This is a genomic window from Spirosoma sp. (assembly GCF_026391055.1).
Lineage (GTDB): Bacteria > Bacteroidota > Bacteroidia > Cytophagales > Spirosomataceae > Spirosoma.
In genome coordinates, this window is sequence record NZ_JAPLET010000019.1 from 461,371 (window position 1) to 517,142 (window position 55,772).

General features: G+C 49.8%; 50 protein-coding genes and 1 pseudogene (1 of these 51 running past the window's edge). 27 read left to right on the top strand and 24 right to left on the bottom strand.

Annotated elements, in window-relative coordinates; genetic code table 11:
* Window positions 1–111, bottom strand: partial view of a WYL domain-containing protein gene (locus NT073_RS12645; protein WP_297373671.1) — the 5' portion only. 936 nt of this gene lie to the left of the window's left edge; the window shows 111 of its 1,047 coding nt (coding positions 1–111); the start codon lies at window positions 109–111; its stop codon lies beyond the left edge, outside the window.
* Between the two features lie 116 nt (window positions 112–227).
* Window positions 228–422, bottom strand: a complete 195-nt coding sequence (locus NT073_RS12650; protein WP_297373674.1) for a hypothetical protein — start codon at window positions 420–422, stop codon at window positions 228–230.
* Window positions 423–817: 395 nt separating this feature from the next.
* Between NT073_RS12650 and NT073_RS12655 the strand changes: the two genes are divergently transcribed.
* From NT073_RS12655 to fucP, 3 genes are all read left to right on the top strand, one after another.
* Window positions 818–1,924: a slipin family protein gene (locus NT073_RS12655; RefSeq protein WP_297373676.1), complete on the top strand. Its 1,107-nt coding sequence runs from the start codon at window positions 818–820 to the stop codon at window positions 1,922–1,924.
* An 88-nt stretch (window positions 1,925–2,012) separates the two neighbouring features.
* Window positions 2,013–3,551, top strand: a complete 1,539-nt coding sequence (locus NT073_RS12660) for an RtcB family protein (protein WP_297373679.1) — start codon at window positions 2,013–2,015, stop codon at window positions 3,549–3,551.
* Window positions 3,552–3,868: 317 nt separating this feature from the next.
* Window positions 3,869–5,113, top strand: coding sequence for an L-fucose:H+ symporter permease (gene fucP / locus NT073_RS12665; protein ID WP_297373682.1), 1,245 nt, complete (start codon window positions 3,869–3,871; stop codon window positions 5,111–5,113).
* Between the two features lie 140 nt (window positions 5,114–5,253).
* Here the strand turns inward: fucP and NT073_RS12670 are convergent, their stop codons facing one another.
* Window positions 5,254–5,994 (bottom strand): ester cyclase, encoded by a 741-nt coding sequence (locus tag NT073_RS12670; protein ID WP_297373685.1) that lies wholly within the window; start codon window positions 5,992–5,994, stop codon window positions 5,254–5,256.
* 336 nt (window positions 5,995–6,330) lie between these two features.
* A complete protein-coding gene (locus tag NT073_RS12675; protein ID WP_297373689.1) occupies window positions 6,331–6,720 on the bottom strand; it encodes a hypothetical protein in 390 nt (129 codons plus the stop codon).
* Window positions 6,721–7,915: 1,195 nt separating this feature from the next.
* Here NT073_RS12675 and NT073_RS12680 point away from each other — a divergent pair.
* Genes NT073_RS12680 through NT073_RS12700 form a run of 5 tightly spaced genes read left to right on the top strand, consistent with a single transcriptional unit; the run spans window position 7,916 to window position 15,414 of the window.
* On the top strand, window positions 7,916–8,854 hold the full coding sequence (locus NT073_RS12680) for a hypothetical protein (RefSeq protein WP_297373692.1): 939 nt from the start codon (window positions 7,916–7,918) through the stop codon (window positions 8,852–8,854).
* A 13-nt stretch (window positions 8,855–8,867) separates the two neighbouring features.
* Entirely contained in the window at window positions 8,868–9,341 is a 474-nt protein-coding gene (locus tag NT073_RS12685; RefSeq protein WP_297373695.1) for a hypothetical protein, read from the top strand.
* 26 nt (window positions 9,342–9,367) lie between these two features.
* Entirely contained in the window at window positions 9,368–10,069 is a 702-nt protein-coding gene (locus NT073_RS12690; protein WP_297373698.1) for a hypothetical protein, read from the top strand.
* A 4-nt stretch (window positions 10,070–10,073) separates the two neighbouring features.
* Window positions 10,074–10,775, top strand: coding sequence for a hypothetical protein (locus tag NT073_RS12695; RefSeq protein WP_297373701.1), 702 nt, complete (start codon window positions 10,074–10,076; stop codon window positions 10,773–10,775).
* 4 nt (window positions 10,776–10,779) lie between these two features.
* Window positions 10,780–15,414: a S8 family serine peptidase gene (locus NT073_RS12700; protein WP_297373704.1), complete on the top strand. Its 4,635-nt coding sequence runs from the start codon at window positions 10,780–10,782 to the stop codon at window positions 15,412–15,414.
* Between the two features lie 225 nt (window positions 15,415–15,639).
* Here the strand turns inward: NT073_RS12700 and NT073_RS33370 are convergent, their stop codons facing one another.
* Window positions 15,640–15,825 (bottom strand): integrase core domain-containing protein, encoded by a 186-nt coding sequence (locus NT073_RS33370; protein WP_366107244.1) that lies wholly within the window; start codon window positions 15,823–15,825, stop codon window positions 15,640–15,642.
* A 430-nt stretch (window positions 15,826–16,255) separates the two neighbouring features.
* On the opposite strand from NT073_RS33370, the gene NT073_RS12705 reads away from it, so the two are divergent.
* A complete protein-coding gene (locus tag NT073_RS12705; RefSeq protein WP_366107247.1) occupies window positions 16,256–16,681 on the top strand; it encodes a PIN domain-containing protein in 426 nt (141 codons plus the stop codon).
* Between the two features lie 331 nt (window positions 16,682–17,012).
* Here NT073_RS12705 and NT073_RS12710 read toward each other — a convergent pair whose 3' ends face one another.
* Together NT073_RS12710 and NT073_RS12715 are read right to left on the bottom strand one after the other, a co-directional pair.
* On the bottom strand, window positions 17,013–17,744 hold the full coding sequence (locus NT073_RS12710) for a response regulator transcription factor (protein ID WP_297373710.1): 732 nt from the start codon (window positions 17,742–17,744) through the stop codon (window positions 17,013–17,015).
* Window positions 17,728–18,885 carry a histidine kinase gene (locus NT073_RS12715; protein ID WP_297373713.1) on the bottom strand — a complete coding sequence of 386 codons (1,158 nt, stop codon included), beginning with the start codon at window positions 18,883–18,885 and terminating at the stop codon, window positions 17,728–17,730. Before NT073_RS12715 ends, NT073_RS12710 begins: the two co-directional genes overlap by 17 nt.
* Before the next feature lie 221 nt (window positions 18,886–19,106).
* On the opposite strand from NT073_RS12715, the gene NT073_RS12720 reads away from it, so the two are divergent.
* From NT073_RS12720 to NT073_RS12730, 3 genes are all read left to right on the top strand, one after another.
* Complete coding sequence (locus NT073_RS12720; protein ID WP_297373716.1) at window positions 19,107–19,565, top strand: DUF4440 domain-containing protein; 459 nt, start codon at window positions 19,107–19,109, stop codon at window positions 19,563–19,565.
* Window positions 19,566–19,696: 131 nt separating this feature from the next.
* The gene (locus tag NT073_RS12725) at window positions 19,697–20,227 is read left to right on the top strand and encodes a hypothetical protein (RefSeq protein ID WP_297373719.1); all 531 of its coding nucleotides are present in this window, start codon (window positions 19,697–19,699) and stop codon (window positions 20,225–20,227) included.
* Window positions 20,228–20,524: 297 nt separating this feature from the next.
* Complete coding sequence (locus NT073_RS12730; RefSeq protein ID WP_297373722.1) at window positions 20,525–21,514, top strand: hypothetical protein; 990 nt, start codon at window positions 20,525–20,527, stop codon at window positions 21,512–21,514.
* 234 nt (window positions 21,515–21,748) lie between these two features.
* On the opposite strand, the gene NT073_RS12735 is transcribed toward NT073_RS12730, so the two are convergent.
* Both NT073_RS12735 and NT073_RS12740 read right to left on the bottom strand, forming a co-directional pair.
* Window positions 21,749–22,177: a hypothetical protein gene (locus NT073_RS12735; RefSeq protein ID WP_297373724.1), complete on the bottom strand. Its 429-nt coding sequence runs from the start codon at window positions 22,175–22,177 to the stop codon at window positions 21,749–21,751.
* Window positions 22,178–22,189: 12 nt separating this feature from the next.
* The gene (locus NT073_RS12740) at window positions 22,190–22,732 is read right to left on the bottom strand and encodes a sigma-70 family RNA polymerase sigma factor (RefSeq protein ID WP_297373727.1); all 543 of its coding nucleotides are present in this window, start codon (window positions 22,730–22,732) and stop codon (window positions 22,190–22,192) included.
* 327 nt (window positions 22,733–23,059) lie between these two features.
* Between NT073_RS12740 and NT073_RS12745 the strand changes: the two genes are divergently transcribed.
* The 6 genes and pseudogenes from NT073_RS12745 (at window position 23,060) to NT073_RS12770 (ending at window position 28,696) form a co-directional block, all read left to right on the top strand.
* On the top strand, window positions 23,060–23,404 hold the full coding sequence (locus tag NT073_RS12745) for a hypothetical protein (protein ID WP_297373731.1): 345 nt from the start codon (window positions 23,060–23,062) through the stop codon (window positions 23,402–23,404).
* A 102-nt stretch (window positions 23,405–23,506) separates the two neighbouring features.
* Window positions 23,507–25,927, top strand: coding sequence for an outer membrane beta-barrel protein (locus NT073_RS12750; RefSeq protein WP_297373734.1), 2,421 nt, complete (start codon window positions 23,507–23,509; stop codon window positions 25,925–25,927).
* Window positions 25,928–26,144: 217 nt separating this feature from the next.
* The gene (locus NT073_RS12755; protein WP_297373737.1) at window positions 26,145–26,360 is read left to right on the top strand and encodes a hypothetical protein; all 216 of its coding nucleotides are present in this window, start codon (window positions 26,145–26,147) and stop codon (window positions 26,358–26,360) included.
* A gap of 173 nt (window positions 26,361–26,533) precedes the next feature.
* Entirely contained in the window at window positions 26,534–27,421 is an 888-nt protein-coding gene (locus NT073_RS12760; RefSeq protein WP_297373740.1) for an NAD(P)H-binding protein, read from the top strand.
* Between the two features lie 75 nt (window positions 27,422–27,496).
* Window positions 27,497–28,411: pseudogene (locus NT073_RS12765) on the top strand (helix-turn-helix transcriptional regulator).
* A 24-nt stretch (window positions 28,412–28,435) separates the two neighbouring features.
* A complete protein-coding gene (locus NT073_RS12770; protein ID WP_297373743.1) occupies window positions 28,436–28,696 on the top strand; it encodes a TMEM175 family protein in 261 nt (86 codons plus the stop codon).
* An 8-nt stretch (window positions 28,697–28,704) separates the two neighbouring features.
* On the opposite strand, the gene NT073_RS12775 is transcribed toward NT073_RS12770, so the two are convergent.
* From NT073_RS12775 to NT073_RS12790, 4 genes are all read right to left on the bottom strand, one after another.
* Window positions 28,705–29,328 carry an NAD(P)H-binding protein gene (locus NT073_RS12775; RefSeq protein ID WP_297373745.1) on the bottom strand — a complete coding sequence of 208 codons (624 nt, stop codon included), beginning with the start codon at window positions 29,326–29,328 and terminating at the stop codon, window positions 28,705–28,707.
* On the bottom strand, window positions 29,325–30,134 hold the full coding sequence (locus NT073_RS12780; RefSeq protein ID WP_297373748.1) for an inositol monophosphatase family protein: 810 nt from the start codon (window positions 30,132–30,134) through the stop codon (window positions 29,325–29,327). The genes NT073_RS12775 and NT073_RS12780 overlap by 4 nt, the downstream gene beginning before the upstream one ends.
* Before the next feature lie 80 nt (window positions 30,135–30,214).
* Entirely contained in the window at window positions 30,215–31,072 is an 858-nt protein-coding gene (locus NT073_RS12785; RefSeq protein ID WP_297373752.1) for a helix-turn-helix transcriptional regulator, read from the bottom strand.
* A 116-nt stretch (window positions 31,073–31,188) separates the two neighbouring features.
* On the bottom strand, window positions 31,189–31,311 hold the full coding sequence (locus NT073_RS12790; RefSeq protein ID WP_297373755.1) for a hypothetical protein: 123 nt from the start codon (window positions 31,309–31,311) through the stop codon (window positions 31,189–31,191).
* Between the two features lie 20 nt (window positions 31,312–31,331).
* Here NT073_RS12790 and NT073_RS12795 point away from each other — a divergent pair, with 20 nt between their 5' ends.
* From NT073_RS12795 to NT073_RS12810, 4 genes are all read left to right on the top strand, one after another.
* The gene (locus tag NT073_RS12795; RefSeq protein WP_297373758.1) at window positions 31,332–32,201 is read left to right on the top strand and encodes a helix-turn-helix transcriptional regulator; all 870 of its coding nucleotides are present in this window, start codon (window positions 31,332–31,334) and stop codon (window positions 32,199–32,201) included.
* Window positions 32,202–32,307: 106 nt separating this feature from the next.
* Window positions 32,308–33,165 (top strand): SDR family oxidoreductase, encoded by an 858-nt coding sequence (locus tag NT073_RS12800; RefSeq protein WP_297373759.1) that lies wholly within the window; start codon window positions 32,308–32,310, stop codon window positions 33,163–33,165.
* A 258-nt stretch (window positions 33,166–33,423) separates the two neighbouring features.
* Window positions 33,424–34,512 carry a catalase family protein gene (locus tag NT073_RS12805; protein ID WP_297373761.1) on the top strand — a complete coding sequence of 363 codons (1,089 nt, stop codon included), beginning with the start codon at window positions 33,424–33,426 and terminating at the stop codon, window positions 34,510–34,512.
* Between the two features lie 230 nt (window positions 34,513–34,742).
* Window positions 34,743–35,306 carry a serine hydrolase gene (locus NT073_RS12810; RefSeq protein ID WP_297373824.1) on the top strand — a complete coding sequence of 188 codons (564 nt, stop codon included), beginning with the start codon at window positions 34,743–34,745 and terminating at the stop codon, window positions 35,304–35,306.
* 364 nt (window positions 35,307–35,670) lie between these two features.
* On the opposite strand, the gene NT073_RS12815 is transcribed toward NT073_RS12810, so the two are convergent.
* The 5 genes from NT073_RS12815 to NT073_RS12835 all read right to left on the bottom strand — a co-directional run bounded on the left by NT073_RS12815 (window position 35,671) and on the right by NT073_RS12835 (window position 42,031).
* Window positions 35,671–36,489 carry an alpha/beta hydrolase-fold protein gene (locus NT073_RS12815; RefSeq protein ID WP_297373763.1) on the bottom strand — a complete coding sequence of 273 codons (819 nt, stop codon included), beginning with the start codon at window positions 36,487–36,489 and terminating at the stop codon, window positions 35,671–35,673.
* On the bottom strand, window positions 36,489–37,592 hold the full coding sequence (locus tag NT073_RS12820; protein ID WP_297373764.1) for an alcohol dehydrogenase catalytic domain-containing protein: 1,104 nt from the start codon (window positions 37,590–37,592) through the stop codon (window positions 36,489–36,491). The genes NT073_RS12815 and NT073_RS12820 overlap by 1 nt, the downstream gene beginning before the upstream one ends.
* Window positions 37,593–37,757: 165 nt before the next feature.
* Window positions 37,758–39,647: a beta-L-arabinofuranosidase domain-containing protein gene (locus tag NT073_RS12825; RefSeq protein ID WP_297373766.1), complete on the bottom strand. Its 1,890-nt coding sequence runs from the start codon at window positions 39,645–39,647 to the stop codon at window positions 37,758–37,760.
* 32 nt (window positions 39,648–39,679) lie between these two features.
* On the bottom strand, window positions 39,680–41,224 hold the full coding sequence (locus NT073_RS12830) for an alpha-amylase family glycosyl hydrolase (RefSeq protein WP_297373769.1): 1,545 nt from the start codon (window positions 41,222–41,224) through the stop codon (window positions 39,680–39,682).
* A gap of 3 nt (window positions 41,225–41,227) precedes the next feature.
* Window positions 41,228–42,031 carry a phytanoyl-CoA dioxygenase family protein gene (locus NT073_RS12835; protein ID WP_297373772.1) on the bottom strand — a complete coding sequence of 268 codons (804 nt, stop codon included), beginning with the start codon at window positions 42,029–42,031 and terminating at the stop codon, window positions 41,228–41,230.
* Between the two features lie 162 nt (window positions 42,032–42,193).
* Here NT073_RS12835 and NT073_RS12840 point away from each other — a divergent pair, with 162 nt between their 5' ends.
* Window positions 42,194–43,048 (top strand): AraC family transcriptional regulator, encoded by an 855-nt coding sequence (locus NT073_RS12840; RefSeq protein WP_297373775.1) that lies wholly within the window; start codon window positions 42,194–42,196, stop codon window positions 43,046–43,048.
* A 395-nt stretch (window positions 43,049–43,443) separates the two neighbouring features.
* The gene (locus NT073_RS12845) at window positions 43,444–43,899 is read left to right on the top strand and encodes a YdeI/OmpD-associated family protein (RefSeq protein WP_297373777.1); all 456 of its coding nucleotides are present in this window, start codon (window positions 43,444–43,446) and stop codon (window positions 43,897–43,899) included.
* Window positions 43,900–44,184: 285 nt separating this feature from the next.
* Here NT073_RS12845 and NT073_RS12850 read toward each other — a convergent pair whose 3' ends face one another.
* From NT073_RS12850 to NT073_RS12870, 5 genes are all read right to left on the bottom strand, one after another.
* Window positions 44,185–45,264, bottom strand: coding sequence for an alpha/beta hydrolase (locus NT073_RS12850; RefSeq protein WP_366107245.1), 1,080 nt, complete (start codon window positions 45,262–45,264; stop codon window positions 44,185–44,187).
* 198 nt (window positions 45,265–45,462) lie between these two features.
* Window positions 45,463–46,185: a LytTR family DNA-binding domain-containing protein gene (locus tag NT073_RS12855; protein ID WP_297373780.1), complete on the bottom strand. Its 723-nt coding sequence runs from the start codon at window positions 46,183–46,185 to the stop codon at window positions 45,463–45,465.
* Window positions 46,182–47,678 (bottom strand): redoxin family protein, encoded by a 1,497-nt coding sequence (locus NT073_RS12860; RefSeq protein ID WP_297373784.1) that lies wholly within the window; start codon window positions 47,676–47,678, stop codon window positions 46,182–46,184. The genes NT073_RS12855 and NT073_RS12860 overlap by 4 nt, the downstream gene beginning before the upstream one ends.
* 12 nt (window positions 47,679–47,690) lie before the next feature.
* Window positions 47,691–48,737, bottom strand: a complete 1,047-nt coding sequence (locus tag NT073_RS12865; RefSeq protein ID WP_297373787.1) for a sensor histidine kinase — start codon at window positions 48,735–48,737, stop codon at window positions 47,691–47,693.
* 322 nt (window positions 48,738–49,059) lie between these two features.
* A complete protein-coding gene (locus NT073_RS12870) occupies window positions 49,060–51,504 on the bottom strand; it encodes an ABC transporter permease (protein WP_297373789.1) in 2,445 nt (814 codons plus the stop codon).
* 467 nt (window positions 51,505–51,971) lie between these two features.
* On the opposite strand from NT073_RS12870, the gene NT073_RS12875 reads away from it, so the two are divergent.
* The 3 genes from NT073_RS12875 to NT073_RS12885 all read left to right on the top strand — a co-directional run bounded on the left by NT073_RS12875 (window position 51,972) and on the right by NT073_RS12885 (window position 54,851).
* Window positions 51,972–52,847 carry a carboxypeptidase-like regulatory domain-containing protein gene (locus NT073_RS12875; RefSeq protein WP_297373792.1) on the top strand — a complete coding sequence of 292 codons (876 nt, stop codon included), beginning with the start codon at window positions 51,972–51,974 and terminating at the stop codon, window positions 52,845–52,847.
* A 313-nt stretch (window positions 52,848–53,160) separates the two neighbouring features.
* Window positions 53,161–53,943, top strand: a complete 783-nt coding sequence (locus NT073_RS12880) for a hypothetical protein (RefSeq protein WP_297373795.1) — start codon at window positions 53,161–53,163, stop codon at window positions 53,941–53,943.
* Between the two features lie 248 nt (window positions 53,944–54,191).
* Entirely contained in the window at window positions 54,192–54,851 is a 660-nt protein-coding gene (locus tag NT073_RS12885; protein WP_297373798.1) for an alpha/beta hydrolase, read from the top strand.
* A 93-nt stretch (window positions 54,852–54,944) separates the two neighbouring features.
* On the opposite strand, the gene NT073_RS12890 is transcribed toward NT073_RS12885, so the two are convergent.
* On the bottom strand, window positions 54,945–55,382 hold the full coding sequence (locus tag NT073_RS12890; protein ID WP_297373801.1) for a hypothetical protein: 438 nt from the start codon (window positions 55,380–55,382) through the stop codon (window positions 54,945–54,947).
* Between the last annotated feature and the right edge of the window lie 390 nt (window positions 55,383–55,772).

Here is a 55,772-nt window from a genome sequence, read left to right on the forward strand (position 1 = left end):
CGCTTCTGATACTTTCGCGATCAGGTCGTCGAGCGTCCATTTGCGTTGTCGGTTGCGCAGGCAGGCATCCAGCGTTTTGTAGCGGATAAGGGCGTTTCGGTTAGCAGGCATGGCGATTAGTGAATAATGATGAGTAGGTAGGATTTTTTGAAAAGTTAGAAAATAGTTTCATCTGCGCAAAAACACTGCGTAGTTACGCCTAATCTTTGTAACGACGGGAAAGTCCATTACCAAACCTGACGTGGGTTTCTGTATAGCCCCGTAGTATCGTCATCACTGATGTGCGCTATGCTGTTGGTACTGGATGATTTCGTCTCTAATCTGTCGGTCGGAGGTTCGAATCCTCCTCTTGTTTCGGCGGGGTAGCTCAGTGGGTAGAGCAGCAGGGAAACGCAGGTTCGAATCCTGCTATCAACTTGCATAAAGTTGATCCATTGGTTGGGAAGAAGGCCACTTCAACAAAGGCTACCATAGAGAAAAATCAGTGAGGAGTTATCCGGTTGTGTGGCTGTCATGGCTATACAACAGTCGTTTTTCGATCGGATTGAGCAACGCCAGCAGGCCGGTTTCGTAATTGATGGGTGTGCGTCGTGACAGAAGAGAACGTTGGATAAGTTATTTGGAAGCGCCCTGGGCACTCTCAAAACGTAGTCAACCAATTTTCCAGACCGTCGAACCAAAGCAATGGCTAACCGGCTTCCGCAATGCCCAAACGGGGGGCTTCTTACTGGTTTTGTTAATCGTTAATTAGGTTTCGGTATTGGATGTATGGTATTGTTAGCCCCAAACCCGTAAACGACGCCACAAACAAGTATCAATGATGAAACGTGTACGCATCAAGGCCCTGCAAATCGGGTTAGTGTTCAAGCATGGCGGTTTTAAGCGACTGCTTTCGCCGGGCCAGTATTGGCTTTGGTCGAACGAGACGGTTCATATTTATAATCAGGGCGAGATGTTACAAAATCCGCCCTGCGATTTATCCATGTTGCTTCAGTATCCAGAAGTGACAGCTGTGCTAGATGTAATTGAAGTAGCCGATAATGAAATCGTGCTGCAATATGAGCATGGGCTTTTTCAGACGATTCTGCGTAAAGGTCGCTGGGCTTTCTGGAAGGGGGTTAAGCAGTACCAGTATATGCGGGCTGATGTAAACCAGTTGGAAATACCGGCCACTATCGACCTGGATTCGCTGATGCCACAACCATTGTCGACCTATGTTCGAAGCTTCACGGTAGAGGCCCACGAGCAGGGTGTGCTGTTTATTGACTGGAAATTCGACCGGGTGTTAACCGCCGGAACGTATCACTGGTGGAAAAACACAACGCCCGTTCATATACTTAAGGTCGATATGCGCCAGCAACAAATGGAAGTTTCCGGACAGGAAATCCTGACCAAAGACAAAGCCTCGCTACGGCTCAGCTTCTATGTCCAGTACCAGGTACAGGACATAATTAAAGCATTAGTTGAGAATAAGGACTTTGATAAACAATTGTATGTTTTGGTGCAACTCGCACTGCGTGAGTATATTGGCGGATTTACGCTCGATGAGTTGCTCGATAAGAAGGGAGAAATAGCACCGTTTGTAGTTAAGGTTACGTCGTCCAAAGCCGCTCAATTAGGTGTCGAACTTCGAACGGGCGGTATTCGCGACATCATTCTGCCCGGCGACATGCGCGACATCATGAACCAGGTGTTGATGGCCGAGAAGAAAGCACAGGCCAACGTTATCATGCGTCGGGAAGAAACTGCGTCGACCCGAAGTCTGCTGAACACGGCCAAGCTGATGGAAGACAACGAAATGCTATGGAAGTTGAAAGAGATGGAGTACGTCGAGAAGATTGCGGATAAAATCAGTTCAATTTCCGTCTCGAACAGTGGCTCGATAATCGATCAGTTGAAGCAGATTTTAGGACGAAGTAGTTGATTGGTCAACTGTAAAATAAAACGGTTTTGGAGCGTAGTGCCGGCCGGTACTACGCTCCAAAACATCGACAGTGTGTTAAAAGGAAAAAATGGAAACAACAATTTCACTAGACGATATTTTAACATTAGGCTCCATTCCGGAGCCGCTGCAGCCGGGTTTTCTGCGGGTAGCAAATGGCCTGATGTTGCGGGGTAACTACCCTAAAGGGAGAGTAATGACGTTATTGGCGCAGATGCTCCAGAACCCAAAAAAATTTGCTTTCTCAAAAAACAAAGTCACGAATCTGGCGCAGGCGATTTACGACCTGAATAAGCAGGGCATTGCCGTTCCGCTTAGCGAAGAAGGTGTAGCCTATTTGCCTGCGGAACCCGCTCCCCATGTACTGGCGAGTTTGGAGAAGCATGTTGAGCAGACCATTGGTTTGCGCGAAGGCCCGTTGCCCTACGCCGTGTTCGGTCGTGATTTTATTGAAGACGGGGCACTAAAGCAGATGGAAACGGCCGTCAGTTTGCCCATTTCGGTGGCGGGGGCACTCATGCCCGATGCGCACCAAGGGTACGGTTTGCCCATTGGGGGCGTTCTGGCTACGGAGGCCAACAAGGTTATTCCCTTCGCGGTGGGCGTCGATATTGCCTGCCGGATGTGTCTGTCTGTGTTCGATCTGCCACCGTCCTTTTTAACGCGCGAACCGCACCTGTTGAAGAGGGTATTGGTTGAGCAAACCAAGTTCGGTATGGGGGGCGAAACCCGTGAGAAATTCGACGAGAGCGTAATGGACCTACCCGAATGGCAGGTGACCAAAGTGATCCGCGACCTGAAAGACAAAGCGTATCGTCAGTTAGGCACTTCGGGGACCGGGAATCACTTTGTCGAGTGGGGTATTGTGGAAGTACACGAGGATAGTGTGACGAAAGAATCGGGGCTGAATCTGCCGCCGGGAGAATACCTCGCCCTGCTGTCACATTCGGGTTCGCGCGGGTTTGGGGCCAATATCGCCAATACCTATTCCAAACTGGCGATGCAGAAAACCAAACTACCTCGAGAAGCCGCTCACCTGGCTTGGCTCGACCTGAATACGCAGGAAGGGCAGGAGTACTGGATCGGGATGAATCTGGCGGGCGAGTATGCATCGGCTAACCACCACGAGATTCATCATAAACTGGCCAAAGCCTTACGCGAGAAGCCGCTGGTTATGGTCGAGAACCACCATAATTTCGCCTGGAAAGAGCAGCTGGCCGATGGCCGGGAGGTGCTTGTCCACCGCAAAGGAGCAACCCCGGCGGGAGCGGGTGTGCTGGGTATTATTCCGGGGTCGATGACGCAGCCCGGCTTTGTGGTGCGCGGTCGCGGCAATATAGCGTCGATAAATTCAGCCTCGCACGGAGCCGGACGGCTCATGTCACGAACGAAGGCGTTCAACAGTATTACGCGTTCGCAGTGGAATAAAGCGCTGATGGAAGCCGGTGTTCAGCTCGTAGGTGGCGACCTGGACGAAGCGCCAATGGTCTACAAAAACATCGACACCGTCATCGAAGCTCAGCATGATCTGGTGGATGTACTGGCGAAGTTCACCCCTAAAATAGTTCGAATGGCCGACGCCAACCGGAAAGAAGGGCGGGAGGACTAGGGTGTACTGCACCAGACTGCATCTTGCTGTCTGACCGTTAAGCCAAATGTACAATCTGCCTACCTCTGGTCTGTATCTTCATAGATCAGGGGTAGGCAACACGGCTGTCTGAGGCCTTCATAACCGTGCAAGGCTATCTCTTCAGCGGTAAGCGAATAAGGGGCCTTATCGTCTAAAGCAGCGCAGCAAAAAACCAACTTAAGCGGGAAAGCGGTAATTTGCCCTTTCAAAAGACTTTACACCCGTGGAGGTGCGTAGTAGGTAAGGAACTAATCACTCGCGCCAGCACGTAAACCGCGTATCATAACCCCTAAACCATGCAGGCAACCCCTACCGCAGGCCAGTCAAAAGCGGCCTTTACTGAAAACAAGTATCTCATTACTCTCGTCTTTGTTACGTCTCTTTTCATGTTCTGGGGCGTAGCCATTACCATGGGCGATGTGTTGAATAAGCACTTCCAACATGTGCTGAGCCTGACTAAGACACAATCCGCTTTCGTTCAGTTTGCTATTTTTGGGGCTTACTTTGTGATGGGTATCCCGGCGGGACTGTTCATGAAACGGTTCGGCTATAAAAACGGGGTATTACTGGGTCTGGGCCTTTTCGCTACCGGTTCGTTTCTGTTTGTTCCGGCTGCAGCGGCTGCTTCGTTCACGTATTTCGGCATTGCCCTTTTCATTTTAGGCTGCGGCATTTCGACCCTCGAAACGGTAGCCCACCCGTTTGTAGCCTCCCTGGGCGACCAGCGCACCAGCGACCAACGTATCAACTTTGCTCAGGCGTTTAATGCACTGGGTGCCATTATCGGCCCTGCCATCGGCTCGTATTTTCTCCTGCGTAACAACACGCCGGGCAGCACCGACCTTACCTCGGTAAAAACTCTGTACATTGCCATTGGCAGTGTCATTGCTACGATTGCAATTCTTTTCTCGTTCGTGAAAGTACCGGCCTTAACCGATCCCCACGCTACCGTTGCCGATCCCGACGCAGCAAATGTGGATGCGGCCCCCGGCAAATCGCTCTTCGAGCACAAACATTTCCGTTGGGCGGTTGCGGCCCAGTTTTTCAACGTAGCCGCACAGGGCGGTACATGGGCATTTTTTATCAACTACGGTCATGAGAAAATGGGCTTCACCGATGCGGTGGCCGGTAATTACATGGTGCTCTTTATGGGCCTGATGCTGGCCGGACGTTTTGTGGGGACCTTCCTGATGCGCGTAATTGCACCCCATACCTTACTGGCCATTTTTGCGGGTTGTAACATCCTTATGTGCCTGATCATTACACAGAGTTTGGGGTGGCCTTCGTTCATTGCACTCATGATGCTAAATTTCTTCTTCAGCATTATGTTTCCGACCATTTTCAGCCTGGGCCTGAAAAACCTGGGTTCGCATACCCAACAGGCATCCTCGTTCATTTCGATGGGTGTCGTTGGCGGGGCCGTGTTCCCGTTCCTGATGGGTATGGCGGCTGAACACGACGTGGCAAATGCCTATTATCTGCCCATTATCTGTTACGTAGTTATCCTCCTCTTCGGCGCTAAGTTTTATAAGGTGAGGTAATTGATTGCTGAATTAGAGTAATTGTTAACCTAGCCGTGCCAACGTAAATACGTTGACACGGCTAGGTTTTTTTACTGAAAAGAGGATATACACGACTTGTTGTTTCTCAAATAGCTCACTTTTTTAGCGTGCTGTTCGGGCTACTGTGTCAACCGATAGACACCCCATTGCTCGGCTAGTTTACCTTCGCTGAGTCGGAAAATCTCATAAAACTGAGCAGGTTTCCCCTCAGATGTTCCCTCTGATTGAATAACCACGAAGTCGCCTTCTGCAATGACCAGGAGAATACGGTCAATAGAGACCGAAGTGGCCTTCTGACTCAGATAATTCGATAAGCCATTCCGACCATCAGCGATGTCTGGTTTGTGCTGAATAAGATCAGGCAGCACAAAATTGGGTAATAGATGAAGTTGATGGTCAATGAAGATCCGTTGATACGTTTCTTGTGCTGTTTCCTTATTTCTGGTCGTTAGTGCCGGATCGTCAATCGGCATCGGGCCATCCATTATCGCATTACCATTGAGCGTTTTTTCGGGTTGATCCTGAACAGCGTCCCAATGTTCGGCGACTTTCCCATTCTCGAATCGAAAAATATCAACGACCACTTTCTGAATGCCTCCCCAACCAAAACAGAGGTTCGTAACCACATAGTCGCCTTCGGCAATAAGCCGCAAGAAAGGTGTCGACGTGGCGGGTGGTTTTGGCATTTGCTTCATCAGGTGAAGAGCCTCAAGCAGACCGGCTTTGCCGGGCTTTAATGCTGGGCTATGCTGAATATAATTGTCGGCAATTACCAGTTCCGCGAAGGCAATATCGCCTTGTGCTACTGCCCGGCGATAGAAATCATGAATTACTGATTTATTGATTTGTTCCTGTTGCATGATTTGACTGGATATCTGAGTAGACATCGGTTTGCACACGATAAGTCCGGAAAAGCATAGGCGTCCCGGATGAAATCGTGTGATTACTTATATTGACTATAGATAAATGAGGGAATCAGGCTTGCGGTTAGCAAGCGATGGGCCAGAAGCTGAAGGCAGGTCATAACAGCCTACCTCTTCGTTTATGAGAGCTTCAGGTCAGTGGAGCGGTATGTGATAAAGCGATTCGTAGATGTAAATATAGTCGTTTTTCGTAATTGTACGCTAGGGCGATGCTTCAGTATAACCCTTCATTGATTGGTTAGCGAGCTTCTTACTTCCCTATTGGCCAAAAGCCTACTCCCTGTCATCATGTTTAAACCGGCTCATTCGCTCATTATACACATCTAAGAGAGCGTCATCCAGGGTGGCAGATTGTTCCAGCTCGAAGCGCAAAAAATCCGCCCGGTCTGCCCCTTCAATCATCCCCTCATATTTTAACTCCTGTTCCACCCAAGCCGATGTTCTCCTCAACTCAATAGCCTGAGCAAGTACCGCTCGAACGATTTCAGTAGTCCGCTCTGGGCTTTGGTTGGTCAGTAGCAAGATCCGAATGTCGGATAGGAAATCAACGTATGTCAACCCCGCATCCGGAAGTTCAGCGTGTATCCACTGTAAGAGTAGGGTTTGGATGAGTTCTTTATAAGGTGCGCTGTCAAGGTCGTCAAAGCGTATTCGTCGATTCATTGGCCAAAAATACCAATTAGGCTAGTTTTTCGGAAAGAGGCAAGTGAGTCTAGGCGCTAATTCGTCAATGAAACCTAGTATCATAAACTCACAGGTATCACTGAAAATTAGACGTTGATATATGAGATAACAATTTGAGACAGTATCTAAATTATACAAATATCATTGTCAGCTTAGGCTGGCTGTCGCATAAATAGGGCGTATTATGAGATAGTGGAAAAGTAATACAATAGTGAGGAGAAGTGACAGGTGAACTCGCGGCCAGCCCAAATCTGGGATGCGAATTTTAGCTGCCTGTTGCGTTTTATCTTTGACTAGACCGATGAGCGGTACAAATAATAGCCGTAACCCTGAGTAAACCGATCCGAAAGGTTAAATTGCTTTTGCCTACACGGCTTATCCACGCTAGTTGCTAATCATACCTGGAACCTATATTTAACCTCAGTTGACCAAGTTTGACTGGGTCGAGCGTCGAGAAATATAAATTGCCCACGGGAGCGGTTCGTCCACTGACGTCCGTGTACCAATAGAATTCTCTAATGCCCAGCCGAGTAAACAAACAGTCTTTGACAAAGTCAGCTGATTTTCGACCTGACACTTGGTCGATAATGACTTCTATTAGCATAAAACAACGATCGTTGTAAACGAATTTCTAGCCCGGTTTAAACCCGATCGGCAGCGGAACCATAGCACTCGATAAGTCTTTCTTAAATGTACTGAGCCACTAGTAAACCAACGCCGTACGCTTACATCCATGTCTATCAGAAAAGTAACTGACTAATGGATTAGCCCTCGATAAAACATTTTGGACAAATGTGTCCTCCAATGTAGTGAGTGAAAAAGCGTTGTCTTTTTCCAAGACGGATAAAGTTTACCAAAGCACGACGGAGCTGTTCATTTGGCACTACAGCACCGATCGCATCAACACCTTGCAAATCACGACCTGAAATCCGTTTTGACGAGTCGCAGCGATTCGACAGAAGTTGCCATTATTAGGCGTCCTATCAATCAGAGAAGTCTCGCAAACCTTTCTGGCCGATTGAATTTTAGGCAGCTTGTTTCCACGCCGATAGAAAGCTTCGACTAAGGTCTGAAATGAAGCGATTCTACGGACGAACTGCCTCTCACAACTTGTCGGCGGTTGATAGATTCGTAGGCGATTCTACTATCAGTCACCTTTATACCGCCAGTTGTTATGATTGAAGACATTAGAGTGCGCGACGCATTTTCGGAGGATGACTACTACCAAGGTATTCGTCAACTTTTCAGCGAAGATTATCAACACCTAAGCGATGCCGAATTAGAAAGTATCGTCTATGATCGATTGGCAGAAATGAGCCCGCTAGAGGCTGAAAGCTTTTTGAGTGGCTTAGGGAATGTGGTAAAGGGGGTAGCTAATGGCGCTAGCAATTTTGTGACGCGCAACGCGCCTACCATCGCTTCTGTAGCCCAAACGGCTTTACCCCTTATTGGCGGAGCGGTTGGATCAGTTGTTGCTCCTGGTGTTGGTACCGCTATTGGTTCACAGTTGGGAAGCCTGGCCGGTAATTTCGCCGGGCAGGGCCTTAGCCGGATCAATCGCTCTGGTCGGCCCATGCAGGCGGGTCCCTCTAACGCCCAATCGGCCATAAGTGGAATTGCCGGATCGTTCTTGCCGTTATTGACAGGGGGAGCAGGGGGGCCATTGGCTGGAGGGGGACAGGGTGGATTGAATAATCTGGCCGGTTCACTTATACCTCAGTTCAGTGGTCTGTTGACCGGTGGGCGTTCTCAGCCACAAATGACGCCAACGGGTACGCCCGCCACCAGTCAGTTGATGGCCCTGATCCAGAATCCACAACTGATGCAGAGTTTGCTGGGAGCTGTCATGGGCGGAGCTACACCGGGTCGTCGACTGGGTGAGTCTGAATCAAGTGAATCCGGCGATAGTCTTCCTTATTTTTTAGAAGCGTTGGAATACCTAGTTCAGGAAGCTCAGAACGAGACTGAGCAATGGGGCTATGGGACCAGTACGTTCGCTGAATCAGCGGATTGGGGTGGCCGTGATGTTCGGATACAGGGCTTTCTGACGGAAGTCTACAGTAACCAGGAAGCCATGCTCGAAGGATACGATGAACCCCGGCTTGTTTATTGATCCTCCCTACGCTATGATTTCTAACCAGCTACCTGCGAACCCAATGCAGGTATTGCTCTCGAAACTATCGGAAGAGCAGCCCGAACTGGCGCAATTGCTGACGACCATGCAGCAACAGCGTCAACAACAGACCAGCGAGGCCATCGAGCCACTTGATGCGGAAATTCATTGGCGCGAACAGAGTGAACAGGCGCTGTCCGAACTGAAACGAGCGAAGGCCGTCAATAACCGCCTGCTCAGGATCGTCGACGACCTTAAAGAAGCGCTAGAACAACAGGCCAACTTTGAGGATGCACTGGCAATGGCGCTCGGTGCCTGCCCCGACTGCTGGGGTGAGTCGGTCGACTGCCCGAATTGTGCCGGGCGAGGCCGTCCCGGTCATTTTGCGCCGAATCCGGCCCAGTTTAACCGGTGGGTATTGCCTACTCTACGACGGCATCCGCATTTGCTCAACGGCTTACTCACTACACGAAGACAGTCCAATTAATTTTTCACCTTTAACACATGTTCAACATGAATAGTATGTTTGAAGCCCTCGATGAAAACCAGTATTACGAGGAGTATCCTGAGAATTATCCCTACACCGAAGGCGATAACGGCGAAGATTATAGCGAAGCCACTCGTCGGCGAACCCGCCCACAAATTTCGCCGGGCGTCCGTCAGACCACCAACTATGGCCGAAACGTACCGACAGCCGCCACAGGTGAAAACGGTCCAGTATCGCGGGGCGAATTCAAGCGCACACTCGACCGGATCTCAGCCGATGTCAATGAGATCAAAAAAACCAGTTTAAGCCTCGGCAAATCGGTTGGTGAATTGGATCGCAAGTACGAGAGCGTTATCAAAACGATTGCCCGGAAAGACAGGCAGCAGGATGGTACGCTACGGGCCATGCAGCAACAGAACATGCTGGCCACCCTGCTTAGTCAACCCAAGTTCCATCCCGAAAATCTACAAATCGTTCCAACAACGGACGGTAAAGGACAGCAAATTGTACAGGTACAGGGCAAAAATCCAATTGAAGTAGACATGCTGATCCCGCTGTTGCTAGGGATGATGCCTATGCAAAACGGAAACGGATCGGGGGGTAACAACGATATGAATATGATGCTTCCGATCCTGTTACTTACCCAGGGCAGCAGCTCTACAGGCAGCAACAATTCGTTGCTGGCCGTGGCTATGATGATGGGAATGAATAACAACTCGTCTAAGTAAGATCATGATTACTGCTATGAATTTAATGATGGGACTGATGATAGCCGATAGCGAACAAAAACGCATTGGCTCGGCAGCCCCCGACGATTTCCGCACGAAGGGACTGTTGTATACTATGGTTCTGAATAGTCCGGTTCTAAGTTATGTTCTGATTCATAATGAAGCTGAGCGGATTATTAGCGCCACGCCACCAGCCCCTGTTGTTACATCTGTCGCTTCAACTGCACCTGTGGCTACTACGGCACCAGCGGCAACGTCAGGTACTTCAGCACCGGTCAATCCAACACCGGCTGGTTTGGCCGCAAACCTGTTCCAGCAACTGATCGATACAGACGAACTGAAAAACTATGTCGAGAGCCTGCAATCGAAAAAGATAGAGCTTGATGGTGAGGTAGAGCATCTGAAAAGTAAATACAGAGCAGCGAAGAAAAAGATGCCGGGTGAATTAACCGATTTGTTGAAGAAAAAGGAACGGATTGACCTGATTTTGACCCAATCTAACCTTGATCTGTTGCGGAAATTGGTAAATACCAGCGATTTACAGGCTCTGGATACAGGGTCTCAGAATTTACTGATAGCACTGATGGCCTTTTCTCCTGACTGGCTCCGGCAACTGGATGAGTTATTGGCAGAGGTCCAATGTTTAATGGGACTTCCATCGCCATTTTTCAGTGATTTTACTGATCAGGAGATGCAAGCCGACTAACGGAATGGACCCGCGCCTGAAACTCCTGCTTGAGCAGGGCTACTTCACCGATGAGGTAGCCCTGCTGATTCGACTGCATCACCCCGACCACTTCCCAGCCGGAACCCGGGTGCTGGCTCAGTTTGGCGATGTGATCAGTGCGCGGGTGCCACGCGGTCAGATTAAAGCCGTTTACGAAGCTCCTGAAACGTGTAGCATGAAAGCGCCCCGGATTATCCCCGCTATGCAGCTGGCCCCGATGGCCGAAGAACCCAATAATGACGATGGTAAAGGCAACTGGTTGAGTCACCCGAATAGAGCGACTCAACCAGTTGCCTTTACCGGGCAGGGTGTACTCGTCGGTATCGTTGACTGGGGTTTCGACTTCACGCATAAAAATTTTCGCCACCCGGACGGAAGCACTCGTTTCCAGGCCATCTGGATCCAGCAGATGCTGTATGATGGGCAGAATGCGTTTGGCTATGGAACGGTATTCACGGCGGATCAGATCAATGCGGCTCTGGCTACCGATACACCGTTTAAAACCTTGGGTTATCATCCAGGTCAGAGCGATTTTGCCGGACAGGGAATGCACGGTACGCACGTACTCGACATTGCTGCCGGAAACGGACAGGTAGGTGAAATGGGCATTGCGCCCCAAGCTATGCTACTAGGCGTTGAGATGGGTCATAACTGGGTGAATGGCTCCGATTTGTCGCTGGGCGATTCGGTGAAACTAGTGGAGGCAATGGCCTTTCTGGATCACCAGGCGGGGCAACTCCCACTGGTGGTGAACCTAAGTATGGGCGGGCACGGTGATGCCCATATGGGAAAGACTCTGGTGGAAATTGCCATTGACAACTGGCTTTCGAGCCGACGGGGGCGGGCCGTTGTGCAGAGCGTGGGAAATTACTACGCAGCCCGTATTCACCACCATGGCCAGTTGTCTTCCGACAAGCCTTATCGCCTGGACTGGCAAATTCGGATTAACGATCCTACGCCGAATGAACTCGAAATCTGGTATGCGGGGACTGATGCATTCCAGGCTACCCTGCTCACTCCCGAAGGGCAGGTTGTGGGCGTGTCGGAACCGTTTCGCGATGCCGATCTGGTATTAAACGGCCAGCGCGTTGGCCGACTTTTTCATCGACAACGGGAACCAAACACCGGCTTAAACCAGATTGACGTTATTCTGGATAATGGTTTACCGGGAGGGAACTGGGTAATCCAGTTACAGGGAAAAGTAGTAGCCAATGGCTGGTTCCACGCCTGGATTGAACGCGACGACCCTGGACAAAGCCGGTTTCCAGTAGCTCAGGCTACCCCTACGTTTACCACCAATTCCATTTGTAACGGTCAGTACAGTCTGGCCGTCGGAGCATATGATCAGTTGCAGTTAACTCGACCCATATTGCCTTTCAGTAGTTCGGGTCCCACCGTTGATTGGCGGCCTAAGCCGGATTTGACAGCGCCTGGATCTGCTATTTTAGCGGCCCGTTCAGCATTGCCCGCAGAACTCGTATCAACGAATGGGCTATGCCGGAAAAGCGGTTCAAGTATGGCGGCTCCTCAGGTAACCGGGGCTGTTGCATTATTAATGGAACAGTTATCAACATCGCTGCCATCCATTCAGGTCCTGCGCGACATAATCCTCAACAAGTGTGATCCTCCTTTGCCGGTTACCGCTACCTCGCCGTGGCGATTTGGTTGTGGCTACCTCAATATAGATAGGCTGCTTGGCTGGCCTGTCTCTGCGAACTTTAACCATCCTGTAGCTATGATTGACTTTAAAACATTACGCCGACCCGTTCGACCTACCAATACCGACCCGACTACAAATGCCGAACCGCAACAGTCTTTTGTCATGGAAACGGCTCCCGTACTAACTCTGACCGAATCACTGTTTGAGTGGGCCAGTAATGCCCCTCTACCCGGTGAAGCCGCTGATTTTACGGAACGACTGGTTTATCTATCTGAAGATGCAGATACATTTGCCGACAATCAACTGTCAATTGGCGAAGCCCTGTATCAGCACATGAATCCGATCTATAGCGAGTTCTTTTCGGAAGCATTAGACGAGCGGTTTCAGTGCATAGGAAAACCTAGGCAGGCTATTCTTGGTGACTTACAGCCCGGCGATGTTATCCTGCAGCATGTGTACCCGCTGCGACTCACTTTTCAGTCTCTGTTGGCTGATCCACGCCTGTATCAACCTTCTGATTTGCAAAATCTGGGTTGGTCGGCCGACTCTGACCGCCCTGGCCAGTACGCCCGGGTGGTTGAGCGATTTCCGGCTTATCACCCCCTTCAGATGAACTTTTGCCGAAGGCTGACGGATGGGAATGGGTATCTGTTGAATGGGGTGTATATCGTACGACATCGCCCCCGCCGGAGTCGCTTAATGAATGATGCTCCGACTGAAAACGATGGTTCTTTGGTAGCCCCCGAACCACGTATTCCATCAACGCAGTCTTCCGGGGAACTACGAGCCAGTGTAGGGCGGGGGGGGGTCAACAACCTGGATGACGTGCGACGTGTGCAGCAACTATTGCAAGGCGTAGGGTACACCGTTAGTACAACCGGCGAGGTCGATGAACGTACGCAGGTATCAATTTCGGATTATCAACAAACCGTGGTAGGGTTAAGACCCCCGGATGGACGCATTGACCCGAATCGTCGGACTTGGCAGGCCCTGAAAGCTGGCCGACGCAGTGGCGGTAGCACATCCGATACAGGGTTACGAGCCAGTGTAGGGCGGGGGGGGGTCAACAACCTGGATGATGTGCGACGTGTTCAGCAACTATTGCAGGGCGTAGGGTATTCCATAAGCATAAACGGCGAAGTCGATAGCCTCACTCAGGCCAGTATAATAGATTATCAGCAAACCGTCGTCGGGCTACAGCCACCCGATGGACGCATTGATCCGAATCGTCGGACCTGGCAGGCACTGGTAGCCGGACGACGCGCCAACAGTAGCACGCCCGTAACACCCCTAAATCCGCTGTCCGGCAGCTCGACGGCGATTGGTGAAGAAATCGCCCGGATTGCCCGGACTTACCTTGGCATTCGGGATATTGATCAGCCTCAGCGTAACTCAGGCTTTGATAATGCGGAATTTGAGCGAAAAATGAAGCAATTTGGCCTTTGGTTTAAAGGGGCTGAGTGGTGCGGCTGCTTCGTCAGAACGGTTTGGAGGGAGGCTTACCAAAATTTTGGGGATCAGACGACCATTGACCGGATTTTAGGGAATAGCGTCAATGCACGAGGGTACAAAGTGACACGGGGAACTTGGGAAACGTTCCTGTTTTTCCTGCGCGATCCCAGCTTACGGGGCCAGGTAATCCGTATGACTGGTGGGCGTACGCTGGAACTGCCGAACAACCTCGGTTCGGTTGTGGTAGGCGGTCGTCCTGAACGGACACCCACCAAAGGCAGCCTGTTTATCCTGCATGGCGAACCACCCCGCCGGATCAGACATGTTGGGCTGGTGACGGAGGTATTCGACAATGGAACTGTGGAGGTGATTGATGGGAATCATAGTAATCAGGTCAGCCAGGGGGTTATGCGCATGGATAATGACCGACTACTGGGCTTTATTGAACCATTACCTGTTTCGGGAGGATTACCTATTCCTGTACCAGTACCTGTTCCGCCCATACCTGTTCCACCCGTACCCACACCCGGCGGGGATGGCGGTAATCCGGTTCCTCCACCAACGCATGGCGGTACGTCGCTCGATACCGCCACTTTTCGGAACGCTGCTGAAATAAATGACTTCTTTCAGCGTAGCAAGGGGATGGACTTTATTGATTGGTTCAATGCGAATGTGGGGCGCAGAGGGCATTGGTCATCCATTCGGATGAACGCTACTCCAACAGGTAAAACCCGATTTACCCAATTTTGGGATAGTATTCCGCTTGTGTTCGGTACCGATAGTATTAACTCTGCCCAGTTTCTGTCATTGCAGAGCATTATCAATAACGAAACGGGTGGCGAGTTTAGCCCAAGGGGCGAAGGGGGAAGCTTGGCGTATATGTTTGGTACGAACCCGGACTCACGCACCCAGCGCGCCCGTAAACAATCCTACAACAAGTCGCCAAACCGGAAGGCCGGTGATCTGTTCAATGATCCGGTGTTTAATGCGGCTCATGGCCAAAAGCCACTGGGGAGTCAGTTAACCAATACTACTGATCCGGTCTGGAATGGTTCCGTATTTCCGTCAGGGCAGATTCCGTCCCGCCCTGATCCGGCTGTCAATGGCTACGTCATGGAAGCCGATTTTTACAAGTTCCGGGGGCGTGGATTTATTCAGACAACCTGGCGGGATGCATATAAAAACCTGATCTCTTTTACGCAGCAGTACAATGGCCAAAACCCAATAATCAGCCAGTATGCTCAGGCTTGGAGGGGACAGAATACGGATACGGTGGCGACCCTATCATCCAATACTGATTGGGATGCTCTTTTTAGTGAAATGGCGTTCGCTGCCAGAGCGGTAGGGATTTTCAACCGGCAAGGGGGTAACTTTCTGGGCCGTATACAACCCAATGACTGGGCCAGTATCCGGGCAGTTGCCCAGCATATTGCAGGAAGAAATGCACATGCCTACCATGATCTGTTCGAGAATCGGGTCCGCCAGATTGTTACGGCTTTTAGCTAACCCAATTTGACGGACAGGGCTCAGGACGCATCAAGTATGGTATCAGTACTATACTTGATGCGTTCCGTTCATTTTTAATGTACGCTAGTTGAAACTAGGCCCTTTAGGGCAAGAATATATTTGCTACACACCTTTAATGGCCGAGTCCATTTTTATGCAGAATGAACTAATTGATTACAGTTTCGGCTCCAGCCGAAACAGCGAGCTCTGTAAGCTTCCCTATATTTAGAAGCAGTTTTCCCTAGAGTTTACCCGCCAAAAAGTAAACCCAATTGGCGACCGATGGCTTAGCGAACCATGGGGCCGTTGGGTATTGTAATAGTGTTGCCACTCTTCAAGTTTACTCCGAAATTGGCTCAAGTTGGTATGTTGGACTTGATACCTTTTACTAGACAAAAATCTAAGTAACATTAGTTTAGAAAAAAATAACAAGTCTTATCTCACAAATCGCTCCCCAGTGAGACAATTGCGTTTTAAGGACGAGCAACTATATGAACGGATTTGACCGTTACTACTAAAGTCTAAGGCTAATAGTTAGCGTCTATGTAGATCAGCCTTCATCACCTGATTGTGATGCACAAATAATTGAGATTCATTAGCCACAGTTTTGTTAAATTGTACACATCGATCAAGCTACGGCAACGACAAACACGAAATCAAGAGCTAGGAGGCCCCTCAAGGTCAAGCTTATAAACGCATCGGGTCAAGTCATTAGAGGGATCATTCCGTCTGGGCAACTGGCAACCGAAGACCCCGGATTAGCCATAGCTGGTGAGCTTGGCAAACACAAACACCTTGATCCCACGCCCATTCCTTGATTACGGTTACTAAGCCTGCCTTATTGTGTGATACGGGTCTATTGAGCCGTGTTTTCCTTGCTAAGTCACCCTTCTTGAAAGCCTATCAAACGGCCCTTGAGCAGTATCAGGAAACCATTAGCACCGCTGTTTTCATTGAGCTTCAACACTGGCTACTTATCCAATGTGGCCTGGCTATGCCCATTAGCCGAGCCGAGTATGATCGGCATCGAAAGCGGTTGGACAATTACATCGTTTTAAACAGTGATGGCGTCAGTGAACAAGCTTTAGAGGTGGCCCGCCGATGGCCTGATACCGGTGTGGGGGATGCTTATACGATTAGCACAGCTTTAGTTTTTGATGTGCCGGTTTTTACGCTTAATTCAAAGTATTTCGAGCGGGTGAAGGGGATTACTTTAAATAAGCCGGCCAATTATCAGGAGCTACTCCAACGTACCAGGCGTACTTAAGAAGAACAACCGCGATTACCCAATCTGTTATCGTTGCACTGCTAAAGCCTAAAGGCGAAATTGACCCAATAAACGGGCTTTTCATGCGACACTATTTACTTTTTGATGCTTTTCCAGCAAGTACGGGTATAGATTACAACGCTGGCTAAAATCGCCAGAAAATAAATGGGACGGGAAGTAGACAGGGAATTCGGATTACGAGTAAACTCACCGATCACTACAGCAATAAGGTAATTACTTTAGGTTGTAAATGACTTATTGTCAATGCTTAATCAACGGGCGACTGGCGTGTGGGCCGCTTTCGGCATCGGCAATTCTTGACGCGGTCAGGCTAGGTGGGGTTCAACAAGTTTAACGCCTGCTGCCGGTATAAATTACCGATTGGTATCAAGTGAGGGCCAATAGCGATCTGATCGCAGGTAAACGAATCAATCTTGTCTAGGGAGACCAGAAAGGAACGGTGGACCCGCAGAAACGAGGGGCCGGGGAGCATGGCTTCTAAGGCCGTGATGGCGTATTTAGTGATAATAGAGACTTTTGTTGTGTGGAGTTTGACATAATCTTTCAGGCTCTCTACATAAAGAAGATCACGCAGAAAAACCTTAACCATTTTCCGCTCCACCCGGAAGTAAAGAAAGGCATCGGTAGCCGTTTCGGGTTGCTGCGCTAGAAGCGGTTGACCCATCGGTGAACGCTTGTGGTCAGGTAAGGCTTTACTAACCGACTTTAAAAACCGCTCGAAACGAATTGGCTTAACTAGATAATCCGTAACGTCCAGCTCAAAAGCTTGTACGGCATAGTGCTCAAAGGCCGTGGTCAGGACAATCTTTGGCCGTTGGGTTAACGTTCCGATCAGCTCCATACCCGTTAGTTGCGGCAGTTGAATATCCAGAAATAGCAGGTCGATCGGCTGCTGTTTTAAAGCCGTAAGGGCCTGAATCGCGTTGGTACATTCGCCCATCAGGGTAAGCAGGGGCACCTGATGGATATACCGACGCAGTACGTCCCGGGCGGGGGGCTCATCGTCGACGATCAGGCAGGTGTAGTTAGTCCGCGACTCCATTGTATACTGAATTGACCGACTCCAAATAGGCGTGTGTTAAGCTAAGCGTCAAGTTAACAATATACATCTCTTCTTCCTCATGGATGGCTAGTTCATGTTGGTTCGGATAACTTAAGGCCAGCCGCTTACGAACGTTGGCTATGCCTATACCGGGTAACGAAGGCGCATGGCGCGCTGGCTTACCATTAATCAGTTTCATCGCCAGCCTATCGTCCTGTAAGGTTACGCTTAAGCTGATCCAGGGGTTTTCGATCATGCGACTGGCCCCATGCTTGAATGCGTTTTCGATAAAAGGCAAAAGCAGGAGTGGTGCAACGAGATGATGGGTCGTTTTAGGCAATTGCACCACCATATCAAGCCCCTGATCGTACCTGGCCTTTTCTAATTGTAGATAATCGCTGATCATGGTCAACTCCTTTTGGAGGGGTACCAACGGCTGATTACACTCATACAGGATATAGCGTAACAAGTGCGAAAGACCCAGGATCATCCCCGATGCTTTCTCCGATACATCTTGCGTCAATGAATAAATCGTATTGAGCGTATTGAATAAGAAGTGCGGGTGCAACTGGGCTTTCAACATCTGAAGCTCGGCCTTGGCCTTTTCTTTTTCCAACTGAATAGCCGCCTGTTGCTTTTCCTGAAAGCATTTCAACAAGTGTATTGCCGCTGCGACCCCGCCTACGGTAATGCTGCCTCGCAGCCCGGCCAGCATGGCTACACCGAACTGAATGGAGAAGGCCGGGTGCGGCTCGCTGGCCACAACGGGGGATACCTTATCGGCAAGTTGGTGGCGGAAATAATCAATAATCGTCATCGACAAGCTAGCCGATAAAACCGCGGTTAACAAGATTAATACCACGGCACAAAGCGTAGCCAGGACGTACTGACCGGGAATGACTTGCCTGGGTATAACCAGATACATGAGCGAATAAGCCAGAAATAAGCTGGGTATCAGGTAAATCAGCGTTTCTGGCAAGGTAATCAACAGTCGATGCCCAAAGGGCTGCCGCTGCAAGACCGGTGATGGGGAAAAGGAATACAGCAACAGTTGGAAGAAAAACCAAAGCAGCCAGAACGTTAGATGCCGCCCTAACCGCCAGGCGATCGTTTTTGAATAAATAAATGGGAGTTGCTCCATGATGTGCCGGGGTCTGCCACTAATATAGGGATCGGTGAGCAGATAAAACTATGATCAGGTATGTATTCGACCAAGGTGGTACGTTGTCGATCAGATCAATTGGTCGACGACGAAATGATCTGATCGACAAAAAAGCGCTTTCTGTTTTCAGGGCCGTATGGTTAGGAGACTTCTCGAAAAATGCAGTACCGTCTTAGTTACTTTTGAGAAAAATGAACGCCATGAAAACGTTAATCACCTTTCTACTAGTAAGCCTCGCACTCACCCCTGTGTTCGCCCAGCTAGACACAACCAGCTATCCCAAGGAACGACAGGCGATCCGGGAATTACTACGCCACCAGCAACCCGGCACCCGGATCGATTGTCCTGATTTTATTGCGGTTGGTCCTAAAGGCGATATTTCCTTTTCCCATCAACAATGGGTGGAGGTGCAGAAAAAAGAAAAGCTGGTTTTTAAATCGGTCCAACCCGTTGCCGGCCACCAATTTATCCGCATTTATGAGGGCACGATGGCGGTAGTCAATGCGCTGATCGATGTAAAGCTGGTGGTTGACGGGCAAGATGTGCACCTCAATGTACGTCGTCTGGAAGTGTACCATAAAGCGGCCAGTGGCTGGTGCCGGGTAGCCGGTCAGGGAACGCAGGTGGATGAAAAACTATTTCCCGTTGCGGCTAAATAACCGACTTATCTACCCAGTTGAGCCGATTGGGTAGTGTTGTGTAGCCTGGATAAGACTTAACTGTAAATTATGTAACCGTAGACTACGGATAACGTTGGACAGAACGTAAAGCTCCTAATCGAAACAACTCGATGCACCTCCCCTTATGGGTTATCGCGATCACGCTGGTGCTGGCTGGGAGCTTGTGGCTCCGAGCTGGGATTCGTCGACTGATCAACTGGGCGGCTAGCCCACCGATAGGCAAGCTACCTGCCATTCAACCCAGCAGTCCCTTTGTGGTAACTAAAGCGGGCAAGTTTGCCATCTGGCAGAGCCGAAAGACCTATGGACAGGCCTGGGTGAAGATGCCTACGCCCATTATTACCTCAGTTTCAACGGGTCAACGGCTATTAATTCACAGGGCCTATTCCAATGTGCTGGTTAGTGGTGTGGGGGAAACGCGTTTCCAGTTGTTCACCTTCTGGGCTGGCCCTGGAGACTACCAGCTCGAAGTGCCGGACCCTGGCCTGGAGCGAACTTATGCCCTTGAGATCCGGGCCTATAAGCCAACCTACCAACTGGTCCTGGCCATTCTGTTGACCATCCTGGGCGCAGCGACTCTGATCGTGGGTATCGTTATCCTGATTCAAAGCGTACTGCCTGAAAGCAGATCGTCGCCCTAGCGTAACGGCCGTTACGGCTCTCTTTATTGCTGGTTTCGACTCGGTTCATCCCTTCGACGACGACTGACTAAACGGGACAAATATGAAGCTAGTAATCGGCTGATGAAAAGAAAAATCTCATCAAACGCTCATTCCTGAGACGAACGAGTTTATCCATCTGCCTTTATGCTGCCGTTGGGTTGAGACGAATTGAGAAAGAGGACACTCATGCCCTTGACAGTCACTAATTTGTTAAAACTTCTTAACGGCTTACAACCGCCCGACCTCTATCCGCGTCTGGATTGTAAAACCGCGCGTATGAACCACCTCCTTACCCTTTATTTTCTGCTGAATGCCGTTCGCTTTGGTGCATTCCTCCCGGCTAGTCTGCCTGGCCAGACCGATCAAAATGATTATACAACCTATCATCAAACCATTGCCAGGGCTCAACAGCTGATTGCCCGCAAGCACTATCAGCAGGGATTCGCTTTGTACAAACAGGTGCTTGATACCTACGAGTTCGTCTTTTCAAGGGACTACAAAGTGGCCACGCAGTTGGCCCTACAAATGGGCCAAAAGCAACAGGCGTTTTCCTATCTTAAACAAGCAATCGCTACGGGCTGGACCCTGAGCGACATCAAGAAAAATGCTTTGGTCACTACGCTCCAACGCGATCCGCATTGGCGCGTGGTTGAAAAACAATACGACTCGCTCCGAGCACTCTACCGAAACGGGGGAAATCAGGCCGTTCGGCACCGTGTTGAGAAAATGTTTAAGAAGGATCAGCGAAAGGCCCTGTTGGCGCTATTTCGCGTTGGGGCTACCCAAGAGCGGTACGCCGAAAAACGATTTGCTCCCCACAGTGAGCAGCAGATGGCTCAACTACTCCCCATTATTGATCAGTACGGGTACCCCGGTGAGCGACTTATTCACAATGGCTACTGGGCTGCGGTCATGCTGAGTCATCACAACTCGATCAGTAAAGCCTATTCCTTAAAAGATACGGTGTATCCCCATGTGAGGCCCAAGCTCATGAAGGCCTTGAGATCCGGTCAACTGTCGCCCTACGAATTTGCGATGATTGATGACTGGTATATGGCCGTCAAGACTAACGGTCAAGAGACGCACTTCGGCTACTTAAGTAGTTCCTTGACTGCCCAAGCGAAGACCAAAGTCGATCAACACCGGGAAGCCATCGGCTTAAGTAGCGTAGAAACAATCAGTTTGTTGGCGGATCTGCAAAAACAGACAGGCTTCAACTGTTATTTGCCTTCCAACCTAGCCAAGAAAATAGCGACCGCTGAGTAAGCTGGGCCATGTTATGGCGACAGCAAGGGTAGTGGGCTTGAGGCCATTTTAGGTTCCGTTCGCTCATCCTCTCCTGAATAAGCATTCTCAAAAAAGGCTCCCTCCTGAGAGTGTATAATTCTCATAGCCATAAATAGGCATTTGGGGAGATGGGCTCTTTACCCTGAGCATCGGCTTGATAGAGAATTAATCAGTAAAGGTTCATCATTGACTTTAAACAAGCTGGTCAAGTCACTAGCGACCCCAGGCATTGACTTGCTGTTGCACCCACTGGGAATTTGTTAGCTGTATCCCTAGGAACAGAACTATCCCCGCGAGTAATGCTCCACTGTGCTGGATAACGACCAGCTTAGTCTGCCGGGCCAATTCAGCATCAACTAAGACTAGTAAGCTATACCCACCTAGAACCGATACCACAAACAGTCCGACACAGAAAAGATAAAAACGAACATCACTCCGACGATGAGCCCGCTGTTCAAGTTGCTGCCGAACTCGGCGGGCAAAGCCGTAGGGTAAGCCCACAGTAGGCGGGGTCTCTAGTTGGCTAAATAAAGTCTGGTAGGCCAACAAGTCGGCTTGCTCATCGGAGGTTGTTGCGGGGGGAGGTGAATCGGGTGCTCTATCGAGCCACTCCTGAAGCAATTGATCACGCGTATCGTCCATACTATAATAGAATTAGCGATGTTGACTGAGTTTAGTTTTTAGCAACTGGCGCGCCCGAAATAAGTAACTTTTCAGCGTACCTTCCGGGATGCCGGTAATGCCCTGAATCTCGGCTAACGAAAACTCGTTCAAATGGTATAACGTTAGGACCGTCCGGTAGTGCAGGGGCATCTGTAAAATGAGTTGATGTAAATACTCCCGTTCATCCTGGATGCCTAGCAGTTGTTCGGGTGTCTCTTCGGTAAAGTAAAATGAATCCAGCTCAAGAGGCTCATTTGGTACTGGTTCGCGTCTAAATTTCTTGATATAATTAATAGCAGTCTGGTAGGCAATGGTGGCAATCCAGGTCGATAGCTTCGACTCAAAGGCGAAGCGGTGCAGATTTTTATGCACTTTGATAAATACCTCCTGGCAAATATCTTCCCGGTCTTGCTGATTTTTGGCCAGCCGAAAAACTACGTACAAGACCAACTGTTGATACTGGTTGACCAGCTCTTCAAAAGCGTTGTAATCCTGGCGCAGCACCCGAGCTACTAATTCTCTCTCATCAACCATAGTCAGTAGTCAAGGCTTACTGGCGAGCGGTTGCAAAAGAGCGTATTTTTTTCATCGGCCACGGTCTGACTACCAGGCTACTTCTAATCAAAGCGCTAGTTCCTGGAGATCAATGAAATTATTTCTTTATCTCAATTTATTGATTGCCAATAAATTACTGCGCGAAAATTAATTTGTTTTATTTTTTTTCGCTTATCTGCAACCGAGTCTGTCCCTGCGTTGACTACTTGAGCAAAACCCACTGATCAACGAGTAGTGATCGGGCAACCAAGTCAACCAAAATGACCCACTGCCGCTGGGTAACTAAACAACATCCGCTAACGAGCCATGAAACAACTCCTGCCTTTTTTTGTCGTCATTCTCTTTTTAGTACTGGTGGCCGTCTTTATTCTGGCCCTGTTGAAATACCGCTTGAAAAAGCGAATCATCGAGTCGGGTAACCTCGACGAAATAAGCCTAAAAGTGCTGGCTCAACTGGCCAGTTCCGAAGATGAAGCCCTCAAGTGGGGACTTATTTTGCTAACCTCCGGCCTGGGCCTAATCGTGCTGGAATTTGTTCCTTTCTCCGCTGATGGATCGCCCTTACCGTATGGACTGGAGATGGTGTTTACGGCGAGTGGCTTCTTACTCTACCATGTGCTGATTAAAAACAGGAACCAGCCCCCCATCTGATTGCTCACCTGACTTTTATTGATTTAACATACTCCAAAAGACAAGCATGGCTATGCCTAAGGGATTGCTGTGCCCAAAATTCACCATTTACCACTCACGACCATGATCTTACGTTTTGTATTCCGCCCGCTCCTGCTGCTACTGATTGCGTTAGTCGGACGTCTGGCCACCGGGCAGACTCTACCGGCCCCCCTCTCGCTTAAAGGCCGCGTTATGGACTCGCTCACCAACAGTCCCCTTCCCTTTGCCACGGTTGCCTTACGGGGTGGCGAAAGCGAACGTATGCTGGTTACCCAGGAAGACGGGACATTTTCGTTTTTGGCCCTCAAACCCGCCATCTACCAGGTGCAGGTGAGTAATCTGGGCTATCAGTCTGTCGTTAAGCAAGTTCAGCTAAAAGACGCATCCCTTGAGCTGGACCCGTTTCGCTTAGTGAGCCAGTCGAAACAGTTGGCTGAAGTGACCGTCAACGGGATGCGCCCCCTAATTGAGCGGCAAGCCGACCGCATCAGCTATAACCTGAAAGCAGACCCCGACAGTAAGAGCAGCAGCGTGCTGACGATGCTGCGGAAAGTACCTTATCTATCGCTGGACGGGGCGGATAATATTCTGCTGAAAGGGAGTACCAGTTTTCGGGTGCTTATTAACGGCAAGCCTTCGCCTAGTCTGGAAAATAACCTCAAGGCGGTCCTGCAAAGTATACCGGCCTCGACGATTGAACGGATCGAGGTGCTGACCATGCCACCGGCTAAGTATGATGCCGAAGGCTTAACGGGGATCATCAACATTATTACGGCCAAACGTACCAGGGAAGGCTACAATGGGACGATCAACGGCCAGGGTAGTTTCCCCAATGGCGGACCTGGGGCGGGCACCTCGTTCACGATGAAGTCGGGTAAGTTTGGCCTATCGGCCAATGCCGGGGCCAATTGGCTGTTCAATCCGGCCACTAATGAGACTAGTGACCGCTTCAGCCGGGGCGACTCGCCCACCTGGCTCCAGCAACAGGGAACTCAGTCGGCCAGAAACCGCACAGCCTACGGGAGCGCTGAACTAAGCTATCAACTGGATTCACTGGACTTGCTGACGGCTCAGCTTAATTACAACAATAGCTGGATGACCAACCGGATGACTCAGCAATCCACGCTGACCGGTACGGCGGGCTTGCTGCAATACTACGATTTACGGAGTGAACGCCAGAGCAACGGTTCGGGACTGGATGCGGGCCTAAACTACGAACGTGGATTTAGAGCGCATAAGAACCGACTACTAACCTTGTCCTACTTATTTAGCACCAACCAGACAGAACAATTGGGGAATATTTTGTTTGGCAAGAAAGTGAATGTCAACACCTCAGATTACCAGCAAGAAGACCAGCAGCACTTTGGGGAGCATACGCTTCAGGTGGATTACCGGACGAGCCTCAAAAAAATCATTACCGAACTGGGCGTGAAAAGTATTTTTCGCACCAACCGAAGTGACTATGATTACCGCTCGTTTCAGGAAACAGGCCATCAATTCGTTTCCGTACCTGCACTTGCCAATCAGTATACCAACACGCAGACGGTACTGAGTGCCTATAACTCGTATCAGCTCACGACCCAGCGCTGGCAGGTCAACGCGGGGGTTCGTCTGGAACGGACGCTGATGCGGGCGAGCTTCTTAACGAGTGCTACGGTCGCCGATCAAGACTACCTGAACGTGGTACCGTCCGTATCGATCAGTCGGGCGATGCCCCATGAAGGCAGTCTGACTGCGGGGTTCTCTCAGCGGATTCGTCGTCCCGGCATCAACCGGCTCAACCCGTACGTGGATCGGTCAAACCCCAGTTATGAAGTGACGGGTAACCCTGGACTTCGCCCGGTGGTGTTGAACGACATTCAGCTGAGCTATGGCTTTAGCAACAAGCTGTCGGTGAATGTGATGGCAGACTATGGGTTTATGAATAACCTGGACTTGCAGGTGGTTTATTTTAATCCCCAAATGCAGATTAACCAGGTAAGTTACGCCAATACGGGGTATTCAAGCAATTTGGGCCTGAACCTAAATCTAGGTTATTCAGTGGGTATCTACCGGGCCAGCCTGAACGGCAATGGGATGTATCTGTGGCTGGCGGGCGAGGTTGACGGCCAGCCGGTCACCAACAACATGCTGATGTATTCGGCTACGCTTTCCAACGTGGTTCGACTGAAACATGGCTGGGTACTCAATGCGGACCTGAGTCTGAATAGCGCCAGTCCAACGGGCTTACAAGGCAGAACGAACGGTTTTTTTTATAGTGCATTTAATTTTAACAAAGAACTACTCAAAGATAAACTAAGCCTGTCAGGAGGAATCAAAAACCCGTTCACTACCTACCGGACTCAGATCAACACTACTGATGGTCCGCTCTTTAGCCAGCGCTACCAGCATCAGCTTTACTTTCGTTCTTTTTCACTAAGCCTGACTTACAATTTTGGGGGCTTGCGGGATCGGATTAATAAGAGCCGAGTGGGCATTGATAATAGTGACCTGGCGAAGTAAACGAGGTTCGCCTGGGTCATTGGTGTCTGCTTCATCCTGCCAGAGGCTATTGGTCAGCCAACGATAATAAGTTGGCTGACCAATAGCCTCTGGCAGGTATGTCCCCTACTGCATTGCCTGTGACTTGTTATGGTAGAGGCAACGGGAAAATAATTCAAACGTTATCGACTAAGCCGGCCGTACTTTATCTGTTTATTCTCATAAAACGCTCCCAAAAGTGAGATGCAGTGCATCTCAATACATTTTCTTCCAAAAATGGGCGTTTGTTTTAGACACAAATTTTCTAGTCGCGACCGCCATCGTTGTGTCGACCCAGGCCGGACCGTGGTTTGTCGGAGCAGCTGTCGATGCCGCAACGGCGGACCGGGCCGCCCGTCCAGGCCGTACTCATTTTAAAGCACCCATTTTTACAGCCTTGTTCCAGAAGGTGTAATGCCTAGCCCTGTAAACCTGTGGGTAGACATTCTCTCCGTTAATCCGTTTACTTAACGCCCCAAGAACAGCTCGTCTGATCAGTCAAGAAATAACTACAACATCCTGAGATTTGGCTTCGGGTGGGTAGGTCAGTCCAGCCAACTTTGTACCACAAGTAAAACGGAAACATTTATGAAAATCATTATAACCGGTTCGTTAGGCAATGTTGGCCAGCCGCTGGCTACCCACTTAGTAGAGCAAGGGCATGGAGTGACGGTCATTAGTAGCCAGACCGATAGGCAATCGGCCATCAACGAGTTGGGGGCAACGCCAGCCATCGGGTCTCTGGAAGATGTTAACTTCTTAACGACGACGTTTATCGGAGCGGATGCGGTCTTTTGTATGGTTCCCCCCAACATCAACGTACCCGATTCACGGGCCTACTATCAGGGCATTGGGCGTTGCTATGTACAGGCCGTTAAAGAATCGGGCGTCAAGCGGGTCGTTCACCTGAGCAGTTGGGGGGGGCATCTAAGCGAGGGCACTGGCTTTATCGCTGGCTCCCATGATGTCGAGCAGTTATTTAATACACTAATGGATGTCGCCATTACACACTTGCGGGCTGGATCCATGTATTACAACTTATACGCCTTTATGGATATGATCAAACAGGTAGGCTTTATGGGTACCAATTACGGGGATGATGACCTAGTGGCGATGGTAGCTCCGGTTGATATTGCCGCGGCTGCCGCCGAAGAACTGGGCCGCTCAGCCAACGGCCACGACGTGCGTTATGTCGTCAGCGGGGAGTATACGGCTAACGAAGCGGCCCGTATCCTGGGCGCGGCCATTGGTAAGCCCGATCTGCGCTGGATGACGTTCACCGACGAGCAAACCCAGCATGGTCTGGAGCAGAACGGCATACCGCCCCACGTAGCGACTGGATTAGTTGAACTGGGAGCCAGCATCCACAACGGACGCCTAGGCGAGCACTACCAACAAGACAAACCCCGTACGATGGGTAAAGTCAAGCTGGCCGAGTTTGCCCAAGAATTTGCCGCTGCCTATGCGCGCGCCTAATTCGCAATTGGCAGCCGGTGAATCGAAAGTCGGCTGACCGTGTTCGGTACTGAAGAAAACAGTAATCGCTGCCTCGTGAAAAACGCTCAACCGCATAAACTAGACACTCTCTCGGCGTTTCATCAGTTTTGGGGGCTTCCCAAACCCGAGCATCCTTTAATCAGCGTCATCAATTTTGACGCCCTTAACCACCGGGCGGAACCCTCCTTTCTCACGCTGATCAGCAATTTTTATTCAATCGCCTTAAAACGAATCTCAACGGGTAAGCTCAAATACGGTCAGCTACCTTACGATTTTGACGAAGGCGTCATGATGTTTATGGCACCCGGTCAGGTGTTGACCATCGAAACGGATGCCCCCGGGAGCTCGGCGGGTTGGTTACTTCTGATTCACCCCGATTTCCTGTGGCATACGCCCCTGGCCAAAATCATCCGCCAATACGCGTTTTTTAGCTACGCTGTTCATGAAGCCCTGCACCTATCGGAAAAAGAAGAGGGCCTGTTGGTCAGCATCATCCAACAGATTGAGCAGGAATACCAGGCCCGGATTGATAGGTTTAGCCAACGCGTTATGCTCAATTTGGTTGAGCTATTATTGACCTACTCAGACCGCTTTTATCAGCGACAATTTATTACCCGCAAAATCACCAACCATCAACTGCTCAGCCGCCTGGAGGCCATTTTGACGGACTACTTCAACAGCGATGCCCTAGCCCGCAACGGTCCGCCTACGGTACCCTACATCGCTGATAGGTTGAACGTATCGCCAAATTACTAGAGCATTCTGTTAAAACTGCTAACCGGTCAGAGCACGCAACACCATATCCATGACAAGCTAATCGAGCGGGCCAAGGAGAAGCTCTCTACCACCGATTTATCGGTCAGTGAAATTGCCTATGCGTTAGGCTTCGAGCATGCGCCCTCGTTCAGCAAACTCTTTAAAAGCAAAACGAATTTATCCCCCTTGGCCTTTCGACAATCGTTTAATTAAACGAACCACCCTGTTTACTTCCTAATGACCAAAACTCGATTAGAAGCGTTCAGTGATGGCGTTCTAGCCATCATCATCACGATTATGGTGCCAGACATCAAAGTGCCCGAAGGTGTCAACTGGGCGGACTTAAAACCGCTGCTTCACCAGACGCTGAGCTACGTACTGAGTTTCCCATTTTTGGGCATTTACTGGGGCAATCACCATCACCTGGTACACACGGTAGTGCGGGTGAGCCCGGCCAGGGAGGCTATCAAGCAACAGGAAGTGTGCATCAAACGATAACTGATTACCTAAGTTAGCGTAACCTGTTGACCTAAGTAGTCTCTCCGTTCAGCCTCATCAATTAGATAAGTCGCCACTGCCTTGCGGCTGATCCTGCCGACTTTCATGCCGCGCCGAAGCGCAGGAAACAACTGATAGGGTCTAGCATCCGCCTGATTGGTCAATATGCCCGGTCGTATAATTTCCCAGTTCAACTGACTACGGGTAATCAGTTCCTCCATCCGAGTCTTATCCTGGTACTGGTCCTTTAGAAAAAGGTGGATCACCGCTTTCATAAACCAGCCTAAGTAGCGCTCACTATCCCCGGCTCCGAAACCGGTAATGATTAAAATAGGGTTGTGATAGCCAGTTTCCTGGGCCACTGCGATTAACGCTTTTGCGATGTCGGAAAAGAGCGTTGTCCCTTTCTTGGCTTTAGTGCCAACCGTGATGAGCAGAACATCGGCGAACTGCATTGCTTTTTGTAAATCGCCTGGGTTGGTAGCACTCCCGCTAACTTTAGTCAGCCTCGGATGATCGGCTAAGGTGCTCGCAGAAGGAGACAGGGCCAGCACATGATGCCCTCTCGCCAGGGCCAGGGCTACCGTCTCCCGACCAATGCCCGCCCCAGCGCCGACAACGGCAATAGTCATAGTTGAGGGTTGGTTGAGGTTAGAAAGGTGTTCACCGCTGTTGGCGTACCCACCAGTAAGCCAGGGGTACCCCACGTCCAGGGTTTACCATCCGAGGAGAGAATCAACGCGCCAGCCTCCTGCGCTATTAGCATGCCCGCCAGCCAATTATGGGTGTCCAGATCCGCCTGCAAAAACAGATCAATCCGGCCCGCCCCCACATACGCTAGTTGCAGGCCGTGGGGACCGTAATTTCTGACAACGCCAAATGCACCCAGCAGGGCTGAGAAAGCCTTCTCAGACTTTGTTTGCCAGTGGGCATCCGTTTTCAACTGATGGCCATATTCCCAAACCGCCAGCATATGGAGCGGGTCCGTTTTTCGACTGAGTTCAAGTTTGGTTTGCCCCAGATAAGCACCCTGACCTTCCAGCGCCCAGAACATCTCGTCCTGTAATGGATCATACACAACGGCAAAGTGAGGACGCCCCTGCTGAATCAACACTAAATTAATCGTCCAACCGGCAAGGTGTTGTATGTATTGAACCGCACCGTCCATGGTATCACAGAGCCAATACTGAGCAAGCGGAGCGGGTGTACGCTGTGATTCACCATCAAATTCGTTGTCGTCAACCCAGTCAATCCTGGAGGCTATTGGATTGATTCGCTCCTGTAAGGCGTTCAGACTACGCTTTTCAATCGATTCCAAATCAGCCATGAAGCTGTCTGGGGTTTGGGGAATGGCCTTTTTTCTGAAATCCGGCAGGAAGAGGGTTCCAACCTCTCTGACCTTGTCTATAATACACTGATAATCAATGTCCATTCTCATTATTTTGCTACATGTTAGGATAGGACAAAGGTAAAACTCAGCCTTCACGGCAAACAGAACAGAACACAGGATTCATGGTCCTATTCACGGTATTTGATCCTGAATTGAAGGGGAGACAGTTGCGTATGTTTTTTAAAGAGTTTGCCAAAGTAGATGGGATCTTCGTATCCAAGCTGGTGACTGATCTCACTGACCGTATGCTCGGTGTAAACTAAAAGTCGTTTGGCTTCCAGCACACTGCGCCCCTGAATATGAGTGGATACCGACTGGCCCGAGCGCTTGCGAATCGTATCATTGAAATAGACCGGCGACAGCGAAAGATGATTGGCATAGTGATGCGGGTTTTTCCATTCGATGTAGTGGGCCTCCAGCAATAGCCTGAATTGCTGGTAAATGAGGCTGCTTCGATCAATTTTTTCAGTCAGGCGGTGTTGCGAACTGGCTACCGAAAGTACCAGATTGAACAGGGCATGAGCAAAACTGACGAGTGCCCGCTGGCCAAAAACATCCCTATTGACGGTTACTAGTGAGTCTATTGCCTGCAGTACCCCAGCTAGTTGATGCATGGTGGGCGCATCCTGGTCAACCGGGATGACCCCGGTGGCATAGGTATACAAAAGATCAATTAGTTCAGCGGGTAAAAGATTGGGGTCAATATTGAGCAGCCAACCCGTTGCGTCGGCGATGGCCTCAACCTGATGGACCTGCTCGGGTCTGACAACGAGGATGGCGGGGTGGTTGATGGTAACCGGTTCGAAGTCGATCCTTGCCTTAAAAGAACCCGATGTAAGTAGCAGCAGGGTAAAGTGATCATCCCGATGTGGGATTCCTACATCATGTCTCGTATAATGACCATGTTGGTTCAGATTGGCGATCAGTATACCCTTGTGAGCTTCAGGGCTAAGGCTATACCGGGGTATGTGGGCAGTTGAGGTCAAGGAGTTGTTCGTTTTACCAGACCCGCAAAGTTAATGACCATAGGGTTGATCGGTTTACGTGATTGGCCGTACATGTTGTTGGGCGACGCTGCCTTTATCTCTGTCAACACGCCTACTCAGGACGATGGGCCCTTCCCGGTGAAGCTACTGACATTGGGCGGCTCACAGCACAGATAGTGAATAAACCAGACCAAATTGCGTACTTTCAGGATGTCGGCTTCGGCTAGGCCCGTATTCATTGATCAATCTGTTATTATTCATGCCTAAACCAATTCCAACGTACCCATTAAGCAACCTGTCAAATCAACTGGATGATGAAACGGACGTCTTCCTGTTAGATACCAAAGTAGAGCAGCCTAAATCAGCCGTCAATGTGCCATTTCGACTAAATTATTATGGAGTCGGTATCTGTATAAGCGGCAAAGCCGAACTCAAAGCCAATTTAGAAACCTACACCGTTGAGCCCGGCTCTTTAGTCATCCTGCCTCCCCAGGTTATTCGTCAGTTTGTACATCGGTCCAACGAGTTCAGCGTGCTATCGATCTTTTTTACCCTGGACTTTATTTCCAGGAACAGTACGATCAACATCGATCGCTTTCCTTTTTTTGAGCTCGATGCCGTTCACGTGTTTCGACCAGCCAAACAGTCCGCCGAGCAGCTTGAAATATTGCTTCGGTTCATCAAGCACAAATACGATACCCCGCACCCGTTTCGGCAGGAAATTCTCAGGAATGCGATCCATATCGTCTTATATGATCTGGCTGCTCTCTACCATCATCAGGCTCATCTGGCTCATTCGCTACAAACCCGAAATCAAACGATAACGGCCGCCTTTAAGAAATTAATTAATCAACACTTTCTTACCCAGCGAAGCGTAGCGTTTTATGCCACAACGCTTTCGATCACTCCGAAACATTTATCCGAAACGGTAAAACAGGTAACGGGTAAAACGGCCGGTGAGTGGATCGCCAGTCGGGTCATTATGGAAGCCAAGGTCCTACTCCAGATTTCAGTAGTAAGCATTGCCCAGATTGCCAATCAACTTCATTTTGCCGACCAGTCTACGTTTGGCAAGTTTTTCAAAAATAATACCGGTATATCGCCCATGAGGTATCGACTTGGCCCGTAACCTAATTTCCGTGTTTTCGGCTAAAAGTCCCGCCTTTTCTCCCTTTTTTGGCAGGGCTTATGGAGAGACCTTTGTGGTCTACTTTTACCCGTAAATCAACTGAAACATGGTACTTGTTACCGGCGCCACCGGTCAAGTCGGTAAGGAGCTTTGCCGACTTTTGGCCCAATCACATATCCCTGCCAGAGCGATGTGCCGCCACCAGGAACAATTCACGCAATTTACCCAAATCGGCCTGGAGGCTGTTCAGGGCGACTTTGGCCAACCGGATCAGCTTCGGAAAGCTATGCAGGGCTGCCAGCAGCTATTTCTACTGACGCCCCCAGTGCCCCAACAAGCGCAATGGGAACGATTGACCATTGATCTGGCGGTAGAAACCGGCATTCAGCGAATTGTCAGAGTTTCGGCAGCTGACGCTAATTTAACCACTAAAGTGCCCTGGGCTAAAGCGCATGCGGAGGCCGATCATTACCTGCGCAGCAAGCCTATTGACTGGACCATTATTCGCCCGGTGGCGTTCATGCAAAACTTTTTGGAACTGGCCCACCCGATTGCCCGGGGAATCTTACCGCACATGACCGGTGATGGCCAGCTTAGTTATATCGACTCCCGGGATATTGCCGCCGTTGCCAGGCAGTTGCTGACCCAGCCGGGGCACCAGGGAGCGGTTTATTTTTTAACGGGTCCAGACTCACTCAGCTTAGGAGATATTGCCACGTGCTTAACAGAAGTCCTGGGTCACCCGGTCAGGGCGATTCAGTTGGCGGTAGAGGATATGCGTGAACAGCTAAAATCAGCCAGCTTGTCAGATTGGTACATTAACGGGCTAATCGAGCAGTATGCCCTCGTAGCGGGCGGATATGATATTGATACGACCGAAGAAGTAAAGCGCCTGACCGGTCAGCCCCCCCGCACATTTGCCCAGTTTGCCCGGGACTATCACCAGGAACTGGAGGCTGATTAACTAAGCCAAAGCAAGTGTTAACTAACGTGAAAAATGAATGTATTCGATGACAAAAATTAGCCATAATCAGTCCTCGAACTGTCCGTTATTCACGTAAACTGATTTTTCGTCGCTACACCCGCTGCGTCGGCTACACTGTCAGGCTTCACCGTCATTAGGGTAGCCATCTGTCTGCTGCTGAAACGCTCTCTGTCAGGATAGGGTAGGGGTTCTCACTTGGCTTAACAGCGTGTATACATTCTTAATTTGTTCTTTAGCATGTCATTTGTTAATTATAGCCCGCAGGTCGAACAGCCAATTGCGGATGAAACAGCGATTCTGGCTCACATTGAGCAGGTGGTCATTGAGATGGCTCAGGCCGCAACCGCTAAGTATGGCCGAGCGATGCATGGTACGCATGCCAAGGCGGTTGGGCTACTGAAAGGCCAATTGACGGTGCTCGATGATCTGCCCTCTGAACTTAGGCAAGGTATGTTTGCTGAAGTTGGGCGTCAGTACGAAGTCGTGGTTCGGTTTTCACCCGGCCCGCCAGTGCCTATTTCGGACAAAGCGTCCGGTCAGCGGGGGATGTCGATCAAGGTACTGGGAGTAGTTGGGGAACATCTGACCCAAAGCCAGGAGCAGACTACGCAAGACTGGGTGTTAGCGGTTGATAAGGCATTTAATGCAGCGGATGCCCGGGCCTTTCTCAAGTTCTTCCAGTTTCCAGCCGCCAAGTCGCCTACTATACCCGAAAAAGTCATTGTGGCCGGTTCCCAAATTGCCCGCGGTCTTGAGGCCGTTCTGGAGAGCGTGGGGCTGGAAAGTCCTAATCTAAAGTTCTTCGGCCGACCACCCCGCCACCCCCTGAGTGATAGTTACTACAGTCAAGCGGCCGTTCGATACGGTACTTACATTGCTAAACTGGCGGCATTTCCCACGGCGGAGATGGTGGACCTCATTGGCGAACCAGCCCTAGAGGTAATGGAGGACGAAACCTTACGTCATGTGATGAATGCTTATTTTGCCGACCACGAAGCGCAATTTGACATTAGGGTTCAACTCTGTACTGATTTGGTGAGTATGCCTGTTGAGGATACTTCCGTCGAATGGCCCGAAACGCAAAGTCCCTACCGAACTGTAGGGCGTCTGGTTTTACCTCGGCAACGGGCCTATTCGGAAACGAAGCGAGCTGAGTTCGATGAGCGGCTGTCGTTCAACCCGGCCCATGCCCTCGTGGAGCATCAGCCCCTAGGCTCGGTTATGCGGGCTCGGATGCAGGTTTACGCGGCCACTCAGCGGTATCGGCAGACTACGAATCAAGTCGACGAGTTAGAGCCTCAACATCTGTCTGACTTACCCGATTAGGTGTCAACACAGCACGTGGCCCATGATATACTGCCTTTTATTTGTTTATCTGTATGCTACTAAATAATGTTAGTGTCTCGTAAAAACGCTCCAAATTGAGACGAGTAACCATTCTTGAATAAGCAACCTTCAGAAACAACGAAGTATTCTTGATCTGCGCCCTAAATGGGGCGTTTAATGAAATGGTGTTTTTGATATCTGTTAACTTCTATCCATAGCATACACGGTCGCTGGACGACCGAATTACGGACTACCTGCCTGAATTAAAAAAGAATACCGCCTTCCGGAGTATTACTGTTCGTCATCTGCTTACCATGAATTCAGGACTGGCCTTCAAGCGGAAAGGCGGAGGTATGCTGTCTGATTTATTTTCGGATGAAGCCCTGTACTACTACACGGACAATAGCAAACGTCAATTACTGACGAGTAAAGTATCGTTCAGGCCCGGAACGCAATGGCAGTATAAGAATATTGACCCCCTTTTACTGGGTTGGCTTCTTGAAGCGGCAACCCATCAGCGGTTAGCCCTCTACACGCAAACTAAACTCTGGCAACCCATGGGAGCGGCTTACCCTGCCAGTTGGGGAGTTGACCATGCCGGAGGACTGGCCAATACCGCTAGCAGCTTTCAAACGACGCCCCTTGATTTAGCCAGGATCGGTCGTCTTTTTTTGCTGGCTGAACATGGCGGCAAAACACCCGTAGTATCAGCAAATTGGTTAAGTCAGTTAACTCACCTTGATCAAACGAATAATTCGCCACCAAAAGGGTGGACACAGACTCGTCATCAGTAATATTGGTGGCTTCCTCAACAAAAACCAACCGGGGATTTTGCGACTGAGGGAATGCTTGGCCAACGACTTTATGTCGATCCCGCTACGCATACAATCATTGTCCATTTCGCAGGAGGTGGTGCGGGTGATTATCCATATCGAAAAGTGACCGCTTTCCTGTCTAACAGACCTTTCATTTATCCAAGATAGTTGGTTGTCTAAATCATTTAGAGTTTTTTTTGCTGATAAGTATACTGGTAGCGACCATCATAGAATAGCTTTAATATCGGCAATAAATCCGTTCAGGTTAATTGTTCATAAGTGCGCACTTAGGTTTGGCTTACTATAACCAAACAGGTTGACTGTAAGAGTTATAGGATTAATTTCAGGCCAGTATCGAGTTAAAAAAAAGCAAGGCATCGACCACGTGTTGCTGCCAATAAGGCCATTCGTGACCGCCCGAATGTTCCTGATACTTGTGAGGTATCTGTTGCTCAGTCAGCGCACGATGCAGGGCTCTGTTTGGTTCGATCAGCAAATCATCCGTCCCACAGTCAAACTGAATCGGGGGTAGTTGTGCTCGGTTTTGAATCATTAAATTCAGAACCGACGCATCGGAAGCATCCAATTGACAATAGGCACTGAGGGGTTCTTCGACAAAAAGCGGGAGCTGGTTGATATGTGTAATTGACGATAAGCCGTGAGCGGCCCGAAATCGCTCGGGGTATTTTGCGGCCAACCGCAACGCGCCGAAGCCCCCCATGGATAAGCCAGTTATAAACGGGCGTTCCAACAAGTATATGGACCGATCAGCAGGGAGAGCTTCCAGCACGGCGTTGGGCACATCGTCGACGATCCACTGATCAAACTTATACCCGTTGTGGGGCAAATAACCACTTCCGTCTCCCCAGAGCCCATCCGAGGGCATAGCCAGGATCATAGGGCGAATCTGCCCTTCCCGCAGAAGTCTTTCGGCAGTCCGGTGAGCGCCCCCTTTCAGCGTCCAGGCCCAGTGACTGCCGTAAACGCCGTGTAACAGAATGACGAGGGGGAGCGGCTCGGTTCCCCGCAGTTCAGCGCCCGGAATCCAGACGGTTATGTCGCCCCGGCCCGACAGATTCGGCGTTTTGACCGTAATGGACCGTAGCCCGTCCCGTTCATACGCCGGGTCCGAGAGTTCAATAGTTCGAAAGGAGGTCGACATCAGAATACCAGTACCCCTTTAGCATTGCGACCGTTCAACATATCATCGAAGGCCTGGTCCAGTTGATGCAGGGAATACGTACGGGTTACCAGATCATCCAGAATCAGGTCGCCTTTCTGGTATAGATTCAGCAAAATGGGGATATCAACCTCGGGACGGCATTTTCCATACAGCGGATTGATGTAAATTTTATCCCACTCGAAGAGGTTCATGTCGATGGTTATCTCCTGTTCGATACCGCTCACCTGACAGGCCAGTCCGGCGTTGCGAACCATCGCCAACGGAACGGCCCCGAGTTCAGGGATGGCTGTGCACTCAAAGGCATAGTCGGCGCCCCGTCCACCGGTCAATTGTTTTACCTGGCTGACGGCTTGCGCTAATCCCTTGTCGGCCCGGTCGGCCAACACGGTATGCGTGGCCCCGTAGCGAGTGGCCATTTCCAGGCGATTGGGGTTTACGTCGACGGCGATGATCATGCCAGCCCCGGCAATACGGGCACCCTGAATGACATTAAGCCCAACGCCCCCTGTACCCACAACCACGACCGACCGGCCCGGTTTCACCTGGGCAGCATTGATCACCGAGCCTACCCCCGTCATAACACCACAACCCACAATAGCGGCCGAAGAAAAGGGGATAGGTACGTGGGTTTTCACCACGGCAGCTTCGCGCACGACCGTAGCGCCCGACATGGTACCCAGGCTAAACGAGCGTTCGATGGGCTGGCCTTGGTAGGTCGTTCGTTCCAGGGCGGCATGTCCACCGCTGGCCTTATTGCCCGACGTGACGGGTGAGTTTATTTCGCAGATATGCTGATTGCCTTCCAGGCATTGGAAGCAATAGCCACAGGGAATGGCCCAGTTCAGAATAACCGAGTCCCCCGGCTGTACTTTTCTGACCAATGGACCAACGCTGCGCACGATTCCCGCGCCTTCGTGCCCCATCACGATGGGTTTACCCCAGGAGAGGGAGTCGTAATCGGTGTGGCAGATACCGGCGGCTTTGATGTCGACCAGCACCTCGTCGCCCTGCGGCTCGCGAACCTCAATAAAATCAATCGTAAAACTTCCGGAACCGCTGGCAATGGCTGCTTCAACTTTCATAGTAGTCCGTATTTTTTTTAATCGGGGGAATTGTCTGGTGAGAATTGGATAGTTCTCAAAAGCCAGAAGTCGACACTGCCCTGGCTACTACTCATACCGCCGAAGACATTCCGAGCCACAGTGAACATCTCACCCGATGCCAACCATTCCCCGATTAGGTTCTCGTTAAAAAGTTACCTGTCGTAATATGGTTTTGGCCATGGGTACCAACCGAATTTGCTCGACAGCCTGGGTTTTTGTGTTGATGGCCTCAATCAAAATGCCGGATGGCTGATAATCAACTTTTTGCCCCGGACTAAAGCGAAACGTTTGGGCTTGCACAGGGCGATAGGTCAAATCGAAAAAGCCCGCTACGGGAAACGACTTAGCCACCGCTTCCTGAGCGGCAAAGGGCAGTGCGTAAACCAGTGGCCCGTAGCTGAAAAATGTCTCATGCTGCGCAAATGAATGTTGCTTTACGGACGTTTGAAACGCCAGCTTTACAACGGTCTGCCCCCCTTTTACCATCATTTTAATATAAGCTCCTTCGGTCTCATAGGCCTGGCTACTGGTTAGTTGCTCAACCCAAGCGGGTTTGCGGATTTTTAACAGAAATGGTTTTTCGGCATTAATCGTGAAGACAAAATTGTTTTGATAGGGGTATTCGGTTGTTTCGTCGATCCGCACCCGATTAGTGCCAAGCCGGGTGCTGACCTGGCAGGGGCCGAGTAAGTTAGCCACCAGTCCATCAGCATCTTTCACCCACATCGACTGTACATAATACGATGCAATTCGCCCTGCGTTTGGTACACAGCAAACGGCGGCATCCTGATGGGCGGGTGAATATTTATACCGGGTTTGTTTCGGATCTCCTCCGTCGTTTTTGGTGCCCGTCATGGCAAAGGAGTTATCGGTTTTGAGGTATGCAATACTACTTTTGGTGGGGTGTCGTGCGCCCTGCGCGGCATTGAAAAATGACCGCTCAATTGCATCGGCCAGGCTCGGCTCACCACTTTTTTGAAGGAGTACGGCATGGCTGTGGAGTAGCTCGTGGATAGAGCAATACTCGTAGCCGGTTTGGGTGGCGTCGGCGGTTTGCCGGGTGATCCACTCGTCGCCAATGGGGCCACCCGAGGGGGTAATCAGCTGATTGATTCGATGGGTATACCGATCCAGGGCCTCTTTGAGCGTGTCCGCACCCGATGCCCAATATGCGACGATCAGCGGGCGAAGATGTTCGTAACTATGCACGCCATGCCCGTGCATCAGATAGCTGTCGTTCAGGATGTTGGGCAATTGAACATCCGTTTCGGAAACGGTATTTTTCGAATAATCCCGGTACAGAAACAACGCATAGTCAACGTACTTCCGGTTGCCGGTAAGCTGGTGTAACCGGTCCAGCACGTCCGTAAAAACTAACCCGTGACTCAGACCGGCAAACGGTTTTTCAGCCTTGAACGGCGACGACCGATTGATGGGGTAATTGACCATTACGTTATCGACCGCACTCAGCAGTGCCTGCCAGGTTTTAGCGTCTTTGGTGAGTTCGTAATAACTGAGCAACACCCGGAATAAGCTGGCTTTTGCCCAGAGTTCACCGTTTTCACCCGTCAGTTTATACCGCAGATCGGGCGCATAGACCCCCAAATACCCATCAGCATCCTGGGTGGCCAATATATGGCTGATGTACGCTTTTGCTTTTCGCTGATTAGCCAGATCGCCCGATAAGAATGCCTGCCTGACAAAGCCGTCGCGCCAGTTGGACTGGGTTTCGCTGTTCCACCACAAAATCTGCACGTCGTTCTCTCCGAGACCCAACGCGCCGACATCTTTCGACTTTATGGCTTTGGTCAGACGGTTTTTGCCGTAGATGTCATCTTTTAGAATCAGGTCGGGCACCAGCCGGTCGAGGTTACCGCTAAAACCCTGCAAATCCTGCCGCATCTGGGTTTTGATCCAGCCAGTCGGTTTTATTTCGCCGAGTAACAGGGGTTGGTATTTTTCGGGTAGGGGCTGGTTTTGTGCCCATGTTTTCAGGCTTAACAAAAGCAGGGTAAGGAGTATGTTACGGTTCATAATGGTAGTTAAGTCGGGATGTAGGCATTTGCTTATTTTGTGAGCCAAACGCCTATTTCATAGGGCTTTAATTCGATGGTTTGCCCGTACTGTTTAGGGTCACCAAGCAGCCGTCGGGAAAATTTAACGCTGCTTGAAACCGTCGCTTTTTGAACCTGATCCGATAAATTTACCATCACCAGCGCCGTTTCCTGACCGGAAATTCGACGGAAACTATACACGTTTGGATTATCGTTTGGGGTGTTTTCGTAACGTCCGTTGGCAAATGCCGGGTAACTGTGCTTGATGGCAATCAGTTTTTTGTAGTAGTTGAACAGCGAAGCGGGATCTCGTTTCTGCTCTTCCAGAGAGATCGAATCGTTGGCTTTAATGTTGGTTTGGGTCCACCATTCACCCGTATTTTTATACCAGAGGGCCATGCCTTTGCCGTCGCCGGACTGGTACCACTCAAACGCTTCCCGACGGGGAATATCGTTGCCATCGGTCGTACCAAAGGCCTTGATTTTTCCTTTCATTCCCAACTCCTGTCCGTAATAAATAGACGGAATACCGCCGATCAGTACCTGTATCGCAGCCGCCACCCGTTGTTTTTGAGGGTTCATTTCCAGCGATGCAAATCGGTCTAAATCATGGTTTTCCAGGAAGATAAGCTGGTCTTTTCCGGGTGGGCGCATCCCTAAAATGGTGTCGGCTTTATTAATTAACAGCTGTTTATTGAATGACAAAATAGCCTCCTGCAAACCAAACCCGAACATGCGGTCAACCCCGGCTTTTTCAAAATAATCGAAGCCATATTCTTTCCAGTTGGCCTGCTCGGCCACAATGGTTATGGCCGGATTTACCTGTTTCAATCGGGTAAGCAACGGTTTCCAGAACACCTCAAACAGGTTGGTCAGGGCCGGTTTTTCGTCGAGGTTGTCCATGGTGTGATCCAGCCGAAAGCCGTCGGCTCCATCATCAAATTCCCCGTCTTTATTGGGGTCGAGGAAATACGAGAACAGGCCAATGTTGTAATCCAGCACCTTCCGGCTCTTCAAATTGACCGTTGTGATGGGGATAACCGTACCATCATAGCTGCGTAACTCCCGCAGGTTGAACACCATCGTAGCTGGTACGTTGTGGTCGGCATCGTCAAACAAAATATAGTCGCTGTAGGGCGATTTAAGGTTCCCGACGGCATCTTTCCACCAGATATGTTTGGAAGTTACATACTGGGTTTCCATGTCTAGATAGATCTTCATCCCGCGTTGGTGAACGGCCTTTACCAGCGCGATATAGTCGGCCATTGTTCCGAACTCGGCATCTATTTTTTCGAAATTATTGGCGAAATAGTTGTGGTAGCAGTCGGCCTCATACAACGGCAACAACAGAATAGACGTTATGCCGAGGTCTTGTAAATAGTCCAATTTTTGACGCAGCCCGTTTAAATCGCCCTGTAAATCGCCGTTGCTATCGTAGAAACTCCGCTGCGAAACGTGGTAAATGACTTCGCCTTGCCGGGCTTTTGGGATTGTTCTTTGACTATAGGACAGAATGGGCAGGGCAAAAAGAACGAGCAACCAGACGTTGATTTTCATGGCTTAGAGGGAGTAAAGAACAGGGTTCAATTCGGTATCGATCACTTCGCCTACGGTAGCTCCCGGACACCAGGTATGCCAGTCATTTTCCTGGTTTTTATTGGCAGGTTGCTGCAGGCGTATGTTTTTATCCATGTAGATGATGGTCATCACTTTGCGCGTTTGATCGGTCGTGTTAGCTCCCGCCCGGTGGAATACCCAACCGGAATGAAAACTGACCTCGCCCAACTCGAAGGGTTCGATCACGTGTTCAAAATCCGTGACCCGCAATTTTTCGGCGATGCGTTGCTCACTGTCGTCGCTTATTTTCAGCTCGCGCCCATCCACGATCCGGTGGCTGCCAGCACTGAACTCCAGCGGCCCAAGCGGCAGCGGTGTTTCCTGAAGGGGAATCCAGGCCGTAATGGTTTTGTCGGAGCTGAGTGGCCAGTAATACTGATCCGCGTGCCAGGGCGTGATGCCGCCACCCCCTTCTTTAAACAACGCCTGATCGTGGTACAGGCGCACGCCATCGACCTGCATCAGTTCAGCGGCCAGCTGGGCCACACGTTTGCTGAATACAAACGGTTTGATGGTATCGCTTTCCCGCCATAGATTGAATAGTTGCAAAAAGGCTTTTCCATACGTATCCCGCTCTTCCAGTTTGGCTGCCAGCTTCGTCTGACTGTCTACCTGTTGGGTAATGTGCTCCGTATAATAGGCAAGCGTTTCGGCGTCGAACACTTGTTTGAGCTTGATAAATCGGTTTTTCTGATAAAAGGCAATCTGCTCCGGGCTGAGTAGGTAGGGGGTGTCTAATGGGTTCATAGATGGTAACGAACGAGTGATTTCACCAGCGAACCGAACAGGTTCTATGTCCCGACAAAATTCTGTAGAAAAAGGAGACACCCTGTTTACTGAATTATTCAGCTTTTATTCGTATTCTACCATTATATTATAAATTGGACTTTTTTTTAGGTAGTATAAGCAATGAAACCAAAGCTAGAGCTTGGCATAAGCAATCTGCCCGATGCTTCCTTCAAGGCATTCCGACTGCATCAGCCCGCCTTTCGGTCGCATTGGCATTATCATCCCGAACTCGAATTGGTGTTGTTCACCAAGGGCCGGGGGATGCGGTTCATTGGCGACGACGTGTCCCTCTACAATGAAGGGGATCTGTTCCTGATCGGGAAAAACCTGCCCCACACCTTTGTCTCCTATGAATCCGAAACCCCGGCTCAGGTGGAAGCCTTATGTATTCAGTTTTCAGGTACACTATTCGATTCATTTGTCGAGTGCGCCCCGTTGAAGAGTCTGTTTCTGGAAGCCGAGCGGGGTATTGCCTTCCAGAATTTGGCAGTAGATAGTATTGAAAAAGTCCGGAATATTGTGTCGACAACGGGTCTGAAAGGCCTCCTCACCCTACTGGACCTTCTCGACTCGATCCTGGCCATCCCGGACCGGACATCTGTTTTGACCCAGCCTTATCAACGTCATGCTGTTCTTTCCGATGCGAACACGCGTATTCAGACGGCTATTGACCACATAAATACACATTATAGCCGCCCTATTCCGGTTCAGGAGATGGCGGGCATCTGTCATTTCTCACCCAATGCGTTTTGTCGCTGGTTCAAACAGCACATGGGCCTGACGTTTGTCGATTACCTCAACAAAGTACGGCTCACGAACGTGTGCCAGTTACTCCTATCAACGGATTATGGGATTGGGCAGATTGCGTTGCGAACGGGTTTCGAAAACATCAGCACGCTCAATCGGTTGTTTCAGCAAAAACTCGGCACTTCACCCAGCAAGCATCGGGAGCAGCACGAACGTATTTTGTCCTGATTTTAGTCGAAGGTTTTCATGAACGATTTCGACTGTTTCTCCGCCCGGAATAAGTTAACCAGGTTAGTCGTCAGCTTTTATCAGGGCGAGACACCAGCGGACCTGCCGAGTTGAGTTTATTATCATTTTTCTATGACGATGACTAATGACAATGGATCTATCTTAACCGTATGCTACTAACTAAGTTTGACAGCTTTTAAAAAGTCAGTGTCTTACAACAACGCTCCCTTTTGAGACGAAGATTACTACGGTGTGAAGAAGCGCGAGAAAAGCAAAAATTGTCGCAAACCCCTTTATCAATGTCGTTTATGCCCCCACTGCTATTCTGCTGATATGCTTATGTTTGTCTCAGTAGGCAATCAACTCTCACTTAGACCTTTTCCCTACACCATACCATGGAAAAAAGTATAGCCTTTGACACCATTCTTCTTCAGACGGGCAACAATACGGGTATTCGCCTACCCGATGAGGTTATCCAGCAGTTGGGGGCGGGGAAGAAACCCCCTGTGCTGGTAACCATCAATCTCTTCACTTACCCATCTACCGTAGGGGTGATGAATGGGGTTTATATGATTCCGGTCAGTAGCGCTGTTCGCCAGAGTGCCGGCGTAAAGGGGGGCGATCCAATCCAGGTGATTGTGCGTTTAGATGCTGAGCCCCGGGTGATGGCTGTCCCCCTTGACTTTCAGCAGGCCCTGGCTGCTAATCAAAGTGCCCAAGCCTTTTTTGACTCGCTATCCCCCAGTGGTAAAAAGAAGTATGTAAGCTTGATTGAAGGCGCTAAATCGGCTGAAACTCGTCAGAAACGAGTTGACAAAGCCATCGCAGATTTAGCCGAAAGTAAAAAGTGACCGGACTAGTGAACCGATGATACAGGCTCCTGGTATTCTGCTTACATAAGACGATGTGCGCTTCATTAATCTGATGCTTTATCAGGACGGCTTGTCTGGATACATGCTAACCGAAAATGTACCATGCCGACTGGGGCGGATGGCCGGTTGACCGTCGCACCGCTGAAGCGATGCAGTTTGATAGCTATTGAAAAGTCTAGGGCCAATAAAACGCCCTCTCCTGAGACGAAGGGACTTCCATGTATTTGCTTCAAAAAGTGGGCGTTTGGTGAGCCGGCAAATAGCTTACTTTTTACCGGAAGCTTGTACCGTGTCTGGTGGTTTTACCCCTAATAACTTTTCCATCACTAAGGCATGAAATTTTTGTGGTTCCTCAAAGCAAAGGTGATGTGCCGAACCCTCGAACCAAATTACTTCTTTGATCGGTGCTTGCAAGAATGCGCAATAGTCAGCTACCACCGTGGCCGGGACATGATTATCATAACGACCTAAACAAAAATAAACCGGCACGTTGACCGCTGGAATTTGACGTTTCAAATCAATCGTGGGCCAAATGGCATGATTCATCGGCCAGTTTAAACGGTATATCTTCTTGTTTTTCAAGTAATCAAACAAGTTGTATTCCTTGGACCGCCACAGGATTCGATAAATGGTTCCCCCAAGGTCCTGGTGATAAGAGCCACCATATTTTTGCACTAAGTTTCGTTCTTGCAGGGTAGCGTCAAATCCACCTTGGTAGAGCCCTTTAACCGGTGGTCTGATTCGCGTTAGCGTGGCTAAGCCTGCGGTGTCTTGACGTTGTTGGGCCTGATGAAGGGCGAAATCATAGGATACCTGTTCACTGCGTGGGCCGTCAGTGATGGGGGAAACAGCCACTAAAGCCGCGTAATCGGTAGGGTATCTGCTAATGACGTGTAAGCCCAGAAAACCGCCCCAGGAGTGCCCCACCAGAAATACTCTATCCTGATGAAGGTGCTTTCTCAGCCAAGAAGTCAATTCATGGGTATCGCTGATGAACTGATCCAGTGTCATACTGGCAGGTGGTATACGGGAGGAATACGACTTTCCCGATCCGCGTTGATCCCAGTAAACGACGACAAACTGCTCTTCTAAAGCTGCACTGTGGTGCATATACAAGGGCATGGCTACCCCACCCGGCCCTCCGTGCAGCCACAATAAGCTGGGCTTGGCTAGATCGACTCCCCGTATGGTGAGGAATTGTTTACTGCCATTAATGTTTAGTCGTCTGATTTCGGCAATGCTATTGGGTATCTTCTTCCCATCACTGATTTTAAAGGGCCGAGTGGTGCTACAAGCAGCACAGAAAACGAATAACAGCGGGACGAAGATTGTCTTGCTTATCAATTTTTTGGTCTCAACTAACCTATCAATAGCGTAACAATCTACTCAAATCTGGATTTGAGCGTTCTTTTTACGTTAAACCATTGATATGCCTATTTGGAATTGGTTTTTGATCGTCCCTTAATAATTTTCCTTAATGGCTCATAAAATAACATAAAGTGAACAGCAGTAGTATTATCGATATCGTCCACTCGTTAAGGCCTATTTTGCCAATCGTCGCAGTAGATCATCCCGGTAGCTGGCCGAGACCGGAAGTCGCTTGTCCCCCAGGCTCACTTGATGCCGCTCCACTTTATCGACTTTAGTCAGCGCAATCACATACGACTTATGAATGCGGAGGTACTCGCCGACCGGTAGCTTGGCCAGCACCTCCGATAGGCTCATGCGGCTCAACGTTTGTTTACTCAACTCAACAAAGGTTAGATAATTGTCATCGGCTTCAATGTACAGCAGATCGGCTAGATTAACCCGGCTCCAGTCGTACCCAGTTTTGACAAACAACTCAGCCGCAGCCACACCCTGAACCGATTCATTGACCCGCTTTTGGGCGGTGACTTTCTCTAAGGCCCGGCTGCTCGCTTGCAAAAAGCGGCTTAGACTGATGGGCTTCAATAAATAATCTAGGGCTGCTACCTCGAAACCTTCTAATGCATAACCCGCATGAGCCGTGGTAAATATGACGACCACTGGCTCGGGCAATAAGCGGACCAGTTCCAGGCCCGACAAGTCCGGCATCTGAATGTCGACAAATAAAAGATCAACGGGATGGCCCTGCATATACGCCAAGGCTTCGGTTGCGCTTAGGAAACTACCTACTAACGCTAAATAGGGCACTTTGGCCGCATGAGATTCGATGATACGCAGCCCAATCGGCTCATCATCGACCGCGATACAACGGAGGGAATGGACGGCGGCTGTTTTCACAACAACGATTCGATTTGGTGATATAACTCCTCTTTCTGGGAGGGCCGGTTGGCTTCTACAGTCGTGATTCGGCCCAAGGCATCCACTAAGATATATGAGGGGAAGCGGAGATTATCCTGCTCGGGATACAGACTACGAAGATAGGCTTCCAAGTCGGAACCCGCTAACACATGCTGGCCCGTTAGCCCATAAAAATGAATCGTCTCCCGCCACCGCTTTTCGGGTTGAGCCCCGTGTTCAACGGCCACATAGACAAAGTCAACCGGCTTGTTCTTGAAGCGTTCTTTCAAGGCGCGGTTGTAGGTAAACTCTTGTCGGCAGGGGCCACACCAACTGCCCCAAATATCCACGTACACCACGCGTCCCCGATGGGTGGCCAGCAATGAATCCAGGTTTACGAATCGCGCCGAATTAGCCAGTAATTGAATATCGGCTTGCGGATTAGCGGCCGGGTCAATACTGGCCAGGTAGGGCTTTATGTACTGCTGCACATCGGGCAGGTAAGGACTTTGAGGGAAGCGCTGTTTGAAATTGGTGTAGGCTTCGAGCTGGTAGGCTAAGTCACCCTGCTCAATGCCATTAATTAAGAACGAAGCCAGCGCCCGTTCTAAAGCCCGTCCTTGCAACCCATACTGGAGGGCGCTGTACACCCAGTAGCGCTCCCCTTTTTGTTTCATCTCTTGATTGATTTGGGCAAAGGGTTTGCCAAAAACGCGTTCGGCAATGGGAACAAATTCGTCTTTGGTGCTGGCTTGATGTTGCAGGTAGCGGGGATAATAGGTGATGATTTGTTGATAGGCATAGCTGCTCAAGGCAAGTGGATTCGACAGATCGACCCGTTGGTAGGCCGTGATCAAGGTTTGCTGCCAGGCGCTACGGTCATACACCGACTTATTTTTTTTGGTCCACACGCCATTTTGCCAAATCAAGTCCCAGAGTTTACTGACGGCAAAGTAGGTGATGTCGGCTTGAGTCATCTGTTGAAAGGCTAGCGACCCCTTCTTCGGTTGTTGTTTCAACAAGGAAAGTCCGGCTTGCTGCTGGGTTAGCAAAGCCCGAAGAATCAGTTGTGGATCGGACAGTGAATCATTCCAGGTTGGTTTTCCGAGTTGATTCATCGTCAGGCCCAATCGCTGACGGAACGCATTTTCAGCCCCGAGTTCACCGCTAAATCGCACGGTCCCAGGCCAGCTCTGCGCGTGAGCCGTCAGCGAAACCGATCGGCCTGGCTGGGCGTAGAGGTAAAGACGCTTCCCCGCATAGTCTAAGAAGATAATCTGCGCTTTGTTCAGGGTGAGCCGAGTTGAAAAATGACCCTTCGCGTCAAGCGAAACCGGGACTGAGTTCTGCGGATAATAGTAGCAGTCGTAGGGAACATTGACTGATACAGAAGCACCGGGTTTGGTTCCCTCAATCTGGCCGGAGAGGGTCAGTTGGGCGCGAAGGGAGTGGCTAGCTAGCCAAGCGAAAAACAAGATCATTCGGAAAAACATAGTCGATTCGATTTAGTAAAGATTCATCTGTAAGTGTACCCGGAAGCGGTCAGCCTGGGGTTCAGCCGTCAGGCTGTATTTCCCGGCATAAAGCAGGTCGAGTCGTTTCCGCGCATTATGGATCCCCGTTCCCAGGCCATAGGCCGTTCGCTGGGGAAATAGTCGGTTCTCCACCACCAAGTCAAGCTGTCCTTTTTCAATGGTTAATTGAATGGCAATGAAGTAATTCAGGTCGGTACTGATCCCGTAGAGAAAGGCATTTTCGACGAAGGTGATGAGCAGCAACGGAGCGATTTGAGCGGGCAACTGGTCATACACCAAATGTGTCTGCAAGCGGGTGGCGTCGGTCTGGGCCAACCGTAATCCCTGCAACTGGATATAGTCCTGTAAGAAGCCCAGCTCACTGGCCACTGGGGTAAAGTCGCGCTGGGCTTCACTGAGGGTATAGCGCATGATATTGGCTAGCTGCTCGATACTTTGGGCAGTGTTCGTGGCCTGCTCGAGCAGCGCGGTTCCGTAGAGGCTGTTCAGGGTATTAAAGAAAAAATGGGGATTCAGTTGGGCTTTCAGGGCGGCTAGCTCGGCTTGCGATTGTTGCACCTGGCGCTGCGTCTGCTGGATCCGTTGGTTGAAAAAACTACGGACTAAGGCATACGCGATGCCGTAGCCGAAGACCGTGAGGGTAGGCTCCCAGAAGCGATCTGTACTGCCTTCGAATCGCCACTGATTAAACGCTAGTAGCAACCGGACGAACACCGCTGAAGCCACGAAGGAAACCAGCAGGAAGGTGGGTAACAAACGAGCCCTAAATAGCCGATGATAATTTAGCTCAATCAGTAAGGTGCCCCCTAAGATCACCAGCCAAAGCAGTTGAACCCCATTGTGATTGGCAAACCGTTGCCAAACGCTGACGGGGGAGCCGTCCGAATTGATCAAATAACTGCCGTGCGTATAGACTTCATACCAGAACGTCAGGGCATCGGCTAGATTCATACTCAGCCAGAGTAGGCAGGCGTGCAGTAGCCACTGTTGCCAGATTGTCAAGCGGGGGAAAGCCATACGGTTGCGATTTATAGGACAAATCACGGCAAGGTATGGGCCTCTGGCAATAAAATGGGGTGAAGTAGATTAAGTTTGGGGTGATGGCTGACATGTGGCTGATGAGTGCCGACCCGCTCCTTGTTCAAGACTAGGCCACCGCTTGACCAGGCACAGAATTATACCTCCAAGACGCTGGATAGGCGTATATCTAATTTAATGTGGTGTAATCTTATAAAACGCTCCCAACTGAGACTAGGAGGCTTAACCTGTCCGCTATTCGGGCGTTTATTGAGCTGCTTCTACGGGTAATGTAAAAAAAAGTAGAACGACTAGCATCTGATTAATCACTTCGTAAACTCTTGACCGGATTCATCAGGGCGGCTTTCACGCTCTGAAAACTGACTGTCAGCAGCGTAATGCCGCTGGCCAGTAGGCCAGCCAGTGCAAAGACCCACCACTCGATCTGGATGCGGTAAGCGAAATCCTGCAACCAGCGGTTCATCACATACCAGGCCACCGGGCTGGCAACCATAATAGCGTTTAGGACCAGTTTCAGGAAGTCTTTGGAGAGCATCGCCACAACGCCTGATACACTGGCCCCCAATACTTTGCGGATGCCAATCTCTTTCGTGCGCTGTTGAGCGGTAAATGTGGCCAGCCCAAATAGACCAAGGCAGGCAATAAAAACGGTCAGGCCCGCGAATAGGCGGTAGAGCAGGCCCATCTGTTGCTCGGCTTTATAGTAATTGTTCAGGCTATCTTCATAAAAACGGCCGTAAAACGCGGCTTCGGGCATCACACGGGCGTAAACTGCCTTTACTTTATCGACTGTCTGGCCCACGTTCTTCGTTTGTAATTTGACGCTCCCGCCGTAATAAAACTGGTCTTTGGCCACCATCACCAAAGGCTGGATACCCCCCTCTTTGGCGGAGTTCGTGTGAAAGTCGTTCACGACGGCCACAATCGGAGAAGGTCCCAAACCGAATGCCCGAAGGTTGCGGCCAATTACCGAAGCCGGATTTTTGATACCCAGCTTCTTCAGCAGCGTTTCGTTGACCACAAATCTGGTTGTTGTGTCGGTGACCGCGTAGGGCATCCCGACAAGCACCTGAATGCCGAACGTTTTGAAATAATCGCCGTCAACCATCTTCATGGATACCGTGAAATCTTCGTCTTTCGAGAGGTTAGTAAAGGCAAAGTTGCTCTGCCACTTATTAGCCGATGAAGGAAGATCAGACATGAACGCGACGGCCTGCACCCCGGGTACCCCAAGCAACTCCTGCCGGAGCGTTGCATACCGGGTACGGTAGGTAGGGTCAATTACAAAGGTAAACACCCCGTCTTTGGCGAATCCGAGCTTCATCTGATCCAGGTAATCCATCTGCTGTAGATTTATTACGGTGCTGACAATAAGCACCAGCGCTGCGGTGAATTGACCTACAATAAGGCTTTTGCGGAGGGTGATACCCCGCAACCAGCCCCGCCCTGTCTGTCGCCGGAACACATCAAGCGGGCTGAACGACGACAGCACGACAGCCGGGTACAGCCCGGCCAGCAAGGTCAACAACACCAATAGCCCCCCCAATACCGGCACCAGGTCAGGACGGAAGTAGAGCGATTCGTCAGTTGGCACGTGGAACAGATCAGTCAGTAATGGCAACGTTGTGTAGGTTAAGGCCACGCCCAGCCCCAGTGATACGGCTACCAGCAGGAATGTCTCGGTCAGAAACTGTCCCACCACCTGCCGCTGCAGACTACCCAACACCTTGCGAACGCCCACTTCTTTGGCCCGCTTTCCCGCCAGCGCCGACGCAATGTTGACAAAATTGATACAGGCCATCAGCAACAGCACCGCCCCCACCGTGGTCAGATTCCGTAGCCGCTGACGGGATACAGTCGGTACGTTGGAGGAAAACGTGTCGAACCGTTCGTCATGGTGCAGATCAGCCAATGGACTCAGGAAATGCGTTTTTTTATCGTTGTCCCCCCGTCCGTCGTAGTGTTTACGCGAGAATGTTTCCTGGAGCCGATTGGCGGACCCGACGGAGAAGTTGGCCGGTAGCTTTACAAAAATATGATCGTTGCTTGATGAGTTGCCCCAGTCATCGAACGCGCCGAAGCCAAATGCCTGCGCTTTATCGGCTTTTTTGGTGGCGTAGGAAATAACCAGATTCATCGGGAAGCTGGTATTCGGAGGAGCGTCGGCCAGTACGCCCACTACCCGCATGTTAACGATGTTGTTTATACGAAGAAACTTGCCGACCGCCTGCTTGGGATCATTGAAATACTTGCGGGCAAAGCGTTCCGATAGGGCCACCACATTTGGCGCGGCCAGTGCCTGGGGCTGGCCAATGAGCCAGGGGAAGTGGAACATCCGAAAAAACGCCGGTCCGACCAGTAGACCCTCGTACCGTTCAATGTACTTCACGGGCGCATCGAGTGCCTTGGCGTTGGTGCCCAATACCGTAACCTGCGGGTCAAGGGTTCCAAACACCGGCACGATTTCGGTAAACTGCGGAATGTCGGTTTTCAAGGCAGCCTCCACCGGCAAGGGACTACCTGAACCTTCGGTTTGGGTACCATCGCGAAGCACCTGCTTGCGCACAACGCGGTAAACACGTTCAGCTTCCGGGTGGAACTGATCGAAACTCTGTTCGTAGCGTACCACCATGAACAGGAGCAGCGAGGCGGCTATGCCGACACTCAGGCCAATGATATTTAATAAGGTGTAGCTCCGGTTACGGGTCAGGGTTCGAAGAGCGATTTTGAGGTAATTTTGTAGCATGGTTGTCGGCCGTTTTGCTTCTGTTGGGTCACGTACAAATGCGCTAACTAAACGGCTCAACTATCAAACCACGAGTAACAAACCGGCCTGGGATGTCAGGAAGGCGTATTGAGATGAAAAAATTGTACGAATTCGGACAGCCAATGTCCGTTTTTATCGCCCGTATGATACTAACTGGAGTTGACAATTATTAGAAAGATAATCGTCCCACAAAACCCTCCTATGTGAGATAAGTAATCATTCTTGGATATGCATTCTTCAGAGACGACGAGGTATCATAATATGTGTCTAAAATAGGATGTTTCGTGTACTAAAACAGAGTCTTGAGTTTAGGCGGTCAGTCGCCAGCTATCCCTACAAAATACAGCAGGTTACCATAATACGTCCGGTCGAGCAACCAATCATATAAAGTTACTTGCAAAACACAGTACTATGTTATAAATAGCTATTATTATAACATCCAAAATATGGGTCCATCTATTGCTAGGCCATTACGTAAAACTTGCTCATTCTGCTTTTTTCTGTTTCTACCGTTGCTCACCTTAGCTCAGACCTTCACGGGTCATGTAACGGATAGTCAGAGTGGGGCTCCATTACCTTATGCTAGTATCGGGGTAAGAGGAAAGAGTGTAGGTGGCATCGCGGATATAAACGGCCATTTCGGCATTAATCTAGCTAAAGCCATGCCTACTGATACCGTTGTGATTAGCTATTTAGGGTATCAGTCCAAAGCCCTTGTCAAACGAGATATTAATAATGCGGCTTACCAAATTAAGTTGGTTTCCAGCGCCTTTCAACTTCAGGAAGCGGTTACCCTAGGGAAGCGGGAGCTAATCAGTATTGGCCATAAAAAGGCGAGTGCTAACTTCACCGGCTGGGGGGATTATACCAGTTCAAAAGGGCGCTTACGGGGGACGGCTATTGAAACCGACAAATGGCCTCTAAAACTGGCTAAGTTTAACGTGCATTTGGCTGCTTGCGATTTTGATAGTGTACGCTTCCGACTACATATTCTGGCTCAACCGGCAAATCCTGCGGGCGACTTAAAGACCGAACTACTCAAGGAAAACATATTCTTTACCGCTCACAAAGGCCAAAAATGGGTTAGTGTCGATCTAACGCCTTATGATCTGATTATTCATCAGAATATTATTGTCGCTGTTGAATGGGTTGACGCGTGGGTACAGGAAGGAAGAAGTCATTTATTAACTATATCCATGTCGCGCGAAGAAGGCTATACGTATACACGCGAGACTCCCGAAGAGCCTTTTCAAGTTATTCAATATAGATTTACCCCAACAATGTATTTTGAGACCTACAAACCTGGCCCTTCACGTCCGTAGTTTTGCCTTTCCACTTAGAAGCCAGTTTGGAAAGCATTATTGATAGACGAGCTGATTAGGGGACGTGACGACAGAAACGATCGAGAAATTCGTCTCATCAATCCCTCCAACCTGAGATGTAAAAGCTATCATGTATCTGCTTCTTTAATAGGTTGTCTAATTTGATGACCTATTTCAACAACTGTCAACTACTACCCGCATGGTACGGGTACCATCTTGCACTTTCCCAGTTTTAGATTGTAAGTCACCTTAAGCAATGTAGTATTAGAACTAATAGAAGCTTTACTTTTGAGTTGAACAAAACAATGAGTCGATGATACTAGCTTGTGCTCGCTGGATATTACCTCTTTCAGTTGTACTGTTAACTTTTTTGGGGGAACCCGTAAAATGCCAAACAATCGTTGAGCGGAAAGGCTTTGCGGTTCGAGGAGGACTGAGCGGTGGGTTTGATGTCGGAGCAGGCGTTGGGGGCAATACTGTCAATCCTAACTTAACTTATTACGAACTCAAGAGCCTGACGAGAAGTAATACTGTTTTGGTTGGATGGACAGCCCGGTTAAGCGCCTTCTATGGTCAGAATCTGTCATATTATACTGCACCCGCTCGACTGACTCATGTGGACGCAATTGATACGGTGAGTTTTAGTCGTCTGGCACAGACCTCCCTAAATTTGGGTGTTCGAGCTGAATGGAACTTGGGTAGGCTTCAGTTAGGGGCTAGTGTTGATTTACTTGGATTTACTTTTTTAGGCCGCTCCCGAATCGGTCAGGTTTCTTCATCTACCGGTTTGTTTATTCAAACCGATTCCTTAGGGCAATCTCAACAAAGCCCTTTCCAGGGCCCAGCTATTTTTCAGCAGGCCTCTCCTACACGATTGAACGTCAAGCTTTGGGGAGATCACGAGAGAGGAATGTTAACGACGGAAGTGTACGCCCGAATTTATTTAGGGTCTACTGTTGCCCTAAAATTAGGATATCAGTGGTTGAGTACGGAAATGACTCTTAAGAATCGGGATTTAGTGGCTGACAATGCCCGCTTTCGTAATCGAGTTAGCCTACCTTACCTTGCTTTGACGTTTCCGATCACTCCTTGGTAAGCCCAATTCCTATTTTGGACGACTTGCAACTATAGGCTATTTACAAATTACTTACGGGGCAGTATACAACGCTTAATGTTGGATAGATAATAAAGTTCAGTATCTCAAAAAAGGCTCCGTTAAAGGGACGGAGTTATATATATGAGCGGTGATACGTGGAGAGTGACAACCGATAGCTCGGATCGTAGAGTCCCTCTAATTGCCATTCTTAATACGTACTTTCAGGCTCTCCTTAAACAACATCGATTTTGCCCTCTCCATTTAAACAGCTTGTCGTTTGCCTAGTTTTCTTAGGCTTGCCATCCTCCCTGATGGCCCAGCGGTATGTCTTTTTTTTACATAATCGCTTCTTAGAGGAACACGAACTCTCTGCCCTTGAGCCAACCTATGGGCGAGCAGAATACAGAGAGATTATTACGGCTTTTCAACAAGCGGGCTTCGAGGTCATTTCTGAAAAGCGGCCAGCCAATACAAATATCGACCAGTATGCCCATAAAGTAAGTCAGCAGATTGATAGTCTACTTAGGAAAGGGGTTCAACCCAATCATATCACAATCATTGGCACCTCAAAGGGAGGTTATATCGCACAATACGTTTCGACACTAGCAGCTAACCCAGCTCTCAATTTTATTTTCATCGGCTGCTTTCGAGAATCAGATATTACTAACATGCCCATGATTAATTTTTGCGGTAATATTCTGACCATTTATGAGCGGTCCGATTCCTTTGGGGTTTCGGCTATTCAGCGAAAGAAAACGTCTAAACTACCCATAACGCGGTTTGAAGAGATTGAGCTAAACACAAATCAAAAGCATGGTTTTCTATTTCACGCACTACCTGAGTGGATTAAGCCTAGCATTCAATGGGCAAAAGGCCAATATGCGAAAGCTGTACCAGGTAACCCTTAAAAACCCATGCTGGGTGAGTTTAAAAAAGGTACACAAAACGTCACGACGCGAAATTTCGAGTCTCAAACAAACGCTGGTTAAGGAGTTAACGATTTAAGTCAGCTTGGGGGCAGCCACCAGTAACCGCCATTTCCGCTGGTTCCAGTACCGGTGCCAGACGCCTGCCTCGTCTGCCTTATAGAAGCCCGACTGACGCTCTGGCCTGCCGGGTTCAATCAGCGTCCAGCAGTCTCCTTTCAAGAGCCCACTCAGCTTGTGAATTGTTCCCGCCGGCACATGGTGCGTTGTCCCCGGTAGGCGCTTGTGGCGGGTCAGCACCAAGGTCCCATCCTCTGTTGGCTCGGCTACTACCTCCAAATAGCCCCCCGATAAAATGGTCGTGCGAAAAGACCAGGGGTGATCATGAAACAGCTCGTCATTGGCCGCCGTAAAATGATGCAGCACCCGGCCATCGCCCAGGTGATATTTAGTAAAGCTCTTATTCATTCGCTCCAGGCGAATAATGTCTTTGGGGGTTGAATACGATTGCATAGATTTCAGTTGGCCTAAGCAGTAGTCGGCCGCTGCCGCTTTGTTGTCAACCGCAAAACTAGTAACCAAGTTAGTTGAAAGTTTAAACCCTTTGTGTCTTGATATGGTCTACTGAATCGGCATGGTGAACTTGTATCATTGAACAGATGTAAAAAAATCGCTTTCTCTTTAAAGGCTCCTCCTTGAGACGTAAGAGCGTTTATGTTTTGGCTCCCGATTATACGAAGGATCGTTCAGATATCTGCTTCTTAAATGGGGCGTTTTGTAAAACGGTATTTAGTCTGAGGTTTGTACTTTGGCAAACATAGCCATTCGCTTATCATGACCAAAACGCTCAGTCAGAATGCCCTTTTCTTTCTGGGCCTTGCCTTAGCCATGGGGCTCTTCCAA

Bases quoted from the DNA above. Each gene is read 5' to 3' on its own strand.
- NT073_RS12875 (WP_297373792.1), top strand. From the start codon at position 51,972: ATGGGTCCATCTATTGCTAGGCCATTACGTAAAACTTGCTCATTCTGC.
- NT073_RS12655 (WP_297373676.1), top strand. From the start codon at position 818: ATGATGAAACGTGTACGCATCAAGGCCCTGCAAATCGGGTTAGTGTTC.
- NT073_RS12695 (WP_297373701.1), top strand. From the start codon at position 10,074: ATGATTACTGCTATGAATTTAATGATGGGACTGATGATAGCCGATAGC.
- NT073_RS12790 (WP_297373755.1), bottom strand. From the start codon at position 31,311: ATGAATACGGGCCTAGCCGAAGCCGACATCCTGAAAGTACGCAATTTG.
- NT073_RS12840 (WP_297373775.1), top strand. From the start codon at position 42,194: ATGAAACCAAAGCTAGAGCTTGGCATAAGCAATCTGCCCGATGCTTCC.
- NT073_RS12775 (WP_297373745.1), bottom strand. From the start codon at position 29,328: ATGACTATTGCCGTTGTCGGCGCTGGGGCGGGCATTGGTCGGGAGACG.
- NT073_RS12780 (WP_297373748.1), bottom strand. From the start codon at position 30,134: ATGAGAATGGACATTGATTATCAGTGTATTATAGACAAGGTCAGAGAG.
- NT073_RS12735 (WP_297373724.1), bottom strand. From the start codon at position 22,177: ATGGACGATACGCGTGATCAATTGCTTCAGGAGTGGCTCGATAGAGCA.
- NT073_RS12860 (WP_297373784.1), bottom strand. From the start codon at position 47,678: ATGTTTTTCCGAATGATCTTGTTTTTCGCTTGGCTAGCTAGCCACTCC.
- NT073_RS12820 (WP_297373764.1), bottom strand. From the start codon at position 37,592: ATGAAAGTTGAAGCAGCCATTGCCAGCGGTTCCGGAAGTTTTACGATT.
- NT073_RS12715 (WP_297373713.1), bottom strand. From the start codon at position 18,885: ATGGAGCAACTCCCATTTATTTATTCAAAAACGATCGCCTGGCGGTTA.
- NT073_RS12680 (WP_297373692.1), top strand. From the start codon at position 7,916: ATGATTGAAGACATTAGAGTGCGCGACGCATTTTCGGAGGATGACTAC.
- NT073_RS12880 (WP_297373795.1), top strand. From the start codon at position 53,161: ATGATACTAGCTTGTGCTCGCTGGATATTACCTCTTTCAGTTGTACTG.
- NT073_RS12720 (WP_297373716.1), top strand. From the start codon at position 19,107: ATGAAAACGTTAATCACCTTTCTACTAGTAAGCCTCGCACTCACCCCT.
- NT073_RS12750 (WP_297373734.1), top strand. From the start codon at position 23,507: ATGATCTTACGTTTTGTATTCCGCCCGCTCCTGCTGCTACTGATTGCG.
- NT073_RS12710 (WP_297373710.1), bottom strand. From the start codon at position 17,744: ATGGAGTCGCGGACTAACTACACCTGCCTGATCGTCGACGATGAGCCC.
- NT073_RS12660 (WP_297373679.1), top strand. From the start codon at position 2,013: ATGGAAACAACAATTTCACTAGACGATATTTTAACATTAGGCTCCATT.
- NT073_RS12670 (WP_297373685.1), bottom strand. From the start codon at position 5,994: ATGCAACAGGAACAAATCAATAAATCAGTAATTCATGATTTCTATCGC.
- NT073_RS12725 (WP_297373719.1), top strand. From the start codon at position 19,697: ATGCACCTCCCCTTATGGGTTATCGCGATCACGCTGGTGCTGGCTGGG.
- NT073_RS12890 (WP_297373801.1), bottom strand. From the start codon at position 55,382: ATGCAATCGTATTCAACCCCCAAAGACATTATTCGCCTGGAGCGAATG.
- NT073_RS12865 (WP_297373787.1), bottom strand. From the start codon at position 48,737: ATGGCTTTCCCCCGCTTGACAATCTGGCAACAGTGGCTACTGCACGCC.
- NT073_RS12760 (WP_297373740.1), top strand. From the start codon at position 26,534: ATGAAAATCATTATAACCGGTTCGTTAGGCAATGTTGGCCAGCCGCTG.
- fucP (WP_297373682.1), top strand. From the start codon at position 3,869: ATGCAGGCAACCCCTACCGCAGGCCAGTCAAAAGCGGCCTTTACTGAA.
- NT073_RS12870 (WP_297373789.1), bottom strand. From the start codon at position 51,504: ATGCTACAAAATTACCTCAAAATCGCTCTTCGAACCCTGACCCGTAAC.
- NT073_RS12650 (WP_297373674.1), bottom strand. From the start codon at position 422: ATGCAAGTTGATAGCAGGATTCGAACCTGCGTTTCCCTGCTGCTCTAC.
- NT073_RS12745 (WP_297373731.1), top strand. From the start codon at position 23,060: ATGAAACAACTCCTGCCTTTTTTTGTCGTCATTCTCTTTTTAGTACTG.
- NT073_RS12830 (WP_297373769.1), bottom strand. From the start codon at position 41,224: ATGAAAATCAACGTCTGGTTGCTCGTTCTTTTTGCCCTGCCCATTCTG.
- NT073_RS12730 (WP_297373722.1), top strand. From the start codon at position 20,525: ATGAACCACCTCCTTACCCTTTATTTTCTGCTGAATGCCGTTCGCTTT.
- NT073_RS12770 (WP_297373743.1), top strand. From the start codon at position 28,436: ATGACCAAAACTCGATTAGAAGCGTTCAGTGATGGCGTTCTAGCCATC.
- NT073_RS33370 (WP_366107244.1), bottom strand. From the start codon at position 15,825: ATGTTACTTAGATTTTTGTCTAGTAAAAGGTATCAAGTCCAACATACC.
- NT073_RS12835 (WP_297373772.1), bottom strand. From the start codon at position 42,031: ATGAACCCATTAGACACCCCCTACCTACTCAGCCCGGAGCAGATTGCC.
- NT073_RS12685 (WP_297373695.1), top strand. From the start codon at position 8,868: ATGATTTCTAACCAGCTACCTGCGAACCCAATGCAGGTATTGCTCTCG.
- NT073_RS12805 (WP_297373761.1), top strand. From the start codon at position 33,424: ATGTCATTTGTTAATTATAGCCCGCAGGTCGAACAGCCAATTGCGGAT.
- NT073_RS12675 (WP_297373689.1), bottom strand. From the start codon at position 6,720: ATGAATCGACGAATACGCTTTGACGACCTTGACAGCGCACCTTATAAA.
- NT073_RS12740 (WP_297373727.1), bottom strand. From the start codon at position 22,732: ATGGTTGATGAGAGAGAATTAGTAGCTCGGGTGCTGCGCCAGGATTAC.
- NT073_RS12845 (WP_297373777.1), top strand. From the start codon at position 43,444: ATGGAAAAAAGTATAGCCTTTGACACCATTCTTCTTCAGACGGGCAAC.
- NT073_RS12825 (WP_297373766.1), bottom strand. From the start codon at position 39,647: ATGAACCGTAACATACTCCTTACCCTGCTTTTGTTAAGCCTGAAAACA.
- NT073_RS12800 (WP_297373759.1), top strand. From the start codon at position 32,308: ATGGTACTTGTTACCGGCGCCACCGGTCAAGTCGGTAAGGAGCTTTGC.
- NT073_RS12700 (WP_297373704.1), top strand. From the start codon at position 10,780: ATGGACCCGCGCCTGAAACTCCTGCTTGAGCAGGGCTACTTCACCGAT.
- NT073_RS12795 (WP_297373758.1), top strand. From the start codon at position 31,332: ATGCCTAAACCAATTCCAACGTACCCATTAAGCAACCTGTCAAATCAA.
- NT073_RS12690 (WP_297373698.1), top strand. From the start codon at position 9,368: ATGAATAGTATGTTTGAAGCCCTCGATGAAAACCAGTATTACGAGGAG.
- NT073_RS12815 (WP_297373763.1), bottom strand. From the start codon at position 36,489: ATGTCGACCTCCTTTCGAACTATTGAACTCTCGGACCCGGCGTATGAA.